Consider the following 53,981-nt stretch of genomic DNA (forward strand, 5'->3'; position numbering starts at 1 on the left):
GTTCGCCGAACTGCGACTTCCAGCGGACTTTCAACACCATGGCCGAAGGTCGTATTCAGCCTTTAACACCACAGGACAACCGCAGCCCACAGACCAACTAACTGCATCCCCACCCCGAACAACCTCAGTCCCAGCAGCCTCAATCGCCAGCAGCCTCAATCCCGAGGAACGATGACCACCGGACAATCAGCATGATGCAGCAGCGCATGCGCAACCGGTCCCACCCGCATCCCGTGTTGCCCATCACCCCGATGACGCGCACCGGCAACGACCAGGTCCACGTGCCTCGTAGCCTCCGTCAGCACCGCGGCGGGCGTGCCGTCCGCGACCCGGTGGCTCGTCCGGACATCGGGGTGCTTCGCGTGCCACGTGCGTACGAGCGCCTCCAGCGCGGCGTCCAGGTCCGCTGCGGCACGCGCGGCGGCCTGCCGCACCTCGTCCGTGTCGCCGGCGTACTCCGCGGCCCACGCCATGTCCCAGACCGTCACGGCCTCCAGCCGCGCCCCGCGTCGGGCGGCTTCGGTGAACGCGAAGTCCAGCAGGTCGTCGGCCTGCTCCTCGATGTCGATCGCGACCAGCACCACGTCGTGCGGATCGCGGGGGGCGCCCCGCACGATCATGGTCGGTACGCACGACTCGGTCAGCGCCCGCATCGACACCGAGCCCAGCAGCAGGCCGGAGAAGCCGCCGCGGCCACGGTTGCCGACCACGAGCAGGTCCGCGCCGCGGGCGGTGGTGGCCAGTGACTCGGCGGCGGCGCCGCTGAGGGCTTTGGCGACGACCTTCATGCCGGGGAACCGGGCGCGGGCGAGGGCGGCGCCGTGCTCGGCGATCTCCTCGGCGCTCTGCCGGATGGCCTCCTCGACGCTGGTCGGCGCGTAGACCATCGGCGTCATCGGCGGCATCCAGCTGTAGGCGTGGACGACGGTGAGGGACGCGCCGCGCCAGGCGGCCTCGCGGGCGGCCTGGACGAGGGCGCGCTCGCTGGGCGGGGTCTTGTCGTACCCGACGACGACGGTGGACTTCACGGCTCCTCCAAGAGCTCTGACGGCCCGGCTGTGACACCTCCACCTTCCCGCCGCGCGCGGACCGTCCCCAGAGCCCGACGGCCCGCGCGCGGCCGGGTCCGAGGACCCGCGGCGGGCCGGGTCCGATGGCGGCCGGACCCGGGCCGAAGGTCCCGATTCAGCGCAAGCGGCGCAGGTAGGGATCGCGGGCGTCGCGCGGTTCGAGGCGGATGCGGAAGTCGGCGGCGGTCGCGCCCTCCGGGGTCGCGATCAACGGGTTGATCTCCGCTTCCGCGACGCGGGGATGGTCGGTGGCCAGGCGCGCGAGGCGCATCACCACGTCCCGCACCGCGTCGGCGTCGGCACCGGGCCGTCCTCGGAACCCACCCATCAGTCGTGCCGCGCGCGGCTCGTCGAGCAGGCGGGCCGCGTCCCGGCCGGTCAGCGGTGTCAGGGCGAACCGGTGGCCGCCGATCAGCTCCGTCTCCGTGCCGCCGACGCCGAATCCGACCAGCGGACCGAACACCGGATCGCTGTCGACGCCGACCGACAGTTCCACACCCTTCGGTGCCATCTCCTGCACCACCACGCCCGCGAGCCGGTCGGGGAAGCGCCGGTTCAGCAGCCGCCATCCGGCGCGGGCGTCCTGCTCACCGGACAGGCCGAGCAGGACGCCGTCGACGTCGCTCTTGTGGATCAGTTCCGGCCAGTACGCCTTCATCGCCACCGGCCCGTCCCAGAGGCCGGCCGCGGTGACCGCCGTGTGCTCGTTGCGGGCCAGCACCAGGCGGGCGGTGCCGATGCCGTAGCAGGCCAGCAGGTCCGCGCACCGGTCCGGCGGCAGCCAGCCGCCCTCGGGCCGCGCCTCCATCTGCAGGGCGATGATCCGGGCCGCGTCTTCGGAACGGATCCCGGGCAGATCGACGGCCTCGTCCTCCGGCTCGCGCAGCCACTCGCTCCGGTCGGCGGCGTGGGCCAGCGCCCGGGCGGCGGCCGAGGCGCCGGCGTAGACGGGGATCCGTTCGCCCTCCCCGGTCGTGAGGAAGTCCAGTCCCAGCCCCTGGTTCACGCGGACCAGCGTGAGCGGCACCCGGCCGTGCCGGATCCCGTCGGCCAGCGTCGACCGCAGATCGGCCAGCGCCGTCGGCACCGGCAGCACCAGCACGGCGTCGGCCTCCCCGGCGTCGCAGACCGCTTCCACGGCCCGCCGCAGCGCCTCGGCTCCGGCCCCGGCGCCGGCGTCGACCGGGTTGGCGACCGCCGCGTCCGGGCCCAGCAGGGCGCTGAGCCGCGCCCGCAACCCGGCGCTGAACTCCGCCACCGTCAGGCCGGCCTCGATACAGGCGTCGGCGGCCAAGACCCCGATCCCGCCGGCGTTGGAGACCACCGCGACGCGGCGCCCGTCCGGCAGCGGCTGGGCGTCCAGCAGCGCCGCGGTCTCGACGAGCTCACCGGTGGACCGGGTGGCGATGACGCCGGCCTGCCGGAACAGCGCCCGCCGGGTGATCGTCGGCGTGACCCCGGCGGCGGTGTGCGAGGCCGCGGCCCGCGGCCCCGCGGCCGACCGTCCGGCCTCGACGATCAGCACCGGCTTGGTGCGGGCGAGACGGCGGGCGTGGCGGGCGAACTTGCGCGCGTTGCCGAACGATTCCAGGTGCAGCAGCACCATCCGCGTCCGCGGGTCCTGCGCCCACCAGCCCAGCAGGTCGTTGCCGGAGACGTCGGCCTTGTCCCCGAGCGAGGCGAACGCACTGACCCCCATCCCCAGCGCCGCCAGCCGTTCGAGCACGGCGATGCCGACGCCGCCGGACTGGACGGCGACCCCGGCCGAGCCGGCCCGCGGCGGGTGCGCGGTGAACGTGGCGTCCAGCGCGACGCCGCCGGCGAACGAGGCGACCCCCAGGCAGTCGGGCCCCACCAGCCGCATGCCGTAGCGGCGGCACACCGCCTTGAGCACCGTGGTGGTCGTGACCGGGACCGCGGTCGTGACCACGACCAGGGCCCTGACTCCGTGCCGGCCGCAGGCGATCGCGGCGTCGACCACGGCGTCGGCGGGCAGCGCCACCACGGCCAGGTCGACCGGCTCCGGGAGCGCGCCGACCGACCGCGCGCACGGCACGCCGCCGATCTCGTCGGCCCCGGGGTCGACCGCGTACAGCCGCCCCGCGAACCCGGACGCGCCGAGGTGGTCCAGAACCGCCCGGCCCACGCCCCCGGTCTCGCGCCCGGCGCCGACCACCGCGACGGCCCGCGGCCGGAACAGCGGTTCGAGCGAGGCCGCCGAAGCCCGGAACTCCCGGTCGGCGACGACCTCCAGATACGCGTCGTCCTCGGCGAGGTCGATGTCGTGGAAGACGGTGCCGCCGTGCTCGTGGGCGGCGCCGTGCTTCAGGCCGGCCGAGGCGACGACGCGCTTCATCGCCAGGTTGTCCACCAGCGTCTCGGCGACGAACCGCCGCATCCCGCGGGCCCGCGCCGCGTCGGCGAGGTGCTCCAGCAGCAGCGTGCCCACGCCGCGCCCGCGCTCGCCCTCCGCGACCGTGAACCCGACCTCGGCGGTGTCCGAGTCGTGCAGCCGCCAGGCCTCGGCCTCGCCGACGAGCTCCTCGCCGCCGGGGCGGCAGGCGAGCGCCAGCAGGGCGATGCGGTCCGGATCCGGGTGGCACAGCCGCTGCGCGGCGGCCTGTCCCGGACCGGCACCGGGGGCGAAGAACCGCATGCGCGAGCTCTCCGGGCTCAGCCCGGCGAACAGGGCGCGCACCGCCGGCAGGTCGTGCGGCGTGGCGGGGCGGATCAGGACCGTGGAGCCGTCGGCCAGCAGGGCGTGGACGGGCGTCCGGTGGTCGTGGGGGCGCGGCCAGGGCCGGATGGTGGGGGCGGTCATCAGGACCACGTCCAATCGCGGATCTCGGGGAGGTCTTCGCCGTGTTCGACGATCCACGCCCGGTGCCGGGCGCGGGTGTCGACCATCAGCTGTCGGGCGGCGGCGGCGCGCACGGCCAGTCCGGGGACCCGGTCGATGACGTCGCACACCAGCCGGTACCGGTCGGCGTCGTTGCGGACCAGCATGTCGAACGGGGTGGTGGTCGAGCCCTGCTCCTTGTAGCCGCGCACGTGCAGGTTCGCGTGGCCGGCGCGGCGGTGGGCGAGCCGGTGGATCAGCGAGGCGTAGCCGTGGAAGGCGAACACGACCGGTTTGCCGGTGGTGAACACGGCGTCGAACTCCGGGTCGGAAAGCCCGTGCGGATGCTCGGACGCGGGCTGCAGGCGCATCAGGTCGACCACGTTGACCACGCGGACGCGCAGCCCCGGCACGTGCTCGCGCAGCAGCTTCGCCGCGGCCAGCACCTCCAGGGTCGGCACGTCCCCGGCGCAGGCCAGCACCACGTCCGGCTCCGTGGTCGGATCCTCCTCCGTGCCGGCCCACTCCCAGATGCCCAGGCCGCGCTCGCAGTGCCGCGCCGCCTCGGCCGGGGACAGCCAGTCCGGGATCGGGTCCTCGCCGGCGACGATGACGTTGACCAGGTTCCGGGAACGCAACGCGTGGTCCGCCACCGCCAGCAGGGTGTTGGCGTCCGGCGGCAGGTAGAGCCGGACCACGTCAGCGGTCTTGTTCGCGACGTGGTCGAGGAAACCGGGGTCCTGATGCGAGAAGCCGTAGGGGTCCTGGCGCCACACGTGCGACGTCAGCAGGTAGTTCAGCGACGGCACCGGGGCCCGCCACGGCAGGGCGCGCGCCGTCTTCAGCCACTTCACGTGCCGGTCGACCATCGACTCGACGATGTGGATGGAGGCCTCGGAGCACGAGAACAGCCCGTGGCGCCCGGTGAGCAGGTAGCCCTCCAGCCAGCCCTGGCACAGGTGCTCGGACAGCACCTCCATCACGCGGCCGTCCGGCGCGAGGTGGTCGTCGTCCGGCACCGTGCGCAGGTTCCAGGCGCGGTCGGTGACCTCGAAGACGGCGTCCAGGTGGTTGGAGGCGGTCTCGTCGGGGCCGAACAGGCGGAAGCCGCGCCCGGCCGCGTCCCGCCGCATGACCTCGCGCAGCCAGGTCCCCAGCATCCGAGTCGGCTCGTGCAGGGTCGTTCCGGGCTTGTCGACCGGCACGGCGTGGTCGGTCGTCGGCGGCAGGTCCAGCGAGCGGGTCAGCAAGCCGCCGTTGGCGTGGCGGTTCGCGCCGGTCCGCCGCCCGCCCTCCGGGACGCAGGCCAGGACTTCCGGCTGGGGACGGCCCTGATGGTCGAACAGTTCCGCGGGGCGGTAGGAGTCGAGCCAGGCGGCCAGCACGCGGCGGTGTTCGGCGTTCTCTCGGACTTCACCGAGCGGGACCTGGTGCGAACGCCAGGTGTCCGCCACCGGTACTCCGTCGACCGTGCGCGGGCCGGTCCACCCCTTCGGCGTGCGCAGGACGATGACCGGCCAGGCGCCGTGCGCGCCGTGCCCGGGCCGGTGCGGAACGCGCGCGGCGTGCTGGATGCCGCGGATCGTCGCCAGCGCGCCGTCCAGGGCCTCGGCCATCTGGCGGTGCAGCTTGTCCGGGTCGTCGCCGACCACCCAGCGCGGGTCGTAGCCGTGGGCGGTCAGCAGGCCGTCGAGGTGCTCGCGCGGGATCCGGTCCAGGACCGCGGGGCCGGCGATCTCGTCGCCGTTCAGGTGCAGGATCGGCAGCACGGCCCCGTCGGTGGCCGGGTTCAGGAACCCGACGGACTTCCAGGACGCCTCCAGCGGCCCGGTCTCGGCCTCGCCGTCGCCGACCACGCACGCCACGACGAGGTCCGGGTTGTCGAACGCGGCGCCGAAGGCGTGGGCCAGGCTGTAGCCGGGTTCGCCGCCATCGTGGATCGACCCGGGGACGTTCGCCGCGACGTGGCCGGCGACGCCGCCGGGCGCCGAGAACGCCGCGAACAGCCGGGCCATGCCGTCGGCGTCGCGGGGGACGTCCGGGTAGTGGTCGGTGTAGGAGCCGTCCAGCCACGCGCAGGCCGGCGCGGCCGGGCCGTCGTGTCCGGGGCCGAGGATCTCGATCAGGTCCACGTCGTGCTCGCGGATCAGGCGGTTGAGATGCGCGTGGACGAACGTCAGGCCGGGGCTCGTGCCCCAGTGCCCCAGCAGCCGGGGCTTGATCTCCTCGGGCGCGAGCTCGTGACCGGCCCGGTGGCGGCCGCGCAGGTAGATCTGGCCGACCGACAGATAGTTGGCGGCCCGCCAGTAGGCGTCGACGGCGCGCAGCGGGACGACGGCGGTCTTGGCACGGACGTTCTTGGCGACGCCCGCGGCGCTCTCGACGCTCGTGGCGGTCTCGACGGTCTCGACGGTCTCGGCGGTCGGCATCTGGCCGGTCCTCTCACGGGGTGGGCCCGGGCACGAGGGACCGGGGTCTCCCGCCCATCGTCAGCCGCCCCGGACCGGCCCCGGGAGTGCCGGGCGGCCCGGTCCGATGCGGGACCTTCGGCCCGGTCAGGAGACGTCTTCCGGCACCTACGGCAGGGGCCTGCGACCACGACATTGGTGGCAGCACACGAATCCCGCCGCACCGCCCCGACGTCATCGAGGAGAATCCCGTGAACACCGCCCGCAAGCTCGCCTCCGGCATCGCCTACACCGCCGGCGCCGCTCTGATCGCCGCCGGCCCGGTCATGATCTACGAGGGCGTGCACGGTCAGCACCAGGTGAAGGACCAGCTCTCGGCACAGCTCATCTCCTTCCCGGCCAAGGGCTCCTCGGGCCTGCCCGCCGCCCAGGCGAAGTACGCCGGCCGGCAGGTCGTCACCGGTCCGCAGGCCAAGGCCTACGCCGACATGATCGAGACCCACATCAAGGAGGCCACCGGCGGCAAGACCTACTCCCAGGTGTCCTCCGCCGCCATGGCCGCCCCGGACGACACCAAGCTGGCCGGGCTGAAGAACACCGCGTTCATGGGCGAGTCCCTGCGCGGCTCGCTGATGGGCGCGTACCAGGCCTGGGAGGTCACCTACCTGGTCATCGGCCTGGGCGTGGCGTTCGCCGGGCTCGGCGCGGCGACCGTCGCCGTCACCGGCCTGACCGAGATCTCCCGCCGGAAGATCCACGTCCCGGACACCATCGCCGCCCTCGCGGAGAACCCCAGCTCCGGCACCCCGCTGATGTGATGAGGCGCGCGGCGGCCCGGCCGCCCTGACACGGATGTCAGGGCGGCCGGGTCTGTCACGTGTCAGGCACGTATCTGGGATCCCGGCCCGAGGCCATGGGATCGCAGCGTCAGGGATCGAAACGTCTTGGAATCATGATCGGCCGGACAGGTCTCGGCCGGTCCTAGTCCCTGACGTCGTGGCCCACCAGCTCGTGCGACCGGATCCGCCGGCCGGTGATCAGCTGGGTCTGGACCTTGATGAAGTACTCCCGGTCCGGGATCCAGGGGTCGATGTCCAGTCCCGCCAGGCGCTCCTGCTCGGGCTTCGACGTCACCAGGGACGAGCGGCCGGTCAGCGTCACGGTCCAGCCGCTGCGGGTGGCGGGGTCGAACTCGTCCACCTCGAAGGCGATCACGGTGTCGGCGACGGCGGCCGCGAACTTGGCGCCCTTGCGGGTCTTGAACACCACGTCCTTGCCGTCGAGCTTGAAGTTGACCAGGTGGACCGCGGGCATCGCGTAGCGGCTGTAGACGACCCGGCCCACGGGGGCCGTGGCGGCCAGCCGGAGGGCCTCCTCTTCGGCCAGATACTCGATCGCGGTGTCACTACCCATGTCGCCATCGTCAGCCGCCACCACCGGTGGTGAACAGGGCCTAAAGTCCCGGATCCCGATCAGCCGCGCCCGCGGCGCCGCCACTAGGCTGGGGCCATGGTCGACGACGCCGGACGGGCCCGGCACCCGCTGCTGCCGCAGCTGCGCTTCGACGAGCTGATCGACGAGCTCGTCAGCCGGCTGGACCAGGTCAAGGCGGCCCGCGGCCGCGTCCAGCAGCTGCTGCAGGGCGTGCTGGCCGTCTCCGGCGGGCTGGACCTGGACCAGGTGCTGCACACCATCATCGAGACCGCCACCGATCTGGTCGAGGCGCGGTACGGGGCGCTGGGCGTGATCGGCGGCGAGCGGGGGGACCGGCTGGAGCGGTTCGTCACCGTCGGGCTCGGCCAGGAGGAGATCGACGCCATCGGCCCGTACCCGACGGGCATGGGGCTGCTGGGGCAGCTGATCCGGCACCCGGTGCCGCTGCGGCTGGAGGAGATCGCCGACCATCCCGCGTCGTTCGGCTTCCCGGACAACCACCCGCCGATGCGGGCGTTCCTCGGGGTCCCGATCCGGGTCCGGGACGAGGTGTACGGGAACCTGTACCTCACCGAGAAGCGCGGCGGGGCCGCCTTCGACGCCGACGACGAGGCGCTGCTCACGGCGCTGGCGGCCGCGGCCGGGGTGGCGATCGACAACGCCCGGCTCTACGACGAGGCCCGGCGGCGGCAGCGCTGGATGGAGGCCACGACCGAGCTGACGCAGGGGCTGCTGTCCGGGGCCGAGACGCTGGACGTGCTGACCGTGCTGATCGAGCGGGTGCGCGCGCTGGCCGGCGCGGACCTGGTGGCCGTGGCCCTGCCGGACCCTTCGGGGACCAGCCTGACGGTGCAGGTCGCCTGCGGGGCCGGCGCCGAGCGCCTGCGGGGGCTGACCATCCCGGTGGCGGGCTCCGCGCTCGGCGAGGCCTACGCCTCCGGCACGGCGCGCTCGCTGGCCGGGCCGAGCTGGTCGACGTACCCGGCGTGGACGGACGCCGGCCTGGACGCGGCGCACATCGCCCCGCTGGGCGCGGCCGGCCGCTCCCGGGGCGTGCTGGTCGCCGCCAAGTGCACCGGCAAGCTGCCCTTCGACGCCCAGGTCGTCACCGTCCTGTCCGACGTCGCCGCGCAGGCCGCCGTCGCCCTGGAACTGGCGGACCGCCGCATCGACGCCGAGAAGCTGGCCCTGTTCGCCGACCGGGACCGGATCGGCCGCGACCTGCACGATCTGGCGATCCAGCGGCTGTTCGCGGCCGGCATGACCCTGCAGTCGGTCCTGAAGATCACCGAGAAGGCGGCCGTCCGCGACCGGGTCTCCACCGCCGTCGCCGACCTCGACGACACCATCAAGGTGATCCGCTCCACCATCTTCGCCCTGTCCGAGCACGACAGCCCGGCCCAGCTCCCCAGCCTCCGGGCCCAGGTGCTGCAGGTCTGCCAGGACGCCGCCGACGCGCTGGGCTTCGCCCCCGCGGTGCGCTTCACCGGCCCGGTCGACTTCGAGGTCCCCGAACAGGCCGTCGACCACACGCTGGCGGTGACCCGCGAGGCGCTGTCGAACGCGGCCCGGCACGCCGACGCCTCCAAGGTCGAGGTCGACCTGGCGACCGCCGACGGCCTGCTGACGCTCCGTATCGCGGACGACGGCGTCGGCATCCCCGAGCAGGGGCGGCGCAGCGGTCTGGCGAACATCGCCGACCGGGCCGCCGAGCTGAACGGCGAGTTCGCGATCGAGCCGCGGGCCGGCGGCGGCAGCGTGCTGGTGTGGAAGGTGCCGTTGGACGAGGGGGACGCAGCCGGCTGACAGCCGGCCGTCGGATACCGCGGACCGGTGCTCGGCGGCCACGGCCGAGCACCGCGGCCCACCGCCGCCCGGCTTTCAGCGGTGCTGCTGCCCGTGATCCGTCCTCGCTCCGGTGACCATGACCGCCGCCTGGACCCGCCGCGTCAGCCCGAGTTTGGCCAGCAGCGCGGAGACGTAGTTCTTCACCGTCTTCTCGGCCAGGAACAGGCGGTCGGCGATCTGGCGGTTGGTCAGGCCCTCACCGATCAGATCCAGGACGCGGCGTTCCTGGGCGGTGAGCTGGGCCAGCGGATCCTTCTTCTCGTCCGCGGCCCGCAGGCGGGCCATGACCTTCGCCGCGAGCTTCGGGTCGAGCAGCGATTCGCCGGAGGCGACGGTGCGGACGGCGGAGACCAGGTCCGGGCCGAGGGTCTGCTTGAGCAGGTAGCCGGAGGCGCCGGCCATGATGGCGTCGAACAGGGCCTCCTCGTCGGCGAAGGAGGTGAGCATCAGGCAGTTCAGATCCGGCAGTTTGCTGCGCAACTCCCGGCACACGGTGACGCCGTCGCCGTCGGGCAGGCGGACGTCCAGCACCGCCACCCGCGGGCGCAGCGCCGGGACCCGGGCCAGGGCCTCGGCGGCTGTCGCGCCCTCGCCGACCACCTCGAAGTCCGGTTCGTCTTCGAGCATGTCCTTCAGTCCCCGCCGCACCACCTGGTGGTCGTCCAGCAGGAACACGCCGATCTTCTCGCCATCCATGTGCTCAGCCTAGGGCCGGAAGGCCGTCGGAGGACGGGCCGAAGGGCCTGGATCACGCGTCACGCTTCCGGAACAGCACCGCCCCGGCGATGATCGCGACCGCGGCGTAGCCGGCGAACACGGCGAAGCCGGTCCACGCCGAGAACATCGGGATGTCCTCGCCGCCGAGCTTGCGGATGCCCCAGAGCTGCCCGCCGGCGAAGAACGGGACCCACTTGTCGACCTTCACCGCCCAGTCGTGGGGCAGGAACTGCACCATGATGAAGGTCACGAACAGCGCGGCGATGGCGGCGGTGATGGCCCCGGCGGTGTGCCGCAGCAGCGCGGCGAAGCCGAAGGCCAGCAGGGCGCTGACCGCCAGGTACAGGCCGCCGCCGACGACCGCCTGCAGCACGTGCGGCTTGTCCAGGGAGGTGGACAGGTCCACCACGGCCACCGTCTCGCGGGTCGGACCGCGGAAGTCGTGGACGTGGACGCTGGTGAAGAACGACTGGCCGATGAAGAACGACGTGAAGCTGCAGAACAGCCCGGTGATCAGGGCCACGAGCGTGAACACCAGCAGTTTGGCCCCGTACACCACGCCCCGGCGCGGCATCGAGGTCAGCGAGGTGCGGATCATGCCGGTGGAGTACTCGCTGGACAGCGTCATCGCGCCGATGACGACGATGACCAGCTGGCCGAAGACGATCCCGAACATCGCGTCGCGCACCGGGTCGAACGTCGCCAGGTCCTCCCGGCCGGTGTGGCCGGACTGGCCCCAGGCGAACAGGGTGCTGATGCCGATGGTGACGAGCGCCGTGGCCAGCAGCGTGTAGATCGTCGAGCGCACCGAGCGGATCTTCGTCCACTCCGAGCGCAGCGCCCCGCGGAACCCGGAGCGGCCCTTGGCCGGCGGCAGGCCGACGGCGGTCAGGGTGGTCATGGTCAGGCCTCCACCTGCTCGCTCGGACGCTGCGCGGCGGGCACCGCGGCGTGGTATTCGACGGCTTCCTTCGTGAGCTCCATGAACGCCTCCTCCAGCGAGGCCTGGATCGGGGTCAGCTCGTGCAGCCGCACCCGGTTCTCGAACGCCAGGTCGCCGATCCGCTCCAGCGGCAGCCGCGAGATCCGCAGCGTGGTCGCGTCGGCCGCGTCGGTGCTGACCCGGCCGCCGTCGGCGGTGACCAGCTCGGCCAGCCGCCCCGCGTCCGGGGTGCGGACCTTGACCTGCTGCTCGGAGTTCTGCTCGATGAACTCCGCGACCGTGCAGTCCGCGATCAGCCGCCCGCGTCCGATGACCAGCAGGTGGTCGGCGGTGTGCTCCATCTCCGACATCAGGTGGCTGGAGACGAACACGGTGCGGCCCTCGGCGGCCAGCGCCTTCATCAGATTCCTGATCCACAGGATGCCCTCGGGGTCGAGCCCGTTGACCGGTTCGTCGAACATCAGCACCCGGGGATCGCCGAGCAGCGCCGCGGCGATGCCCAGCCGCTGCCCCATGCCCAGCGAGAAGCCCTTGGAGCGCTTGCGCGTCACCTCGGTCAGGCCGACCAGCTCCAGGACCTCCCCGACCCGCCGGGCGGGCAGGTCGTTGGTCTGGGCCAGGCACAGCAGGTGGTGGTAGGCCGAGCGGCCGCCGTGGATCGCCTTCGCGTCCAGCAGCGCCCCGACCTCCCGCATCGGGTGGTCGGCGGCGGCGAACGGCCGGCCGTTCACCGTCACGCTCCCGTCCGTCGGCGCGTCCAGGCCCAGGATCAGCCGCATCGTGGTGGACTTGCCGGCGCCGTTCGGCCCGAGGAAGCCGGTGACCTGCCCCGGCTTCACGGTGAACGACAGGTGGTCCACGGCCAGTTTGTCGCCGTAGCGTTTCGTGAGGCCCCTCGCCTCGATCATCTCCGTCGCCCCCTTCCAGGCGGTGGCCGCGGCGTCACGCCGGGTCCGGGTAGAAGGTAGTCCGGCCCGGCGGTGCGGACGTCGTGCTGGGAGTGGAGACGGGAGTGCAACTTCAGGATGAGACGGGGCGCCGCGAGATGTAGGCGCCCGCGACGGCTCACTCCTGCTGCAAGGCCAGCCGCACCGCGAAGCCGAGCAGCAGCAGCCCGGTGACCTTCTCGATCCGGGCCCGCACCCGCGGCCGCCGCAGCACGGCGCCGATCCGGTCGACCACCAGCACGTAGGAGGTGAACCACGCCAGATACAGCGCGGCGAACACGAGGGAGTAGGTACACGCCCGCAGCAGCGTGGTGTGGTGGTCCGGCATGAACTGCGGCAGGAACGTCAGGAAGAACAGCGCCACCTTTGGGTTCAGCGCGTTCGACAGGAAGCCCTGGCGGATCCAGCGGATCCAGCGGATCCGGCCGCCGCCCCCGCCGCCCCCGCCGTCAGGGCCCTGCTCGTGGGCGCCCGAGCGCAGCGCCGACCGCAGCGTCGAGACGCCCAGGAGCGCCAGATACGCGACGCCCACGATCTTCAGCACCGTGAACGCCGCCGCGGACGTGGCCAGCAGCGCCGAGATCCCGAGTGCGGCGCCCGAAGCGTGGACCGACAGCCCCAGCGCCCCGCCGGCCATCGTCAGCAGTCCGGCGGTCCGGCCGCCGGCCAGCGCGTTGCGGGTGACCAGCGCCTGGTCCGGTCCCGGAATCATGATCAGGACCAGGGACGCCCCGATGAAAGTCAGCATGTTGTCCTCCTCGCCACCAGGATCCCGGCGGCGCCCCGGGGCGGTCATCCGTGCCGACCACGCGAACCACCACTCAGAAACCGCGCACCGGTCCCCGAGATCGGCGAAGATGACCAGGTGACGGACAGGTGGGGAGCGACCCGGCGGGAGGCCGAGGTCCTGGCACTGCTCGGCGGCCGCTTCACCAACGCGGAGATCGCCGCGCGCCTGCACTTGTCGGTCCGCACCGTCGAGAACCACGTCTCGGCGCTGCTGCGCAAGTGCGGCGTCGCCGACCGGCGCGCCCTCGCCGAACTCGCCGCGCAGGTCGAGGCCGGGACGCCGGACCCCGGGCGGATCACCGGGGTCCCGGCCGCGCTCACGTCCTTCGTCGGCCGCGACACCGATCGCCGCGCGCTCCTGGCCGCACTGGAGACCGCGCGCCTGGTGACGGTGCAGGGCCCCGGCGGCGTCGGCAAGACCAGGCTGGCCGCCGTGCTCGCCTCCGCGGCCGGGCCCCGGTTTCCGGCCGGCGGCGCGTTCGTCGACCTCGTGCCGGTCCGGGACGGCTACGTCGCCCAGGCCGTCGCCGCCGCGCTCGACGTCTCCGAGGGGCCGCACCGGACGCTGGACGACGCCTTCGCCGGCCGCCTCGGCGACGGCCGGTTTCTGCTGATCCTGGACAACTGCGAGCACGTGGCCGACGCGGCCGCGGCCTTCGCCGAGCGGCTGCTGGCGGCCTGCCCCGGCGCCCGGGTCCTGGCGACCAGCCGCGAGCGGCTCGGCGTGCCCGGCGAACGCGTCGTGCGGCTCGCGCCGCTGCCGCTGGGCGCCGACGCCGAGGCGCTGTTCCTCGCCCGCGCCACGGCCGCCGACCCGGACTTCGCCGCGGACGCCGCCGACGTCGCCGCGATCTGCGCGCGGCTGGACGGCCTCCCACTCGCCATCGAGCTCGCCGCGGCCCGCGGCACCGCCCTCGGGGCCGGCGGCCTGCTCGCGGCGCTCGACGACACGCTGCGGGTGCTGGCCGGCGGCCGGGGCGCGGACCGGCGGCACCGGTCCCTGCGCACCGTTCTGGGCTGGAGCCACGACCTGCTGGACGACGAGGAGCGGCGGATGTTCCGGCGGCTGGCGGTGTTCGCGGGCTCCTTCGACCTCGGCGCGGCGGTCGCGGCGACGGCGGCCGGGAGCCCCGGGACGGTCGCCGACGTGCTGGGCCGCCTGGCCGACAAGAGCCTGATCGTGCGGCAGCCGGGGCGGCCGGAACGGTGGCGGATGCTCGAGACGGTGCGGGCGTTCGCGAGGGATCGGCTGATGGCCGAGGGGGAGGCGGAGCGCGAGGGGTCGCGGCAGCGGCACCTCGCGTGGGCGGTGCGGCGGGCCGGGGAGCTGGTCGACCGGGTGGAACGCGAGGACCGGGAGCCGCCCGCCGACGAAGCGACCGCGGATTCCTGGCGCGAGGACTTCGACCGGGTGGCCGACGACCTGCGTGCCGCGCTCGACGGTTGCCCGGTGGGCCCCGGCCGGACCCTTCCCGACCCGGCGGCGCACAGCCTGGCGCGCGCCCTGGGCCGCCTGGCCTTCGTCCGCCGGTTCCTCGAAGAATCTCTGGCCCACTACAAGGACGCCGCGGCCCGCGCGCCTTCGCCGGCCGAGGCGTCCGCCGACCTCCGCGAGGCCGCGGGCTGCGCCGTCCTCGTGTACTTCTCCGGCGACGAAGCCTTCGAGCTCTACCTCGCCGCCGCCGAGCAGTCCGGTCTGGCCGGCGACGCCGACCTCCGCGCGGCGATCCTGGCGCGGGGCGTCGAGGTCGCGGCCCGCTACCCGGGATTCCGGGGCGCGGCCGTGCCGCGCGAGGAGCTCCGGGCACTGCTCGCCGAGGCGCGGGCCGCCGGTGACCCGGCCGATCCGGTCGTGGCGGCGAGCCTGGCCAACGCCGAGGTGTGGAGTGCCGCGACCGTCCGGCTCCAGCTCGACGCGGAACTCGCCGCGGCCGCCGAGCAGGCCTCGCGCGCGACCGGCGACCCGCTGCTGATCAGCGCCGCCCTCGACGCGGTCCGCACCGCCGCCACCGCCGCCGGGCGGTTGCGGGACGCCTTCCGCGCCTCGACCGGGCGTCTGGCGCTGCTGCCGGCGATGGACCGGTCCCGGCCGCGCGCCGCCGAGGAGATCGAGGACACGTTCGGCATGGTCAGCACCGACGCGGTCGCGGTCGGGGACCTGCGCGCGGCCCTGTGGTTCGCCGACGCGGTCCGCGACGACGACCTCGCCGGGGCGCATCCGTACCTGTACGCGAGCAAGGTGATCCCGGGTTTCGCCCTGGCCGGGCACCACGACCGCGTGCCGCCGCTGGCCGCGCGGATGTGGCAGGCGTGGGAGCGGGCCGGGCGGCCGGACGCGGGATGGATGTCGACGGCGCTCTCGGCGACCGCGCTGACGTACGGGCTGCTCGGCGACGATCCGGCGTATCGGCTGTGGCGGGAGCGTGCGGCCCAGGTCGCGGGGACCGACGGGACCTACCGTTACCGGCACGCGGCGTTCGCGGCGTTCGTGGACGCGCGGGTCGCCGTGCACAGCGGCGACGTCTCCCACGCGCAGGAGATCGTCGCTCATGCTTTCGGCGATCTCGCCGGGTGCTGGTTCCAGACCTACGCCCTGGCCGCCGCCGCGGAACTCGCTGTGGTCGCGGGGCACGAAGACGCTGCGGCACGCCTCGCGAGCGCGGCTCCAGCCGGCGTGGAGAACAGGTGGGCCGCGGCGTGTCTCGCCCGTGCGAAGGGCCGGCTGCTGAGCGATCCCGCGGCGCTCGCGGCTTCGGCCGAGGCCTGGGAACAGGCCGGTGCGCGCTTCGAGGCGTCCGTCACGGACGATCTTCTGCGGCGCCATCCCTGAACGGCTCGTCCAAATAAGCAATCTGGAAGAACTCGCCACCGTCCCGCCTCGTGTAGACCTCGACCAAGGGGGCTGATTCGCCCCCTTCGGTGTTCGTGTCACCGTGAGAGGTGGAGGGATGACAGCCGAGTCGCTGCCGCTCCGGCCGAGTGCTACCGGCCGGGCGCTACTGAACGACCTCAACGGCCGCTACCACCGCAACGCCCTGCGGGTGTTCCTGGTCGTCGTGCTGGGGCACTGGGCCGAGCACATCGTGCAGGCGTACCAGATCTGGGTGCTGCACCGGCCCGTGCCCCAGGCCCGCGGCATCCTCGGCCAGTTCTTCCCCTGGTTGATCAAGTCCGAATGGCTCCACTACGGCTTCGCCATCGTGATGCTCGTGTTCCTGTTCGCCCTGCGCCCCGGTTTCACCGGCCGCGCGCGGACCTGGTGGACCATCTCGCTGGTCCTGCAGTTCTGGCACCACATCGAACACCTGCTGCTGCTCATCCAGGCTCAGAGCGGGACCTTCTTCTTCCACCGCAAGGTGCCCACGAGCATCCTGCAGATCTGGTACCCGCGCGTGCAGATCCACTTGTTCTACAACACGATCGTGTTCGTCCCCATGGCGATCGCGATGTACCTGCACGCCCGGCCGCCCAAGCGGGACCGCGACCTGCCGGTGCAGTGCACCTGCGCCGGCGAGCCGCTCGAACTGGTCGGCGCCGGACGGGCGGCGGGCTGAGGCGTGGCCGCCCTGCGCAGGCTCGCCGCGCTGCCGCCCCTGGCACTCCTCGGCGTACTGCTGATCGCCGGCCCGGCCGCGGCACACGCCAAGCTGGTGGGCACAAGCCCTGGCCCGGGCGCGGGAACGGCACCCTCGACGGTGTCGCTGACCTTCGACGAGCCGGTGGCCGACGAGGGCGCCACGGTCCTGGTGACGTCCCCCGACGGAGCGAGCGTGACGTCCGGCGCGGCCGCGGTCACCGGAGCGGTGGTGACAGTGCCGCTCAAGCACCTGACCGCCACCGGCGCCTACCGCGTCTCCTGGCGAGTGGTCTCCGACGACGGGCACCCGGTCAGCGGCCAGTGGCAGTTCGCAGTCACCGCACTCGCCGCCGCGGACCCGGCGGCGGCACCGGCGGGCCCGGCCGGCGACCCGCCGACGAACTGGTGGGTCGCACACCTGCTCCACCTCGCCATCGGCGCGGGCATCGTCATCACCGGCGGCTGGCTGATGGTGGTGCTGACGCGGCCGCCCAAGGCGCGGCGCGGGCCGGCATGACGGGACCGGTGGCCGAGGGACGCACGGTGTCGTCGGCGTTCACGCGGCGAGCACCCCTGCGGCGACCGATTCTCCGCAAACGACTGTTCACCACCGTGCCGGCAGCCCTGATCGTGTCGGCGGCCGGCATCGCGGCCCTGCTGCGCGGCGGGGTGACCCGGCGCGCGCCGGCCGGCCTGCCGGACGCCGGACCGCTGACCGCCTGGGCCCTGCCGGCCTGCCGGTTCGCCGCGGACGTCGCCGCGGCCGCGACCGTGGGGTTCCTCGTCGCGGCCGTGATCCTGCTGCCGCGGTCCGCCGCCGGCCCGGCGCGCGGGATCGCCGCTCGCTGCGCCGCGTCGTGGTCGGTCGCGGCGGCGGCCGAGCTCGTGTTCACGCACTCCGACATCGTCGGCGCGCCCCTGCCGCGCGCGCTGAGCACCTGGACGGCCTTCCCCCAAGAGCAGGCCCTGGCCGCTCAAGCCGTGCTGGCGCTGGTGGCCTGCGCGCTGGCCGTCCGAAGCCCGAAGCCCGCGGTCGTGCCCGCCGGCGGCGCCCTGCTCCTGCCCCTGGCCACCGGTCACTCCGGCACCGCCTCCCACACGCTCGCCATGCCCGCCCTGGTCGTCCACGTCACCGCGGCCACCGTCTGGACCGGCGGTCTGCTGGCGGTGGCCTGGATCGCGCGCCGGGTCCCGGACCACCTGGCGCCGGCCGCCGAGCGGTTCAGCCGGCTGGCCCTCGCCTGCTTCGCGGCCACCGCCGTCAGCGGGGTGGCGAACGCCCTGCTGCGCCTGCACACGCCGGCCGACCTCGTCACCTCCGCCTACGGCCAGCTGACCGCGGCCAAGTCGATCGGCTTGGTGCTGCTCGGTCTGTGCGGCGCGCGCCATCGGCGAGCCGTGCTGCCGCGCCTGCGGACCGCCGACGGCGGGGCCGCCTTCGGCCGGCTCGCACGCTCCGAGCTGATCATCATGGCCACGACCTTCGCGGTCGCGGTTGCCCTGTCCCGGACCGCACCTCCTGATATCGCTAGGTACTGACAATCCGCCCAGCTCGCCCCAAGCCACCCCAACCAGTGCAAACGGAGTCCACCATGTCCATTCCCACCGAAGCCATCGGCAGCATCCCGCGTTCGGCCGAGCTTCTCCAGGCGCTGTCGGCCCACGAAGCCGGACAGCTGGACCCGCGGGCCTTAGCCGACGCCGTCGACCGGGCCGTCGCCGAGACGATCCGCGCCATGGAGGCGGCCGGGTCGCCGGTCGTCACCGACGGCGAGCAGAGCAAGCCGAGCTTCGCCACCTACCCCATCGCGGGCGTCGAGGCGCTGAACCCGGACGGCGTGGTGATCCCGTTCGCGGACGGCCACCAGCGTCAGCTGCCGGCGCTGACCGCGGGGCCTTTCCGCTACCGGCGGCACGCCGACGGCTACCTGAAGGCGGCGCAGACGCACGCGAGCGTCCCGGTCAAGCAGGCCGTCATCGCGCCGTCGGCGCTCAGCCTGCTGTATCCGGCCGGCGGCATCGACGGCTATCCGCGCGAGCAGTTCCTCGCCGACCTCGTCGACGAGGCCGAGGCGGACATCCGCGGTTGTCTGGACGCCGGCGCCCACAGCGTGCAGCTCGACTTCACCGAGGGACGGCTCTCGCTCAAGCTCGATCCCAGCGGCGGTGTCCTCGAAGACTTCATCGCCTTGAACAACAGGGTGCTCGACCGCTTCTCCGAGGCCGAGCGGGCCCGGATCGGCGTCCACACCTGCCCCGGCGGCGACCTGGACTCCACCCACAGCCTCGACGTCGACTACGCCGCACTGCTGCCGCAGCTGTTCCGGCTCCACGCCGGCAGCTTCTATGTCCAGCTCGCCAGCGAGGCCGACCCCGACAAGGTCCTGAGCGTGGCCGCGCAGCACCTGCCCTCCGGTGCCCGCCTCTTCGTGGGCGTCACGGACCCGATCGACCCGGTGATCGAGACGCCCGAACAGGTCCGGGACCGGGTGCTGACGGCCGCTCGCCACATCCCGCTCGATCGTCTGGGAACGTGCGACGACTGCGGTTTCTCGCCGTTCGCCGACGACACGTCCACCTCCCGGGACACCGCGTTCGCCAAGATCCGGGCCCGCGTCGAGGGCACCGCGCTGGCCGCGGCGCAGTTGGGGGTGTAGCACGATGCCGCACATAGACCTGGGCAACGACCAGCCCGGCATCCGCTCGCTGTTCTACTACCGTCCGGAGACCGCGCAGCCCATGAGCGAGCTGGCGGAGATCCTGCTGCGCGGTCCCAGCGCCCTCGAGCGCTGGGAGCGCGAGCTGATCGCCACCCACGTCTCCGGCCTCAACGAGTGCCGGTTCTGCACCACCACGCACGCCGCCTTCACCGCGGCCCAGCTGCCCGCGGACCTCGATCTCGACGTCATCCGCGCCGACCTCGCGGCCGCGCCGATCAGCGACAAGCTCAAAGCCCTGCTGGACATCGCCGCCGCGGTGCAGCGCGACGGCCGGCAGGTCACGCCCGAGCTGGTCGCCGCGGCCCGTACGGCCGGCGCGACCGATCTGGAGATCCACGACACGGTCCTGATCGCCGCCGCGTTCTGCATGTACAACCGTTACGTGGACGGCCTGGCCACCACCATGCCGGACGACCTCGGGCTGCTCGCCGAGCGGGCCAAGGTCCTGGTCGCCGAGGGCTACCTCCCCACCGTCGCCGCCGCCCGCGCGCACCAGGCCCAGGCCGCCCGTGCGTGAGGCCGGAGGCGGTTCCCACCGCTACCTCGTCATCGGCGCCGGGCCTGCGGGCCTGCAGTTGAGCTACTACCTGCAGCAGGCCGGCGCCGACTACCTCACGCTGGAACGGGACGCGGCTCCCGGCGGTTTCTTCCGCCGGTTCCCGCGCCACCGCCGGCTGATCTCGCTCAACAAGGTGCACGTCCGCAGCGACGACCCGGAGATCCGCCTGCGCTGGGACTGGAACTCGCTGCTCAACGACGATCCCGAGATGCTGTTCCCCAAGTTCAGCCAGGAGTATCTGCCCTCGGCCGACGACATGGTGCGCTACCTCGCGGCGTTCCAACAGCGTCACGGCCTCGCCGTCCGGTACGGCACCGAGGTCGCCGGGATCGGGCGCGACGGTCTGGGCTTCGTCGTCCGCACGGCGGCGGGGGAGGAGCTGCGCGCCGAGTGCGTCATCGTCGCCACCGGCTGGGGCGCGCCGTTCATCCCCGCGATCCCCGGCATCGAGCACGCGACCGGCTACGAGGCCATGGACGTCGACCCGGCCTCCTACGCCGACCAGCGGGTCCTGATCATCGGCAAGGGCAACTCGGCGTTCGAGACCGCGTACTCGATGCTCGGCCAGGCGGCCATGGTGCACCTGGCCAGCCGCCGGCCGCTCCGGCTGACCTGGACGAGCAAACATCCCGGGGACGTGCGCGGGCAGTACGGCGTGATCCTGGACAGCTATCAGTTCAAGACGCTGCATTCGGTGCTGGACTGCACGATCGACGAGATCCGCCCGGCCGGCGAGGGGTTCGAGGTCGACATCACCTACACCCACGCCGACGGCGAGACGGCGACGCTGGAGTACGAGTCCGTGCTGCGCTGCACGGGCTTCCGGATGGACACCTCCGTCTTCGCCGAGGGCTGCGTCCCGCAGACCGAGCGGGACGGCCGCCTGCCCTCGACCGGCCCGGACTGGCAGTCGACCGACGTCGACGGCCTCTACTTCGCCGGCACGCTGGCCCAGGCCCACGACTTCAAGCGGGCGTCCTCGGCGTTCATCGACGGCTTCCGCTACAACCTGCGGACGCTGTGCGCCCTGCTGCTGGAGCGCTACGACGGCGTCCCGCTGGAGTTCGGCGAGGCCAAGGCCGACGCCGAGGAGCTCACGACGCTGGTGCTGGACCGGGTCAACTGGAGCTCGGCGCTGTGGACGCAGTTCGAGTACCTGTGCGACACGATCGTCCTCGACGAGGCCAACAGCCGGGTCCGGCTCTACAAGGACCTGCCCGAGGACTACGCCGTGCAGAGGTTCGCCTCCGAGGCGCACTACTACACGGTGACCCTGCGGTGGGGCCGCGACGACTACGCCGACGTTTTCGCCATCGAACGCCATCCCGAGCCCGGCCGGGCCCGGGAGAGCGCCTTCATCCACCCGGTGATCCGGCGCCACCAGTACGGCCTGCAGGTGGCCGAACGGCATCTGCTGGAGGACCTGCTCGCCGAGTGGCGGCGGCCGGACCGGCACGTGGCACCGCTGCGGGAGTTCTTCGCGGAGCACCTCAGCAGCGGACCATGACCTCCTCCAGCGGCTTGCGGACGATGTCCGGCACCCGGGTCCCGGGTGCCGGATAGCCGACCGGGATGACCAGGTACGGCCGCTCCTCCGGCGGCCGCTCGCACACCTCGTTCAGGAAGCGCATCGGGCTCGGGGTGTGGGTCAGCGTGGCCAGCCCGGCGTGGTGCAGCGCCGCCAGCAGGAACCCGACGGCGATGCCCACGGACTCCTTGACGTAGTACGGCTTGGGACTGTTCGGACCCTGATGCACCTCGAACACGACGATCACGGCCGGGGCGTCGGTGAGGAACGGCTTGTGCCAGTCGGTGCCGAAGCGCGCGATCGCGCCCAGCCACTCGGCCGAGGCCCGCCGATTGTAGAACTCGTACTCCTCGGCCTCCGCGGCCTCGCGCAGCCGGCGCTTGCGAACGGGATCGGTGACGACCACGAACCGCCAGGGCTGGACGTGGGCACCGCTCGGCGCGCTGGCCGCGGCCCGCACGGCGAGGTCGATCACCGAGTCCGGCACCGGCTCGGTCGAGAACTCGCGCACCGACCGGCGCGAGGCCATCAGCTCGGCGAACTCGGCGGCGGCGGTGTGCATGGCCGGCGGGGGCAGCGCACGCGCGGAGAGCGGCACGGTCGGCGGCGGTGCCGGAGGCTCGTCGGCGGTGGGGGGCGCGGGGCTGCGACCGGGAGCAGGGACGGGGTCGACGGCGACGGCGATGGCGGCGGCGTGGTGGCCGCCAGCGTCGGGAACGCGGCCGGGGTCGACGATGCGGGCGGGGGAGCCGTCGCGGGCGCCGTTGGCGTCGGGACCGGACACACGATCGCGATCGGGCTTACGACCTGACCCGACAGCGGTGACGGGGCTGTCGTCGCGGGCCCCGCCGCCGCCCCGGCCGGCGGGTGGATTGTGGCTGCTGTGCTTCTCGCAGGCGGCCCGGGTCTCGCGGGCCGGCTGGCCTTGCTGGGTGCCGGAGACGGTCTCGGTCAACTCTTCCTCCCTAGGTCGACCGTCTCCAGCCTGCTATGTCCCGGATGCCCGCGTCTTCCTATGGAATGCTCTTTTCGATGAGGAGATCGACGACGTCCGCCAGCTCCCCCCGCCCGGACGCGGCGCGACGCTGCCGGGTCGCCCCGTCGCCGTCGCAGGTCAGCTCCTTGAGCCAGGTCGCGACCGCGTCCGCGTCGCCGCTGTCCTCCAGGGCGGGGCGGGCGGCGGTGAGCAGCGCGTCGGCCAGGGCGGCGGCGGGGATCAGCTGTCCGGTCGCCGGATCGACGCCGTGGCCGCTCAGGCCGTCGCGCGCCGCCCGCCAGTAGGCCAGCCGCAGCGTCTCCGCCGGTACGCGCGGTCCGGGGTCGCCGGCGGCCACCTTGGCGATCGCGTCCACCGCCAGGGCCCTGATCAGGGCCGCGGTCATCGCGGACTCGCGGGCCGTCATCGGGACGTCGCCGACCCGGACCTCCAGCGTCGGCACGTGCGCCGAGGGCCGGATGTCCCAGAAGATCGTGCCGACGTCGACGATCGAGCCGACGTCGTGCAGCATCGCCACGGTCCGCTGGTAGTCCGCGTCCGAGGTGAAGTACGGCGGGGGGCCGGCGACCGGCCACCGGCTCCAGACCATCGTGCGCCAGCTGGCGTACCCGGTGTCGCGCTCGGCCCAGAAGGGTGAGTTCGCGCCCAGCGCGATGAGCGCCGGCAGCCACGGCCGCAGGTGGTTGCCCGCCAGCACGGCCACCTCGCGGTCCGGGATCTCCACGTGCACGTGCAGGGCGCAGATCGCCAGCTCGTCGTGCAGGCCCCGGAACGTCGCGTTGCCGCGGTCCTGCCGGGGGCCGGTGGTCATGGCCGGGGGGACGCAGTCGCCGAGGACCGGCGTGCCGGTGGCCACGACGACCAGGCCTTCGGGCTCCGCGGCCTCCGCCAGCGCCCCGCGTGCCTCCTCCAGCTGGCGCTGGACTTCTTCCACCGTGCCGCACGGTTCGGTGCGCGTCTCGATCTGCAGTTCGGTGATCTCGCCGCCGACCCGCGCGCCCAGGGCCGGCCCGGCGCGCTCGATCACGGCGGCGGCCCGCGGCACCGCGGCCCTGGTCTCGCGGTCGACGACCAGGAACTCTTCCTCCACACCGAACCTCGGCCCGGATCCTGCACCCATCGAGAAGCCCTTCGCGCCCGGACGACGAGAGCCGCGCGGGCGCGCGGCTCCGTCACAGAGTACTGATTCGAGCGCCCGCCGGTGCCGAAGTCCGCCCGATCGGTTCCCGGTGTGTCAGCCGCTCGACGAGTCCGGCCAGCAGGCGCGCCCGGGGGGCCATCGACGACACGTCGACGTACTCGCTGCGCGCGTGCGAGCCGCCGCCCACGCCGCCGAGGCCGTCGAGGGTCGCGGCGCCCACCGCGGCGGTGAAGTTGGCGTCCGACGCGCCGGGCGCCCAGGCGCCCGCGAGCGGGGCCATGCCCAGGTCCGACGCGGCGTCCTGGGCCAGAGCGAACAGCTCGCGCGAGGACTCGATCGGCAGCGGATGCCGGTTGAAGCCGCCGTCGAGCGTCAGCCGGGCGCCGTCGAGCCGCGCCGGCAGGGCCCTGATCAGGCGGTCCACCCGCTCCAGCTCCGCGGTGCTCCAGGCCCGCACGTCGATGGCGAGCGTCGCGGACTCCGGCACGGTGTTCGACGTGGTGCCCGCGCTCAGAGCGGTCGGCGTCACCGTGGTCTGCAGCGCGTCGTCGGCGAACCTCCGCACCGCCAGCACCTGGTGTGCGAGCTCGACGCCGGCGTTGACCCCGCGATGCGGCTCGACGCCGGCGTGCGCCGCGCGGCCGTGGACGGTGAGCCGGTAGGCCGACCCGCCCTTGCGCGCGACCTTCAGCGCGCCGTCCGGATCGGAGGGTTCGCCGACGAGCACCGCCCCGCTGCGCCGCGCCTCCCGCTCGATCAGCGGGCGGGAGGTCGGCGACCCGCTCTCCTCGTCGCAGGTGAGCAGGAGCCCGACCCGGGACGGATCCGGCACCTCGGCGAGCGCGGCCAGCATCTGCACGATGCCGGACTTCATGTCGCAGACCCCGGGTCCGGTCGCGACCGTGCCGGAGACCCGGAACGGCCAGTCGCGCAGCGTGCCGGCCGGCCAGACGGTGTCGAAGTGGCCGAGCAGCAGCACCCGCTGGTCGGCGGCCCGCCACAGCAGGTGGGGGAGGCCGTCGACGACGACGCGCCGCGGCTCGCGCCCCAGGGCCCGCGTGCCCCACGCGGTGAGGAGGTCGGCGCCGGCCGTCAGATGCGCGGCCGAGCCCGGCGGCGTCTCGAGCTCGACCAGTTCCCGGAGGCGGGCGACCAGGTTCGTGTCCATGTCATCAGTATCAGAACAGACATTTGAAACAGACTTCTTCTATAGTGTGCTTTCCAGTGCGAACTCCGCCGTCGCCGCGGCGAGCTCGCCGAGGAACCGCTCCCGGTCGAACGCGTCGTCCTCAAGCGTGTTCGGCGGCGGCGTGTCCATGAAGGCGAAGTGGCCGGCGTTCGGCACGACGCGCAGGTCCACGGCGGACGGCGCGGCGCTCAGGCCCTCGATCTCCCGGGCCGGTGTGACGGCGTCGAGCTCGCCGGCGAAGACCAGCATCGGCGCCGTCACCGCGTCCAGCGCTCCGGGCGCGGCGAACCACCCGACCGCGGGCGCGAACAGGACCAGCCGTCCGACGCGCGGCTCGCGAGGGACCTCCATCGGCTCGCCGTCGCGTCCCCACGGCCTCGCCCCGGCCAGGCACAGCGCCGCCCATCCGCCGATGGAGTGCCCCACCGCGGTGACCGCCGCGTCCGGTGCGGCGAAGCGGTGCAGCGCCTCGACCAGGCCGGCGGGCCGCGCGAGCAGCTCGGCCGGGTTCGCCTCCCGCGCCATGAGACGTTCGAAGCGGGGCGCGATGACGTGGATGTCACGGGCCGCCAGGTGCTCCAGAAGCGGCCGGTGGCGTTCGGGGTCGCCGCCACCGCCGGCCGCGAACAGGGCGACGTGCCGGGCGCGTGCGGGGCCGAGGGTCAGTACCTGCATGCCGCCGACCCTACTGATCACGGCATAAGGGCCGGGTAGGCGGCCCCAATCTGCTCGGGCGTTTGTACGACACGTTGTGTGCGGGACCGCATGTCCCGCGCCATCACCGATCGACTTCCTTCGAGTTCGCCCGGAACGGCCTCGGGCGGCAGGAGGGCTTTCCCGGCATATCTGGGTTCTGAGATTTTCGGTGGGTCCCGGCGGCCTATGCTGGGCGCGCTCCGCTTCCCGGAACCGCCGACCCGACCAGCGAGGATCCGCCCGTGACCGCATCCGAGGACTGTCGCATCCTGGTGGACCCGGCGGCCGGCCCCGACGCCGGGACGACGCTGGAGGCCGCCGGCGCCCCGTCGGTCGGCGAGGTGGCCGAGGCGCTCGAAGCGGTGCTGGCGGTGCTGCCGGAGGCCGAGGTCGTCGGCCTGGTCGTCGGCGGAATCCGGATCGGGGCCACGTCGCGCGCCTACCTCGACGCCGCCTTCGGCCTGCGCGCCGGCCGCGGCGAGACCGGGGACGCGGCCGGCATGACGCTGCCCGGACCGGGGCACTTCCGCCTGCTGCGCTATCAGTGCTCTCGTAGCGGGTGTCCGCGCGCGGTCGTCAGGATGTACCACGACGAGGAGCACCCGCCGGTCTGTCCCGAGCACCGGACCGCCATGGAGCTTCTCGCATGACCCTCGACGCCGTCGGCACTCCGTCGGAGACCGTGGCCCGCCGTTTCTTCCTCGTCGACTACCTCCCGACCTACGGCTTCGTGCTGTTCGTCCTCGTTCTCGGCTGGGCCGGGGCCCCGGCCCGGCATCCGGTGTTCGCCCGGGCCTGGCACACGGCCGCCGGCCTCGGCGTGGCCGAGGTGCTGCTCATCTCCCTCGTGGTGCTGGTCGCCACGATCGTGCTCGCTCCGTTCCAGCTCGCGCTGGTCCGGTTGGTCGAGGGCGCCCGGCCGAGGCGGTGGGGCCGCCGGCGGGCCGTCGAACGGCAACGGCGGCGCCGGGAAGCGTGGCAGAGGAGGGCGGAACCGCCGAGCGCCCTGAGCCCTTCGAGCCCCCCGAGCGCCCTGAGCCCTTCGAGCCCCCCGAGCGCCGTAGCGGGGCCCGATGCCGCGGCGGTCCAGCAGGCCGGTGTGGCCGAAGCCGCCTGGCGCGCCCGCTTCCCGAGCGCCGACCACCTCACGTGTCCGACCGCGTTCGGCAACGTGCTCGCGGCGATGGAGGACACCGCGGGGCGGGCCTACGGCCACGATGCGGCCGTCACCTGGCCACGTCTCTACCTCCTGCTCGACGACAAGGTCCGGGCGGCCGTCGACCAGCGCCGCAACGCCATGGACGCGAGCGTGCGGATGTGCGCCACCGGTCTGCTGGCCGCCCTCGTCGCCGTCGCGATGCTGACCCCGCACGGCGGCTGGTGGGTGTTCCTCGCTCTCGCGCCGCTGGCGGTGGCGATAGCGGCGTACCAAGGCGCCGTCCATGGGGCCCTGGCCTATGCCGAGTCCGTCCACGTCGCCTACGACCTGTGCCGTTTCAACCTGCTGACAGCACTGCATCTGGAACTGCCGGCCGATGTCGCCGCGGACAAGGCGCTTAACAGAGCCCTGAGCGAGTTCTGGCGCCAGAACGTCCCTCTGCCCGAGGGCTCCAGGGGCTACCACCACGGTTCCACGAAGGGGCCTGGGGGCGGCGGGTGACCGGCCGGGAGGAGCTCGTCGCTTTCGTCGAGCGCGCGATGGCGCTGCTCGACCTTCTGGGCCGGACCGGTGATCCGCGCTACGCGGCGGCGGCAGTGGAGGTACTGCGCAGCGCGCGCGGGATCGACTCGCCGGACGCACGCCTCTACAGCATGTATCTCAACATGTTCAGCTTCGCCCTGATCCGCCTGTACGAGCTGTCGGGCGACGAGGCGGTCATCGAGGAGGCGGTGCACGTCTCGCGCAGCGCCGTCGTGATCGTCGATCCGGACGACCCCGAGCACTTCGGGCGGATGACCAACGTGTGCCTGACGACGCGGATGAGGTTCGAGCACTCCGGTGAGCGGCGATGGGTGGAGGAGGCCGTCGCAGCCGGTCGGACGGCGGTGGCGAACCTCCCGCGGGAGACCGGCTTCCGCGACGCGGCGCTGTCCGCCCTGGCGATGGCCTTGGTGACCCAGTACCAGAACACCGGCGAGCGCAGCAGTCTGGACGAAGCGGAGACGGTCGCCCGCGAAGCGGCGGAACGCGGTTCCCCGCACGACCACAACTACCCCGGCTTCCTTTCGAACCTGGCGACCGTACTCCGCCTCCAATACGAGCGGAGCAACCGTACCGACGTCCTCGAAGAGGCGGTGCTGCTCCAACGCCAGGCGGTCGCCGCCGCCCCGGTGCATCACCAGTTCGGGCCTGCTGTCCTCTCCGTTCTCGGGGATCTGCTGGAGGAGTTGGCTCATGCGACGGGGCGGGCGGAGCTCCGTGCCGAGTCGGTCCGGGTCCGGCGGACCGCGCTGGCCGCGGCCCCTCCGGGCGCGGTGGGCCGCGCCGGCCTCCTGCACGCGCTCGGATGTGCGCTGCGCCTCGAGTTCGGCGACACCGGCCGGCCGGAGACGATCCACGAGGCGGTGCGCCTGCAGCGCGAGGCGGTCCAGGCCACGCCCGCGTCGGACCACCGCCGCGGCGTGATCCTGCTGAACCTGGCCTTGACGCTGCTCGCGCTGCACCGCCATGAGCCGGACGCCGCGCTCGTCCAGCAGGCGGCCGGGCATCTCACCGAAGCCGGGACGCTGCGGTCGGCACGACCGCACGAGCGGATCGTCGCCTACCGCCACCTCGCCATGCTGCCGGACCCTTCGCGCCCGCCGCAGCAGGCCGTGGACGCGTTGCGCGCCGCGATCGACCTGCTTCCGCTGGCCGCCCCGCGGCCGATGCGGCGCGCCGACCGCCAGACCGCGCTCGGCCGGCTGGCCGGGCTGCCGGGCCAGTGCGCCGCGGCCGCCCTCGACGCGGGGCAGCCCGAGCTCGCCGTCGAACTGCTGGAGCAGACGCGGGGGATCCTGGCCTCCTCGATCTTCGAGAACCGCATCGGGGACGTCACGCGCCTGGCCGCGCATCCCGGGCTTGCCGAGGAGTTCGTACGGTTGCGGGAGGAGATAGCGGCGCTCGACAGCCGGGACGACCGCGGTCCCGCCGGCCCGCCGTCGGCGGACGACCTCCAGCACGCCTACGAGAGCTGGGACGGCCTGCTGGCGCGGATCCGGTCTCAAGAGGGCTTGGCCGACTTCCTGGCGCGTCCGGACGCCCGGGGTATCGCGGACTGCGGACCACTGGTCTACCTCACCTCCGACCTGGCGAGCCGAACCGACGCGCTGATCCTGCGGGCTGACGCCGATCCGGTGGTCGAGGTCGTCCCGCTGCCCGGCGTGACCGGGGAGGTCCTCATGCGGCGCAGCGCGGACTTCATCATGGCCTGCACCACGGCCACGCGGCCGGGGGCCTCGCTCCGAGAGGCGGTCGAAGCGCAGACCGGGATAGCCGAGGTGCTGGCCTGGCTGTGGGACGAGGTCGCGGAGCCGGTCCTGGACGCGCTCGGTTTCACCGCCGAGCCGGAGGAGCCGGAGGACTGGCCCCGGGTCTGGTGGTGTCCGGTGGGCTTGTTCTCGTTGTTGCCGATCCACGCCGCGGGGCGTCGCCGGCCGTCCGGGCCGGACGGCGGGCCGATGTCCGACCCGAGCGGCACGTCCCGCCCGAGCGGCACGTCCGACCCGACCGGCACGTCCGGCGCGGTGCTGGACCGCGTGATCTCCTCCACCACGACCACCGGTTTCGCGCTCGCGCAGGCCCACGCGCGCCCGCCCGCCGACAACTCCCGGCTGCTCATCGTGTCGGCGCCGGACGCGCTGCCGGACGCACCGCTGCCGGGGGTCGTGCGCGAGGCCGGCGAACTGCTGGCGAGCGTTCCCCAAGCCGTGCTGCTCCACGATCCGGACGCGGACACGATCCTGACCGCGCTGCCGCAGACCGCGCTGGTGCACTTCGCCTGCCACGCGGTCGCCGTGTGGGACGACCCGCTGTCGAGCCGGTTCCTGCTGCGCCGGGGCGAGACCGATCCGATGACCGTCCAGAGGATCATGGCCCGCTCCCTGCGAGGTGTCGAACTGGCCTATCTGTCGGCCTGTTCGACGAGCGGAAGCCTGTGGCAGGTGGCCCTCGCCGACGAGGCGATCCACATCACCTCGGCCTTCCAGCTCGCGGGGTACCGCACCGTCATCGGCACCTTGTGGCCGGTCGACGACGCCGTCGCCCAGCAGGTCGCCGACGGCTTCTATCGGGCCCTGACCCGCGACCGCACCGGCGCTCCCGATCCGTCCCTCGCCGCCGCCGCGCTCCATCACCAGCTGCGCCGGCTGCGGGCCGAGTATCCCCTCAGCCCCACGCTCTGGGCACCGTTCCTCCACACCGGGATCTGAGTCTCAGGACACGAGCGTCTCAGCGAACTGACTGTGATACAGCTCGTGATAGAAGCCCTGCCGGTCCAGGAGCTCGGCGTGGCTGCCCTGCTCCACCACCCGGCCGGCGTCCATCACGACGATGGTGTCGGCGGTGTGGATGGTCGACAGGCGGTGGGCGATGACGAAGCTCGTACGGCCCGCGCGCAGGCGCGCCATGGCCGCCTGGATCATCGCCTCGGTGCGGGTGTCGACGTTGCTCGTCGCCTCGTCGAGGATCAGGATGCCGGGGTCGGCGAGGAAGGCCCGGGCGATGGTGAGCAGCTGCTTCTGGCCGGAGGAGACGTTGGAGGCGTCGCCTTCGAGGACCGTGTCGTAGCCGTCGGGGAGGGTGCGCACGAAGTCGTCGACGTGGGCCGCGCGCGCCGCGGCGCGGATCTCCTCGTCGGTGGCGCCCTCGCGTCCGTAGCCGATGTTGTCGCGGATCGTGCCGTGGAACAGCCACGTGTCCTGCAGGACCATGCCGAAGCAGCGGCGGACCTGGTCGCGGCTCAGGTCGCGGTAGTCGACGCCGTCCAGCAGGATCCGGCCGCCGTCGGCCTCGTAGAACCGGACCAGCAGGTTGACCAGGGTGGTCTTGCCCGCTCCGGTGGGGCCGACGATCGCCACGGTCTGGCCCGGCGCCGCCTCCAGGGTGAAGTCCTCGATCAGCGGGGTGTCCGGCGTGTAGCGGAAGCTGACCCCCTCCAACCGGACCCGGTGGCCGCCGGGGCGGTTGCCGGCGATCTGCTCTTCGGCAGCCGGTTCCGCCGGTTCCGCCGGCAGCGCCGGCTCCTCCGGTGCGTCGAGGAACTCGAAGATCCGGCCGGCCGAGACGAGGCCGGACTGGAGCACGTTCATCTGGCCGGCGCTCTGGATGACCGGCGCCGTGAACCGCTGCGAGTACTGGATGAAGGCCTGCACCGCGCCGAGCGAGATCGCGCCGGTGGCCACCTGGTAGCCGCCGAGCGCGGCGACCACGACCGAGTTCAGATTCCCGACGAGCACCACGGCCGGGAAGATCGAGCCGGACAGCAGCTGGGCGGAGTAGCCGGCCCGCCGCAGCCTCGTGTTCTCCTGCCGGAACTCCTCGGCCACCAGGTCGCGCCGTCCGTAGGCCAGGATCAGCGCGTGGCCGGTGTACGTCTCCTCGACCATCGAGGTGAGCTGCCCGGTCTGCTCCCACTGCGCGGCGAACCGGGCCTTGGCGCGGCCCGCGAGCACCGACACCACCGCCATCACCACCGGGATCGTGACCAGGGATGCCAGCGCCAGGACCGGGGAGATCCAGAACATGACGCCCAGGGTCGTCAGGACGGTGAGCACCGAGCTCGGGAGCTGGTTCAGCGTCTCCTGCAAGGTGGTGTCGACGTTGTCGACGTCGTTGACCACCCGGCTGAGGATGTCGCCGTGCGGATGGGTGTCGAAGTAGCGCAGCGGCAGCCGGGTCAGCTTCTCCTCGGTCGCCTCCCGCAGCCGGTACATCGTGCGCTGGGCGACGCCGGTCAGGATCCGGGCCTGGGCCCAGCCGAACAGGGCGCTGAGGAGGTACGTCGTCATCGCCAGCCCGAGCAGCTGGCCGAGCCGCCCCAGGTCGACGCCGGCGCCGGGCCGCACCGCCATCCCGGCGAGCATGTCGGCCAGGTGCCCGTGGCCCTGCGCGCGCAGTTCGGCGACGGCCTGCGCCTTGGTCTGCCCGGCGGGCAGCCGCCTGCCGACGACGCCGTCGAACACCAGGTCCGTCGCCCGGCCCAGGAGCCAGGGGCCGATGACGAGCAGGCCCACCGACGACACGGTGAACGCGCCGACCACGGCCAGCCGGAACCGCTCCGGACGCAGCAGGGTGACCAGGCGGGGCAGCACCCCGCCACCCGCTTCGGCTTCGGCTTCGCCGGCCTTCGACGTGCTCACGCGGCCGCTCCCCATTCCAGCTGTGAGGCGATGATCTGCTGGTACGTCGGGCAGTCGGCCAGCAGCTCCGGATGCGTCCCGACCCCGGCCACGCTGCCCCCGTCCAGCACGATGATCTGGTCCGCGGCCAGCACCGTCCCGGCCCGCTGCGTGGCGATCACCACGGTCGCGTCCCCGGTCTCGGTGCTCAACGCGGCCCGCAGCCGGGCGTCGGTGGCGGCGTCCAGCGCCGAGAAGCAGTCGTCGAACAGGTACAGGCTCGGCTGCCGCACCAGGGCCCTGGCGATCGACAAGCGCTGGCGCTGGCCGCCGGACAGGTTCACCCCGCCGCGCTCCACCCGCGCGTCGAGCCGTCCCGGCAGCGCGTCGACGAAGTCGCGGGCCTGGGCGACCTCCAGCGCCCGCCACAGCTGCTCGTCGGTGGCGTCCGGACGGCCGAACCGCAGGTTGTCGCCGACCGTCCCGGCGAACAGGTACGCGGCCTGCGGGACCAGCCCGATCCCGGCGCGCAGCCGCTCCGCGGCCTGTTCGCCCACGGCGACCCCGTTGACGAGCACGTCCCCGGCGGTCGCGTCGAGGAACCGGGGGACCAGGTTGAGCAGCGTGGTCTTGCCGCTGCCGGTGCCGCCGAGGATCGCGGTGGTGCGGCCGGGCGGGAAGGCGAGCGTCAGGCCGTCGAGCACCGGCCGCTCGCTGCCGGCGTAGCCGAAGGTGACGTTCCGGAAGGCGACCGCCCCGGTGACCGCCTCCGGTTCGACCGGTTCCGCCGGGTCGGCGACGGCCGGCACCGTGTCCAGCACCTCCTGGATCCGGTGCGAGCTGGCCAGCGCCCGCGGCAGCAGGGTCAGCACGGTCACGCCGATCACCACGTACAGCAGGATCTGCAGGATGTAGAGCAGGAACGCGGTCAGGCTGCCGATCGGCATCGAGCCGTCCGCGACGAGCCGTCCGCCGAACCAGAGCACGCCGACGCCCGACAGGTTGGCGATGACCAGCACGAGCGGCGTCACCACGGCGAAGACCCGGCCCGCCCGCAGCGAGGCGCCGGTGATCCCCGCGTTCGCCCGCTCGAACCGGGCCCGCTCGGACCCGGTGCGCAGGAACGCCCGGGCCACGCGCACCCCGGCGATCTGCTCGCGCAGCACCTGGTTCATGCCGTCGGTGCGCTCCTGCACGGACCGGAACATCGGCAGCAGCCGGACCATGACCCAGCCCGCGAGCACCAGCACCGCCGTCAGCGTGCCCACCAGCAGCAGCGAGAGCCGGGGCCCCTGCCGGACCGCGAGCACCACCGCGCCGAGGGCGGTGACCGTCGAGATCACCAGCAGGCTCAGCGCCGCCTGGGCGAACAGCTGCACCTGCTGCACGTCGTTGACGCTGCGCGTGGTGAGCGACGCCACGCCGAACCGGTTCAGTTCGACCACCGAGAAGGACTGGACCCGGCCGTGCACGGCGGCCCGGAGGTCGGCCCCGACCGCCATCGCCACCCACGAGCTCAGCCGCACCGAGACCAGTGCGGCGACGCAGAGCACGACGTTGATGCCCAGCATCGCCGCGCCGGCCCGCGCGATGTAGCCCAGGTCGCCCTTGACCACGCCGTGGTCGACGATGTCGGCGTTCAGGATCGGCAGGTAGAGGTTCCCGGCGGCCTGGAGGACCTGCAGGGCCGCGGCGAAGCCCAGCGGGCGGGCGTGCGGCCGCAGGAACGTGCGGATCAGGTGCGCTTGCGCCATTACGTTTCCTCAACGTCTGGCGGAGATGTCTTTCCGCATGATCGCCGATGCTGCGCTGTCAGTGACCTGAAGGTACGCAGACTGATCGGCGTGCGGCAACGGACCGGCGGGTTCCGGCTTCTGAACACCTCTCAAGGCCAGGTCAGGAGATGTTTCAGTGTTCGACTGCCGATCGCGGCGGTCGAACATCCCAGGGATTGTCCCGCCGTGAGGAATGCGCAGCGCCGGATTTCCACGACTTCTCGAGTCGCTTCCATCCGGCGCTCCGTCATGCCGCGACGGGCTCGCGGCTCAGGGTCGACCGACATGATCCGCCAGCAGCCGTCCAGGGCCGGCACCGGTGGCTGGAGCCGCGGGCGGAATCAGATGTCTCAGACGCCCGCCGCGTACGGCCGGGCGGCCACGTCGGCCGGGTCGAAATCGGTGTGCTCCCATGTCCAGCGGGTCAGCCGCGGGATCACCCAGAACCCGTAAATACCCAGGGTGATGACACAGAAGAACCACCACTTGAGCCAGTTCCCCCACAGGCCCAGGGCGCTGCCGGTGAAGATCAGCCGGCGGCCGTCGATGAAGGAGTGCTTGGCCTTCCAGCGCCGCATCAGCACGACGCCGAAGGGATAGCAGATCCCCAAGGTGAAGACGGTGACGAGCCAGGCCAGCAGCGCGGTGCCCCAGAAGGTGGCGGCACCGCCGTCGAAGGTGAAGCGGTGTCCGTTGTGCGCCATGACGGTCTCCTGACGATCTTAACGGTCTTAACGGTCTTAACGGTCTCAGCGGGAGGAGGTGGGCGGCGGCGGGTGGTAGCCCGGGACCGGTGTCAGCTGGCCGTTGCCCAGGACGAGGGTGCCGGCGGTGTTCGCGGAGACCTGGGCATGCGGGCTCGTGTACTTGATGTCGAGGCGCAGCACACCGGAGACGTCGATGTTGACCTGCGCCGGGTGGCCCAGGGTCGGGGTGAAGGTGGCGAGTTTGAGGCCGTCGCCGTCGATCTCGATCGACGGGTGCAGGGTGGACTCCGGCGAGTTGTCGTCCAGTCCGAGCTGACCGGTGAACCTGGTGTAGTCGCGGCCCAGGTTGTAGCCGATGTCCCCCTCGCTCTGGACCTCCGGCAGGTCCTGGTCGATGAAGAACTGCTGGAGGGTGCCGTTGATCATCGGGTTCGCGATCCGGGAGGTCCACGGTCCGCTGGCCGGCGTGAGGCTGACGAGCGAGACGGTGCCGACGCCGTTCACGCTCGCGCCGGGTGTCTGGGCGGTCGAGGCGGTGGTGGCGCCCGTGGCGCTCGCCGTACTTGGCGAGCTCGAGGCGGCCGTGGTGCCGGACGGTGCCGGCGTCCCCGTCGCCGACGCGGTATCCGACGGAGTCGCCGGCGCGGTGGCGCCGCCCACGGTGACGACGACGGTCTTGGCGGGCTCGGTGACGGTCTTCGTCGTCGACCCGCCGAAGAAGACCGCGCCGGCGCCCAGTCCGAGGCCCAGTGCGACCACGGCGGGCAGCACGGTCGACAGCAAGCCGCCCGTCTTCTTCGCCGCGGTGCGCTCCGGATCCGGTTCCGGGCGCGGTGTGTCGTGCTGATCGGTGATATCCGGATCCTGATTTTCCGGGCCGGGCGGGTGATTCTGTTCGCTCATCGGCTCCCTCTCCCCGGGACGTGACGGCATCCGCATTGCCTGCGGGCACCGGAAACTGACGGACAGAGCTCTTGAAAGCGGTGCCGATGATGTGATGCAGGATCCTGTGATGAAGCTCTCGTCAGAGTGCTGTTCCGGTGTGGGGGGGAAGGGCTGGATTCGATGGCGGCGATAGGTGTCACGGTGTTCGGCGGCGTCGTGATCGAGCGGGACGGCGCGCCGCTGCCTCCCGGGCCCGCCCAGCAGCGGGCCGTGCTGGCGCTCCTGGCGCTGGCCGGCGGGCAGCCGGTGGGGCGGGCCGCGCTGCTGGACGCGCTGTGGCCGGTCGAGGCGCCGCCGAGCGCCTGGAACATCGTCCAGACACAGGTGAAGCGGCTGCGGGCGGCGCTGGAGCCGGACCGGCCGGCCCATCGGCCCAGTGCGCTGCTGCCCTCGGTCGGCGACGGGTACGCGCTGCGGCTGGGGCCGGACGCGGTCGACGTCGTGCGTTTCCGCACCCTGGTCGAGGCCTCCGGCGAACCGTACCGGCGGGACGACCACGCGACGGTGTGGCGGCTGCTCGGCGAGGCGCTGGACCTGTGGACGGCCGAGCCGGCGGCCGACGTCCCGCAGCTGAGCGGTCATCCGTGGCTGGCCGCGCTGCACTCCGTGCACTACGCCGCGGTCGCCCGCTACCTGGACGCCGCCACGGCGCTGGGCCGCGGCGCGGAGGTCGTCGGGCTCGCCGAACGGACCGCGCGCCTGCACCCGCTCGACGAGCTGGCGCAGGCCCGGCTGATCCGGGTCTACCAGGACGCCGGGCGCCGGGCCGACGCGTTCGCCCACTTCCACGCCACCCGGCAGCTGCTGGTGGACCAGCTCGGGGTGGACCCGGGCCCCGAGCTGACCGCCACCCACCAGGCGCTGCTGCTCGGTGAGAGCGCGGGCCGGGGCGCGGCGGTGCCGTCCTCGTCGGCGCCGCCCCTCCGGAGCGGGGTTCCCGCGCAGCTGCCCGCGGACGTGCCGGACTTCGTGGGCCGTGCGCCCGAACTGGCGATCCTCGATCAGCTTGCTGCGAAACCCCGCTCGGCTGCCGCGGCCGCGGGCGCGGCGGCGTCCGGCGGTCCGCGGCCCACGGTCGTCGTGATCTGCGGACCGGCCGGCGTCGGCAAGACCGCCCTCGCCCTGCGCTGGTCGCATCGCGTCGCCGACCTGTTCCCCGACGGCTGCCTCTACATCGACCTCCAGGGCTACGGGCCGCAGCGTCCGGTGGCGCCGGCCGACGCGGCGGCCGGCTTCCTGGCCGCGTTGGGCATCCCGCGGAGCGAGCTGCCCCGCGAGCCGGACGACCTGACCGCGCGGCTGCGCACCACGCTGGCCGGACGCAGGATGCTGATCCTGCTCGACAACGCCCGGACCCCGGCCCAGGTCCGGCCGCTGCTGCCGGGCACCGCGGGCTGCCGGACGGTGGTCACCAGCCGCAGCGACCTGGCCGGGCTGGTCGCCCGGGACGGCGCGCGCCGGGTCGTGGTGGAGGCGTTGTCGGACGGGGAGGCGACCGGCCTCCTGCACCGGCTGCTCGGCGCGCGCGCCGGGGACGATCCGGAGTCGGCCGCCCGGCTCGCCCGCTTCTGCGACCGTCTGCCGCTGGCCCTGCGCATCGCCGCCGAACGCGTGGCGTCCAGGCCGGCGGCGACGTTGCGGGACCTGGTCGCCGACTTCGAGGACCACCAGCGCCGGCTGGACACGCTCAGCGTGGGCGAGGACGAGGCGGCGGCGATGCGGGCCGTCTTCTCCTGGTCCTACGCGGCCCTGGCGCCCGAGGCCGCGCAGGCGTTCCGTCTGCTGGGGCTGCACCCGGGGCGGGATTTCGACGCGTTCGCCGTGGCGGCGCTCACCGGCCGGAGCGTGCACGCCGCCGGGCACGTCGTCGACCAGTTGATCCGGACGTTCCTGATCCGTCAGACCGGCGACGGCCGGCTCACCACCCACGACCTGCTTCGCGCCTACGCCCGTGAGCTGGCCGAGAACCAGGAGTCCGACACCGACCGCTCCGCCGCGATCGCCCGGCTGCTCGACGATCTGTGCCGGACCGCCGCCACGGCGATGGACGAGGTCTATCCGTTCGAGAAGTACCGGCGTCCGCGGCCGGACGGCCTGGCGCACCCGCACCGCACGTTCGCCGACACCGGCCCCGGCAGCGCGGCCGTCGGGGCCGTCGGGGCCGAGCAGTGGCTCACCGCGCAGACGGACACGCTTCTGGCGGCGGCGCACCTGGCCGCCGATACCGGCCTGGCCCGGCACGTGGGGTTCCTCGCCGCGACGCTGCAACGTCACCTGACCACGGCCGGCCGGTTCCGGGAGATGGCCGAGCTGCAACGCCTGGCGGTCCGGCTGGCTCGCGAGAGCGGGGACGAGGACGCGGAGCGCATCGCGTTGGCGGATCTCGGGATGGCCTGTCACCGGCTCACCCGCTACGCCGAAGCGATCGAGCATCTGCAGAAGGCCCTGGTGATGGCGGTCGGCAGCGGTGACCGTCTGGTCGAGGCCGGGGCGCGGCAGGGACTCGGTATGGTGCACTACCGTCTGGGCGACCTGGACACGGCGCTGGCCGAGCTGGAGTCCGCTCTGGACGTCGCCCGGACGACCGGGGACCGCGTCACCGAGGGGTCGGCACTGGGCAACATCGGCCTGATCCGGGAATGGCGCGGCGAGTTCGAGGCGGCGCTGGCCGAGTACCACCGGGCCCTGGCCCTCCACCGGGAGACGGGCTTCCGGGCCGCCGAGGCCGACGCGCTCAACAACATCGCGATCGTGCACCGCCAGGCCGGCCGGTATCCGGAGGCCGTCGCGCACCTGGAACAGGCTCTGGCCGTGTATCGCGAGGTGAACGACCGCGGCGGCGAAGGCGCCGCGCTGAACAACCTGGGCCTGGCGAACATCTTCACCGGCGACTGGCGCCGGGCGCGTGAGCACCTGCTGGCGGCCCTGGAGCTGCACCGCGTGCTCGGAGGCCCCGGCGAGGGCGAGAGTCTCAACATCCTGGGACTGCTCGACCTCAAGGCGGGCAACTGGCAGGAGGCGATCGAGTGGGCCGGCCAGGCGCTGGTCCTCGGCGAGGACTCGGGCGACCTCGGCACCCAGGGAAACGCCCACCACACCCTGGGCGAGTCCGCCTTCGCGCTCGGGGAGTTCGACGTGGCGCTCACCCATCACGAGCAGGATCTGGCGCTGGGCCTGCGGACCGGCAGCAAGACCGACCAGCGGCGGGCTCGCGCCGGGATCCAGCGGTGCCTGGAGGCGAAGAACGCTCCGCCGGGCCTGGACCAGGCTCGGCGGAGCGGACGCCAGCGCTGAGGGCGCCCTCTCCAAGGCGCGGTCAGGGCGCGGTCAGGGCATGGTCAGCAGGTGGGGCAGCGCTCCGGCGGGATGTAGTAGTCGGTGAAGTTCTGGCCGTTGTTCGTCAGACCGCCCTGGGGCTGGGCGAGGACCTGGTACGCCTTGAACACGTACTGCTCCAGCGATATCGGCTGCGGACCGCCGGCGGCGATGGACGAGCAGGTGCCGGTGCTCTGGAAGGTGGTCTGCCAGCAGGCGTTGACGAAGTTCACGGAGTGGAAGTCCGCCAGCGGCAGGACGCCGTTGAAGTAGGGGGCCTCGACGATCCACTCCTCCGACGTCCCCGGCGCCGAGGAAGCGAGCGTGAAGTTGATGCACCCGCCGCCGGTGCTGAAGTTGCAGACCCCGAGGATCGCCCCGCCGCTGGGCGTCCACTCCACACCGCTGCCCACGGCGTCGCCGGGATGGACCGGCAGGTTGTTGATCCGGATCTCGCCGCCGGTGTCGTGGGTGCCGCCGACGATCTCGTACCAGGCGTAGTAGGACGCCTGGCCGCTGGCGTTGACGTCCTCGGCCGTGCCGGACTGGATGAGCGCGCCGTTGCCGGCGTTGAAGCCGCCGCCGATCCCCGACCAGATCGACGAGTAGTAGCCGGTGGTCGAGTAGGCCGGCATCGGCTGCGTCACCGTCGGCACGGTCCACCCGGACTGGACGTACTGCGAGGTGCCGTTGATCTGGTAGCCGGACCAGTTAGACGAGAGGTAACCGGCGTTGCGCACTCCGGCACCGGCACCGGCACCGGCTGCGGCGGTGGTGATGGTCGCGGGCTTCAACGCATGAGTGTGGGACGTCTTGCTGCAGGACATGGTCGACAGCCAGGTGGCGTGGCTCTCCGCCGCGCGTGCGTAGAAACCGTCGGCGGCGGACGTCATGCCCATCGCCTGCGCGGTCGCCACGGCGCCGTCGCGTGGTGTCAGAACCGTGGCTCCGGCACATCCCGACGAGGCGTGCGCCACGGGTCCGGCCGGCGCGGACGCCGCGCCGGCCGGTTGCGCCACCGCGAGAGCCAGCGCGCACAGCGCCGCCCCCAAGGTGGCCTTCGCGCGAATACCCATCTGTTCCAGCCTCCCTGCCGGTCCGCGGACGCGGCCGGCCGATCGCATCAGTGCCCGTCTGAACCGACGGGCGGCGGGACACTGGGACGCTAGCGAGACGGTTTGGACCGGCATTGGACTGAGATTGGACAGGGACCGGACAGGGATCGGACAGGGACCGGACAGGGCGGCGGGGCCGGCGCGCTGACACTGGGAGGCACGTCGGACGGCGCCCCACTGTTGCCGGGCTGTTAAAATCGCAAGCTCCGATCGACAATCCCTGACCGGTGCGGAGGAGATGCGGTGGCGGACCGCGTGACCGGGCTCCTGGCGCTTCGACCCCTGCGAGAGGACGACCTCCCCCGGCTGTTCGAGATCCAGCTCGACGACGAAGCCCGGCACCTCGCCGCCTTCGTCGGGGCCGCCGCCCGGGACCGCGACGCCTACCTCGCCAAGCACCGCAAGCTCCTGGCGGACCCGGAGATCACCGGCCGCGCCGTCGAGCTCGACGGCGACCTCGTCGGCAGCGTCGCCGTGTTCCCGATCGAGGCAGACCTCGATCTCACCTACTGGATCCGCAAGGACGTGTGGGGCCGCGGCGTGGCCACCGCCGCCGTCGCGGCGCTCCTGGACGAGGTCGCGGTGCGCCCGATCCACGCCCGCGTCGTGGAGGACAACCTGGGCTCGGTCCGCGTCCTGGAGCGCAACGGCTTCGTCCGCATCGGCAGCGAGGACGCCTTCGCCGAGGGGCGTCAGGCGACGGTCACCGAGCTGATCTACGTACTGGGCGGCTGAGCCTCCGGCGTCATCAGGACCCTCAGATCCACACCACCGCGTTGTCGGAACACTGGCTGCCCACGATGCTGACCAAGCCGGTGCGGCCGTCGCCGAAGAACCGCACGAACACGCCCGCCGGCCGTCCGCCGAACAGCAGCGGGCCGAACACCGGCGCGATGGCGGTGAGGTAGGGCTCTGCGACGTCGTCGGCGACGACCGGCAGCGAGCACGTCCGCGGCGTGACGAAGTCCTGCACGATGCTCGTCCCCTCCTCGGACGCCTGGCCCACCGCCGTCTCCCACTCCGCCTGGCCGGTCTGTCCGCCGATCACCACCTGCATGCCGCCCATCCCGCCGCCCTCCTTCAGGACCAGCGACTCGCGGTGGTCCACGGCGTAGCGGACGAGGTCGACCTTCCGCTCGCCGCGCGTCGTCCAGCGGTGCGACAGCACCCGCGTCCACGGCAGGTACCGGTCGACGAAGGCCTTCTCCGCGCCGCTCATCCACGGCCGGCCCTCGGAGAGCATCCCCAAGGTCAGTTTGCTGGTCATGAACACCCCGGTCTGGGTGCCGAGCAGCAGACAGCCGTGGTCGAGCGCGGCCTGGACCGGCGCCAGGTCGATGCCCAGTTCCTCGAAGTCCGTGACGGTGAAGTTCCGCAGCCCCAGCGGGTAGCGCAGGTGCGGCGGCGCGTCCCAGGCCTCGTGCAGGTCGTCGGGCTCGAAGAAGCGCGCGGTGAGGCCCCGGCTGTTGAGATAGTCCGTCTCGAGATGGAAGTAGCGCGGCCCGACCGCGTCCGCCATGCTGCCCACGTTGGCCACCCGCGGCGCCACGCCGAGCTCGGCGGCCAGCCGGTGGAACATCTCCGCGCGCGCCGCCAGCGGATTCTCATGGCGGTACGGCAGGCGGCCGTCGGCCTCGCCGTAGAGCCGCCGCCACACCTCGTACCGGCAGAAGGACTCGACGGCACCGCCGAGCGCCGCGTTGACGTTGAACTCGACGAACTGGGGACCGTGCGGTCCGATCACGATGTCGGGCCGCGCGACGCAGTCGGCGTAGCGCTCCTCGACGAACATGTCGTCGACGAACAGCTGGTGCTCGAACTCCGGCACCCGGTAGGCCTCCAGCCGCCCGCGCGTCGTCGGCGCGCTCTCCAACGCGGCGCGGCGGATCAGGTCCAGCAGCGCCAGGCTCGCCCGGAACAGCTCCGCGTACGACGCCCGGGGCAGTGCCAGCGGCGCCGCGGGCAGGATCGGCTGGTGCGGCCAGCCGACGTCGCGGATCTCGTGCCGCAGCATCTGCCGGATCTGCTCCGGCGGCGCGACGGGGCGCAGGTGACGGGTGCCGAACCAGGGATCTTGGGTATGGCTGTCTGCGAACACGTCCACGTTCACAGGCCCTTTCGTCGGGAGAGCGAACCATGGCGCTGCGCCGGGTCCAGGACAACGAGTACGTCGAAGAGCACGGAGGGGACTACGAGGACTTCGAACCCGGCATGGTGATCCGGCACTGGCCGGGCCGGACCATCACCGAGACCGACAACACCTGGCTGACCCTGCTCACCATGAACCAGCACCCGCTGCACTTCGACCGGGCCTACGGCGCCGGCGCCGAGTACGGACAGGTGCTGGTCAACAGCGGCATCACCCTGTGCCTGGTCGGCGGTATGACCGTGCAGGCGCTGTCGGCGCGGGCCGTGGCGAACCTCGGCTGGGACCGCGTCCGGCTCCGCGAGCCGGTGTTCGTCGGCGACACGCTCTACGCGACCAGCCGGATCCTCGCCAAGCGGCTGTCGAAGTCGCGGCCGGGCAACGGGATCGTGACCGTGGAGACGGTCGGGACGAAGGCCACGGGGGAGGAGGTCATCGTGTTCGAGCGGTCGTTCCTGGTGCGCTGCCGGGAGCAGGCGCAGGCCGCCGAGTCCGGCGACTGACCGCCGGGTCACCGGCGGTCCCTTCGAGCTTCCGCCGCCTCGGTGAGCGCCACGGCGGCGGCCGTGTCCTCGACGGCCAGGCCGACGCCGCGGAACACCGTCGTCCGGCCGTCGGGCACGAACCCGTCCGTTATCAGGGCACCGAGTTCGTTCAGGTCCGCGGTGCCGATCAGCCCGGCGGCGAGTGCGGCGCGGACCTCGCCGGCGTCTTCGAGGGCTGCCTCCCGTTCCTCCACCACTGTGAGCGCCGACGCCAAGAGCACCGGATCGACCTCGATCGCGTCCTCGTGGGTGCCGCCGATGACGTTGACGTGCGCGCCGGGCGCGATCCAGTCCGCCTCGACCACCGGCTCCGTCCCCGCGGTGGACGTCGCGGTGCAGACGAGCCCGGCGCCGGCGACCGCGTCGCGTGCCGAGTCGTGGACCGTGACGTCCACCGGCCGGCTCGCGGCTCCGCGGACCCAGCGGGCGAAACGCCCGGCACCTGCCGGCGTCCGTGAGAACACCCGCATCGCCCGGACCGGCCGCACCGCCTCCATGGCCCGGAACAGCGCACGGGCCTGCACCCCGGCCCCGATGACCGCCAGCTCCCCGGCATCGGCCGGCGCGCACAGCCGGGTCGCCAGCCCGGCCACCGCAGCGGTGCGGACGGCGGTCAGCTCGGCGCCGTCCAGCAGGGCCCTGATCCGTCCGGTGGCGAGGTCGGTCAGGACCACGACACCGTGGATGAGCGGCAGTCCCCTCTCGGGGTTGTCCGGCGTCAGGGTACTGACCTTGACGCTCCCGACACCCCGCCGCTCCCATACCGCGGTGCCGACCACCATCTGGCGCCGCGGACCGTGCTCGACGACGGTGCGGGAGGGCGATCGCGTCCGGCCGGAGGCGAGGTCGGCGAAGACCTCGGCGAGTGCGTCGACCACGTCCAGGAGGCGCTCCGGCCCCTCCATGTCCCCGGCGCCGACGAGGACCTCGATGCCGCCGCCGCTCACGCCGCCGTCTCCCCGGTTCGGGCCGCCAGCTCCGCGACCACGTCCACGATCAGGTCCTCCTGTCCGGCGATCGCCTGCCGTCGCCCCAGTTCGAAGAACACGTCGCGCGGATCGACCCCGGCGCGTCCGGCCTCCTCCAGCACCTGGTGCTTGAACCCCGAGAACACCCCGGCCAGACCGCTGACGATGCTCAGCGAGCCGGTGACCGGCGGCGCCGGCATCAGCTCGCGTTCGGCGAACTCGGCGGCGTCCAGCAGGCCGTACAGGTCGATCCCGGTGGCGAAGCCCATACGTTCCAGCACCGGGACCAGCACCTCCAACTGGGTGTTCCCGGCCCCGGCGCCGAAACCGCGGGCGCAGCCGTCGATGATGGTCGCACCCGCCTCGGCGGCCGCCACCGAGTTCGCGACGGCCATGCCGAGGTTGTCGTGGCCGTGGAAGATGACCGGGACGCCGGTGCCGACCGCCGCCACGATCGCGCCGATCCGTTCGCCCACGTCGTGCGGCAGGAAGTGGCCCGAGGAGTCCATGATGCCGACCGCGCGGGCGCCGTACCCGACGGCGCGGGCCGCGTGGTCGGCCAGCTCGGCGGGCGTCGCCATGTGGCTCATCATGAGCACGCAGTGCGCCTCCGCGCCCGCGTCGCGCAGGAAGCCGAGATGCCGCTCGGCCAGCGACGTCTCGGTGCAGTGCACACCGATCCGGACGATGTCCGCGCCGTGCGCGAGCGCCTTGCGCAGATCGTCGGACGTGCCCCAGCCGGGCAGCAGGAAGACGCCCATCTTGCTGTGGCGCAGCGCCTCGCGGACCGTGGAGAGCATCAGGTCGTCGCCGACCGCGGCCCGGCCCACCTGGAGCGAGGAGGCGCCGAGGCCGTTGCCGTGCCCGACCTCCACGACCGGGATCCCGGCCGCGTCGGCCGCCTCGGCGTAACCGCGCAGCGCCGCGGCGCTCAGCTGGTGCCGCACCGCGTGCTGGCCGTCGCGCAGCGTCGGGTCGTGGATCAGGACTGTGGTCCCGGAGTCTTCGGCGTTCATCGGCGCGCCTCCGTCACGACCGGACCGGAAGCACCGGCCAGGCGCGCCGCGTGCTGCTCGGCGACCAGGATCGCGGCCGAGTCGATGATGTCCAGGTTCCCGGCGTAGCGCGGCAGGACCGCGCTGACGGCGGCGACCTCCACCGAGACCACGACCCGGTCGCCCGCCACCGAGCACGCCGTGACCTCGTAGCCGGGCGCGAACGCCTGGACCTGGCCAGCGGTCTGATCCACCACCGCGCGGATCGCCGCGGCGTCGGCACCCGGGATCACCGCGTGCACCGCCGTCCGGAACGTCGCCGGCGGCACGGCCGGGCTGATGTTGAGGATGGCCTTCGTGTCCCGCACCCCGGAGAACGCGGTGAGGGCATGCTGCGTCGTGGCCACGTACTCGTCCAGATTGAGCCGGGTCGCCCGGCCGGCGATGGTGCTGGCCACGGTCGACACCGCCTCCAGATACTCGACCGGGAACCGCGCCGCCAGGGCGTGCGCGATCGGGATCGACGCCTGCCCGCCGCAACTGATCAGGCTGACGTTGCGCTCCTCCGGCGCGCGCATCCCGGTCACCGTGGGGACGACCATCCGCCCGACGCGGCTGGGCGTCAGGTCGACCAGCAGTGTGCCCGTGTGCTGGAGCAGGCGCCAGTGCTCGGCGTGCGCCATCGCGTTGGTGGCGTCGAAGACCACGTCGAACGGCTCCGGACCGGCCAGGATCGCCGCGACGCCGTCGGCGGTGGTCGGGTACCCCAGCTCGGCGGCGAGGCGCAGCCCGGCGGACTCCGGGTTGCGGCCCGCGACCAGCGCACAGGTCAGCAGCGGCGAGCGGTGGATCTTGCCGACGAGATCCTGGCCGATCACTCCGGTGCCGATGACGGCGACACGGGCCGGCCGGGTACCGGTTACTTCCGCCCTCGGCGACGGCACGGTCATGCCGAGTCCTCCTCACGGAAGGCGGCGTGACCGAACCGCTCCGTCCACGCGTCCCCGAGCGCGACCGTCTCCCGGGCCCGCCGCGCGAACGGCGGCCCGACCATGTTCCCGTCGAGCAGCGCGATCCCGCCGTCGGCCGCACGGACCGCCTCGACGACCCGTCGCGCCTGCCGCAGCTCCTCCGGATCGGGGCGCAGCGCCTGGTTGATCGCCGCCAGTTCGCCCGGATGCACGGCCGCCTTGCCGTGGAAGCCGAGTTCGCGGATCCGTGCGATCTCGGCGGCCAGCACCTCCGGCCGGCTCAGCAGGAAGTTCGCGGTGTCGACGCACCCGGCGCCGTACCGGCGGCACGCCAGCACCATCGCCTGCCGCGCGGCGAGCATCCCCTCCCACGTGATGTCGATGCCGAGCGTCGCGGCCAGGTCCGCGGAGCCGAGCACGATCCCGTCGGCCGCCTGCGCGATCGCGTCCACCTCGCGGACGCCCGCCGGGGTCTCCAGCGTCACGTAGATGTCGGGCTCCGCGCCCGCGGACGCCAGCGCCGCGCGCAGGATGCCGACCTCGACCGCCGAGTCCACCATGGTCATCACGATGAACCCCGGCCGCACCGGGCTCTCGGCGAGCATCAGGAGATCGCGCGCTGCTTCGACGGTGTTCAGGGCGTTGACGCGGACCGCGACGTTCTCCGGCCGGGGCGCCTTCTCCAACGCCTGACGGCACACCGTCCGCGCCTCGTCCTTCTTCGGCTCCGGCACGCCGTCCTCGAGGTCGATCAGGTGCACGTCGGCGTCGTAGGACCAGGCCTTCACCGCGCGATCGGCCGACAGCGCGGGTGTGTAGAGGATGCTGCGGGGGATCGCGCTCATCGCTCCGCCTCCTGCGACGCCGCCTGGGCGCCGACCTCGATCAGCACCGCGCACAGCCTGCGGATCTGCTCCTCGGTCTGCCCCGCGCGCATCATCACCCGCAGCCCGGCGGTACCGCGCGAGACGATCGGGAAGAACACCGGCGAGACGTAGAACCCCGCCTCGAACACGCGTCGTCCGGCGTCGATCACGGTCTCGTCGCTCATCGGCACGACCCGGATCGGGTAGGCACCGCCGCTCTGCTCCGTCTTGACATGCCTGTCGAAGAGCTCGATGTTCGCGCGCAGCCGGGCCTGCAGCGTCCGCAGTTCCTCCGTGCGGTGGATCTCCGCCGAGGCCAGCGACGCCCCGACCGCGGCCGTGTTCACCGGCTGCGAGTAGCACAGGGCTCCCGCGAACCGCTCGATCACCCGCAGCGTGTGCTTCGGATAGCCGTCGAGCAGGATCATCGCGCCGCTGGTGCCGAACGCCTTGTTCAGGGTCGCGACGGTGATGGTCCGCTCGTCGAGCGCCGGGCTGTGGGTCCGGACGTAGCCGACGCCGCGTTCGCCGTAGGCCGAGACCGAGTGCGAGTCGTCGTAGTAGACGAGCATGTCGTACGCGTCCTGCAGCTTCGCGAGCTCCACGACCGGCGCGTAGCCGCCGAGGCTGTCCGCGCCGTCGACCACGTAGCAGACCCGCTCGTACCGCTTGCACATGTCTTCGAGGAAGTCGAGGTCGTGGTGGCCGCCGGTCACCACCTCGCTCTCGTCGGCGCACGCCGCCTTGGCGCCGGCCATCGACACGTGGCAGTTCTTGTCGAACACCATCAGGGGTCTGGTTCCGTCGCCGAGGTGCCCGGAGGCGATCAGCGGCAGCAGGCCGGCGCTGGCGACGCCCGCGGAGATCGCGCTGACCGCCTGGGCGCCGAAGAGCTCGCCGAGCGAGGCCTCCAGCTCCAGCAGCGCCGGGATCTGCACCCGGCTGCGCGGGATGCAGTGGTCGAGCACGCCGAACCGCCGCACCGCCGCCACCGCGCCCTCGATGACCGCCGGATGCGCGTCGAGGTCGAGATAGGAGCAGCAGGTGAAGTTGACGAACTCGTGGCCGGTGTCGACGGTCCGCAGCACGCCGTCCTCGAGCTCCGCCACGATCCCGGCGAGCCCGTTGCGCTCGGACAGGTCCCAGAACGCGTTCCCGACGCCGACCGCCTTGTCGTTGTCGCGGTAGCGGTGCGGAGGCTCGATCCGCTTGCGGCCGGTCATGACCCCGCCTCGGCGGGCTGGTAGTTGTAGACGCCCTTCACCTTGCGGTACGCGGCGGTGTAGAGGGCGACGCCGAGCACGTACGGCCGGCGGAAGATCTTCGGGTCGCGCAGCCAGAAGTTCATGTTGATGTTCATCTCGGCCAGCGACTCGGCCTGGTGCCACCAGCCCAGCGGCAGGTAGAGCATCTCACCGGGCTCCAGGATCAGCTCCCTGCGACGGGTCAGCTTGGCCGCGAGCCGCGGGTGCCGCCCCGGATCGACGGCGTCGAAGTCGAACACCTGCGACTTGTCGCCGAACCCGCGCCGGATCGACCGCGGCGCGTACTCCCAGAACCCGGGCGGCGCGATGACGAACCGCTTGCGGCCCTCCAGCGCGATGTTGAAGTTCTCCAGCTCGTCGAAGTGGCTCTGGGTGAAGACGCCGCGGTGGCTGATCCAGATGTTGGCGGCGTTCAGCGAGCGCCGGTAGTCGAACAGCTTCTCGGCGTCGAAGCCGAGGACCGCGGTGACGTCCGCGGGGTTGTTGCGGATGTTGGAGACGATGCGGTTCCACGTGGTGGGGTCGTTCTGGTAGCGGTCGTCGGTGAAGAACTCGCGCAGCCGGATGTCGCGGGTGGTCCAGCGCTTCGTGTTCTGCTTGTCGCTCGGCTCCGTGAACAGGGTGACGGTCAGGTCGCCGAGGCGCTCGGCGATGCCGTCGTGCCCGAGGCCGCGGACGTCCTCCGGCAGGGTGATCACCACCGGGACGTCGGCCCTGATGAGGGCCCTGCGTCCGAAGGCGAGGAACTCGTCGAACGAGAGGCGGGGCACCGGTAGGCCCCCGATGATGGGTGGATCGTTGTCACGATCGGTCACGACGTAGTCCTTATTGGTCTAGTGCCGCACTCTGTACCTGTTCTGGTGGTTCTTCCGTGCCCTGTGCCGGTTTCCGGTCTTGTGCCCGGGCCGGCTCGCGGGCCGCCAGGGCCGGCTGCCCGGCGGCGACGACGAGCAGCGCGACGATTCCGCCGCCGACGGCCGCCCACGCCGCGCGGCCGAACCCGCCGTGGTCCGCCAGCCGGCCCCCGACCGCCGTACCGGACGCGATGCCGATCGCGCCGGCGCTGGTGAGCCAGGAGAAGGCCTCCGACAGCGAAGCCTTCGGCGCGACCGCCTCCAGCAGCGTGCTGCCGGCGATCAGCGCGGGTGAGATCGCGATGCCGGCGACGACGGCCAGGACGCCCATGACGGGAAAGTCCGGTGCGAAGACCAGCGGCACCACCCCGGCGGTCAGCAGGAAGGTGCCGGCGATCAGCAGCCTGGCTTGGCTGAGCTTCCAGTCCACCGCGCCGAAGACCAGACCGGCCGCGAGGCTGCCGACGGCGGTCAGCGAGACGAAGACGCCGCCGAGCGCGGGTGCGGAGCGCTCGCGGGCGAACGCGATCATCGTCACCTCGACCGCGCCGAGCAGGAAGCCCATCCCGGCATAGGCGAGTGTCAGGACCCGGACCCCGCTCACCGCGATCGCCCGCTCCGGACCGCGTGGCCCGGTCTCCGGGTCGCTGCGGAACGGCTCGGACCGGCGGTGCAGGGCCACCGCCACCGAGCCGCCGGTGGTGAGCACCGCGCAGGCCACCAGGCCCGCCGACGGGTGCACCTCGGTGATCAGGACTGTGACGAGCAGCGGGCCGAGCAGGTAGATCGTCTCGTCGAGCATCGACTCCAGCGCGTAGGCCGTCCGCAGCGCGCCGGCCTCGGCGAACGCAGCCCAGCGCGCCCGCATGAACGACGAGAAGGACACCGAGGAGCAGCCGGTGGCCACGGCGGCCCCGGCCGTGACCCACAGCGGTGCCCGGAGCTCGATCGCGGTGATCAGCGCCGCCATGGTGACCGCGTGCGCGCCGCAGGCCGCCAGCAGCACGCGCCGCTGGCTGTGCCGGTCGGCCAGCCGCCCGTACACCGGGCTGACCACGCCCTGCGCGACGAGCATCGCCGCCGCGACCGCGCCGGCGTCGCCCAGCGATCCGGTGACCGCCGAGATCAGCATCAGACACGCGATGGACCGCATCGCGATGGGGAACCGTCCGACCACTCCCGACAGCGCCAGCGCGCCGGCGCCCGGCGAACGCAGCAGTCGGAGATAGGCGTTCAGCCCCGAACCAGTTCCTACCATGCCACCCCTGAGGACGCACCGCTCATGTCCGTGCGCGATCTCAGCGCAGCGCGATGGACACTAGGAAAGCGGTTACGGGGTGTCAACGATCCACGGCGCAGAGTCGGGGTTATCCCCTGTGGGGTGCCGCGGGCCCGGTGCGCACCCAGAACTCGGGGCGTCGATGAGAAGAACCACGTTCTGGTGACCGACCGACGGTCTGGACATCTTCGACGTCTGAGATAAAACGTTATTGCGGCCTTCGGCCAATGTATGGAAAGCCCGCCGGGGTCGCAGTTCGCCGAATCGAATCCGGGAACTCTGCTCCGGGGATCCCGGACGCCGCAATTGTTTTCAGGTACCGCGTGTCACACGGCACTCGCCGCTCGTTCTTCCTGTTCATCCCGATCGGCCCCACGCCGACCCTTGGGGGCGTACTGTCGGGATCGCGGCTCGGTTCGACCAGCTCGGTCGAGGACCGGCTGCGGACAGGGAGGCTCTGGCGAATGGCACGCAGCAGCGGTATCCGGGGGAGCAGGATCGGTGCGGGCCCCATGGGCGAGCACGAACGCGGAGCCAGGGCGGAAAGTATTGCGGTGACCTTCTGGTGCGGTAGTGGCCATCCTTCAGTGGTGCACTTCGCCGCCTCGGCGGAGGTTCCTGAGGTATGGGACTGTCGCGATTGTGGGCAGCCGGCTGGGCGGGACTCGGAGAACCCTCCGGAGGCGGCGGCCCCGGCGCCGTTCAAGACTCACCTGGCCTATGTCCGCGAACGCCGCAGTGACGCGGACGCGGAGGTCATCCTGGCCGAGGCGCTGTCCAAACTGCGTGCCGCTCCCTGACCGGCGCGAGGCGCGGCCCCGTCGGCAACCTGAACACCTCCTCATCCATCCCATAGGTATGGACCCTCAAAGGAGAACGCTCCTCCGGCTCGCGGGGGCGGCAGCGGTCGGAGTGACTGCGGCCGGGTGCGGCCGCCCGGCGCGCCCGGCAGGAGGTTCGGGGACGTCGGCGACCGCGGTTCCGGCGACCGGGTCGGCCACCGCGGAGACGTCGTCGGCGACGCCGTCGTCGAGCTCTGCCGGCCCGACCGGCGGTCCGTCAGCGCCCACGTCGGCGATTCCAGCGTCGTCCTCCCCGTCCACGACCTCGCGGGGAGCGCCGGACTGGCAGGCGTTGCGCAGCAAGGTGTCCGGCGGGCTGGTCCTGCCCGAGGACGCCGGATATCCGCAGGCGAAGCAGGTCGCCAACGTCCTGTTCGACGACCGCCGGCCGGCGGCGGTCGCCCGGTGTGCGACGGTGGCGGACGTGCAGGCCTGCTTGGCGGCCGCGGCGGGACGGGTGCCGGTGGCGGCCCGCAGCGGCGGGCACAGTTACGTCGGGAACTCCGCGCCGGACGGGGGTCTGGTCATGGACTTGTCGGCCATGTCGCGGGTCCGGATGCAGGGGGACCAGGCGGTCGTCGGTGCCGGGGTGCGGCTCGCGGACCTCTACTCCGCGGTGGCCGCCTCCGGGCGGGCGTTGCCGGGAGGCTCGTGCCCGACCGTCGGCGTGGCCGGCCTGACCCTCGGCGGCGGCATCGGTGTGCTGTCGCGGGCTTACGGCTTGACCTGTGATCGGTTGGTGGAGGCGCAGGTCGTCACGGCCGACGGCACGGTCCGCACCGCATCGGCGTCGTCGGAGCCTGATTTGTTCTGGGCGCTGCGCGGCGGCGGGGGCGGCAACTTCGGTGTGGTCACCTCGTTCACGTTCGCGACGTTCCCGGCGCCGTCGCTGTCGGCGTTCTTCATCCAGTTCCCGGCCGGGGCGTGGGGTGAGCTGATTCCCGCCTGGCAGCAGTGGGTGGCGGACGCGCCGCGGCAGCTGTGGTCGATGCTGCGGATCGACACCGGGGATCCGGCGGTGGTCTTCGCCGTCGGCAGCTATGTCGGGGATGCCGCCGGCGTGAACCGGCAGCTCGACTCACTGGTGTCAGAGGTCGGACACCCGCCGGTCTCCCGCGTCGTGCGGAGCTTCGGCTATCTCGACGCGATGAGGTATTACGGCGGCGGGTCGGGGCGGGAGGGCTTCGTCGCCTCGTCGCGGGTGCTCGTCGAGCCTCTCGGCGATCCGCGGCGGCTCCTCGATCTGGTGCACGCCCATCCCGGCCTGTCGCTGCTGATCGACGCGGCGGGCGGCGCGATCGGCGACGTGGGCCCGCAGGACACCGCGTTCTGGCATCGGCGGGCCCTGGCGACGGTCCAGATCTACGGCAAGGCCTCGGTGAGCACCCGCGACGCCGTCACGCGGCAGGTCGCGGCGCTGGGTGCCGGTCTGGCCGCGCTCGGGGCGGCGGGCGGCTACATCAACTACCTCGACCCCGCGCTGCCCGACTGGCTCACGGCCTACTACGGCGGCAACGCCTCGCGGCTGGCGGACGTGGCGCGGCGCTACGACCGCGAGCGTGTCTTCACCGGACCGGGGCTGCTGAACAGCTCGCTGTAGGCGCGGGCTCCAGAACCGGGGAGACGGCGGCGGCCACCGCGTCGGCGGTGACCACCCGCAGGAACGGGTGCGCCAGGGCGAGACAGAGCACTGCGAAGACCGCGAACGCCGTCCGGAAGCCGACCGCCTGCGCCAGCGCGCCGGCGGCCAGGGCCGCGATCGGGGTCATGCCCCACGACACCAGGCGGCTGGCGGCGATGTAGCGGCCGAGCATGGCGGCCGGGACGAAGGACTGGGTGAGCAGGCGGGCGTTGACGGTCCACATCGTGCCGCCGGCGCCGGCCAGGAAGGCGGCGGCTCCGATGCCCCAGACGCTGCCCGGGGCGGCCGGGAGCACGGCCGGGGTGGCGACCAGGGCGAAGGAGCCGACGATGTCGAGGAACATCGACCAGCGGCGGCCCACGAGCCGGTTGACCGGCCCGACCAACGCGGTCCCGGCGATGCCCCCGGCCCCGAGGCAGGTGAGCAGGACACCGTAGCGGCCGGGGTCGAGGGCCAGGGGGCCGTCGACCGCGTAGACCGGGATGAGGGCCAGCCAGGCGGCCCAGCAGCCGGCGAGGACGGTGATCAGCAGGGCCATCGTGCGCAGCAGCGGGACGTTCCACAGGAAGGCCAGGCCCTCGCGGATCTCGGCGTGCACCGGCGGGCGGTCCGTGCGCCGTGCCGGCCGGAAGTCGCCGATCAGCAGCGCGAGCAGTCCGGCGCCGAGCGCGTAGACGAGGGCGCTCGTGCCGAGGGCGGTGGCGAACCCGACGGCGACCAGCAGTCCGCCGACCGGTGCGCCGACGAAGCCGTTGCACAGGTACTCCATCGCCGTGATGCGCGTGTTCGCCTTCTCCCATCGCGGTCGCGGCACCGCCGACGGCACGATCGACCCGCCCGACACCACCGCCACCACCTCGGCCACGCCCAGGACCGCGGCCGCGACGAAGATGACCGGCAGCGTCAGGGCTCCGGCCAGGTACGCGAGCAGCAGGACGCCGACCGCGGCGAGCCGGGCGGCCTCGGCGCCGAGCATCAGGGCGCGCCGGTCGAGCCGGTCGACGAACACGCCCACGTACAGCGCGGTCACCAGCCACGGCAGGCTCAGCGTGGCGGCCACGGCGCTGACCACGAAGGGCGAGGGGGACCGGTGCAGCGCCGTGAGCGGGAGCACCACCTTCGTCACGGCGTCGGCGATGTTCGTCGACCCGGTGAAGGCGACGAGCAGCCATTCGTTGCGATGGATCACCGCGTCCCCCTTCTCACCGTTGAAACGACTTTCATTGGTTGAGGGCAGCCTGGCACCCGCTCTGCTAACCTGTCAACGCGGGTTGAACGGTAAGAGGAGGCTTCGATGGTCGAGCGGCATGCCGGGTCAGAGCCGGAGCTCACGTCCGGGCCGGTCCCCGGCGCGGCCGCCGAGGACGAGTTCGTCGGCAACGCCCTGTGCCTGGACTTCGCGAACACGCTGAACGCCCGTCCCCGCCCCACCCGCGACCACCTCGACGCCGCCGAGACCCTGGCCGCGTGGGCCCACGCCGCCGGACTCGGCGATGCGGCCACAGTCGCCGCCGTCGCCGCCGATCCGGCCTACCTGGCCGCCGCCCGCGAGCTCCGCGAAGCGATCTACCGCACCTTCTCGGCCGTGGCCGCGGGCACCCGTCCCGCCGCCGCCGACCTCGCCGCCATCCTGGCCGTCCACGCCGAAGCCGTGGGCGCCGCCCGCCTCGAACCCGACGGCGACCGCTTCACCCTGACCTGGCCCGACCCCGACCCGCGCTGGCCGATCGCGGTCTCGGCCGCGCATCTGCTGCAGGACGGCCCGCTCGACCGCGTCGGCGAGTGCCCCTCCTGCCACTGGCTCTTCCTCGACACCAGCCGCAACGGCCGCCGTCGCTGGTGCAGCATGGCGACCTGCGGAAGCCGGATCAAGGCTCAGCGCCACTACGCGAGCAAGAGCGGACGGGCCGATCTCTAGTTGTGCAGCGTCGGGTCGGTCTTTCGGGGGTCGGTTCGCTGCGGTTGGGCTTGGGCTTGGGCTTGGGCTTGGGCGCGGTGGTTGTGGGTGTGGTGCTGTGGAGCGTCGGCGGG

The 53,981-nt window shown here is 72.9% G+C and carries 45 protein-coding genes; 18 read left to right on the plus strand and 27 right to left on the minus strand.

Features of this window, described 5'->3' with window-relative positions; translation table 11 throughout:
• Nucleotides 1-155: 155 nt before the first annotated feature.
• From ABD466_RS38425 to ABD466_RS38435, 3 genes are all read right to left on the minus strand, one after another.
• Complete coding sequence (locus ABD466_RS38425; protein WP_344662210.1) at nt 156-1,028, minus strand: universal stress protein; 873 nt, start codon at nt 1,026-1,028, stop codon at nt 156-158.
• Between the two features lie 157 nt (nt 1,029-1,185).
• A complete protein-coding gene (locus ABD466_RS38430) occupies nt 1,186-3,891 on the minus strand; it encodes a bifunctional acetate--CoA ligase family protein/GNAT family N-acetyltransferase (RefSeq protein WP_344662211.1) in 2,706 nt (901 codons plus the stop codon).
• Complete coding sequence (locus tag ABD466_RS38435) at nt 3,891-6,338, minus strand: phosphoketolase family protein (RefSeq protein ID WP_344662212.1); 2,448 nt, start codon at nt 6,336-6,338, stop codon at nt 3,891-3,893. The genes ABD466_RS38430 and ABD466_RS38435 overlap by 1 nt, the downstream gene beginning before the upstream one ends.
• A gap of 230 nt (nt 6,339-6,568) precedes the next feature.
• Here ABD466_RS38435 and ABD466_RS38440 point away from each other — a divergent pair, with 230 nt between their 5' ends.
• Nucleotides 6,569-7,135 (plus strand): hypothetical protein, encoded by a 567-nt coding sequence (locus ABD466_RS38440; RefSeq protein WP_344662213.1) that lies wholly within the window; start codon nt 6,569-6,571, stop codon nt 7,133-7,135.
• Between the two features lie 163 nt (nt 7,136-7,298).
• Here the strand turns inward: ABD466_RS38440 and ABD466_RS38445 are convergent, their stop codons facing one another.
• Entirely contained in the window at nt 7,299-7,730 is a 432-nt protein-coding gene (locus ABD466_RS38445; RefSeq protein WP_344662214.1) for a pyridoxamine 5'-phosphate oxidase family protein, read from the minus strand.
• A 96-nt stretch (nt 7,731-7,826) separates the two neighbouring features.
• Here ABD466_RS38445 and ABD466_RS38450 point away from each other — a divergent pair, with 96 nt between their 5' ends.
• On the plus strand, nt 7,827-9,557 hold the full coding sequence (locus ABD466_RS38450; protein ID WP_344662215.1) for a GAF domain-containing sensor histidine kinase: 1,731 nt from the start codon (nt 7,827-7,829) through the stop codon (nt 9,555-9,557).
• A gap of 75 nt (nt 9,558-9,632) precedes the next feature.
• Here the strand turns inward: ABD466_RS38450 and ABD466_RS38455 are convergent, their stop codons facing one another.
• The 4 genes from ABD466_RS38455 to ABD466_RS38470 form a co-directional block, all read right to left on the minus strand.
• Nucleotides 9,633-10,295, minus strand: coding sequence for a response regulator (locus tag ABD466_RS38455; RefSeq protein WP_344662216.1), 663 nt, complete (start codon nt 10,293-10,295; stop codon nt 9,633-9,635).
• A gap of 52 nt (nt 10,296-10,347) precedes the next feature.
• Nucleotides 10,348-11,217, minus strand: coding sequence for an ABC transporter permease (locus ABD466_RS38460; protein WP_344662217.1), 870 nt, complete (start codon nt 11,215-11,217; stop codon nt 10,348-10,350).
• Between the two features lie 2 nt (nt 11,218-11,219).
• The gene (locus ABD466_RS38465) at nt 11,220-12,167 is read right to left on the minus strand and encodes an ABC transporter ATP-binding protein (RefSeq protein WP_344662218.1); all 948 of its coding nucleotides are present in this window, start codon (nt 12,165-12,167) and stop codon (nt 11,220-11,222) included.
• Between the two features lie 157 nt (nt 12,168-12,324).
• Nucleotides 12,325-12,954: a LysE family translocator gene (locus ABD466_RS38470; protein ID WP_344662219.1), complete on the minus strand. Its 630-nt coding sequence runs from the start codon at nt 12,952-12,954 to the stop codon at nt 12,325-12,327.
• Between the two features lie 117 nt (nt 12,955-13,071).
• Between ABD466_RS38470 and ABD466_RS38475 the strand changes: the two genes are divergently transcribed.
• The 7 genes from ABD466_RS38475 to ABD466_RS38505 all read left to right on the plus strand — a co-directional run bounded on the left by ABD466_RS38475 (nt 13,072) and on the right by ABD466_RS38505 (nt 21,358).
• Nucleotides 13,072-15,825 carry an ATP-binding protein gene (locus ABD466_RS38475; protein ID WP_344662220.1) on the plus strand — a complete coding sequence of 918 codons (2,754 nt, stop codon included), beginning with the start codon at nt 13,072-13,074 and terminating at the stop codon, nt 15,823-15,825.
• Between the two features lie 118 nt (nt 15,826-15,943).
• Entirely contained in the window at nt 15,944-16,549 is a 606-nt protein-coding gene (locus ABD466_RS38480; protein ID WP_344662221.1) for a hypothetical protein, read from the plus strand.
• Nucleotides 16,550-16,552: 3 nt separating this feature from the next.
• The gene (locus ABD466_RS38485) at nt 16,553-17,089 is read left to right on the plus strand and encodes a copper resistance CopC family protein (RefSeq protein WP_344662222.1); all 537 of its coding nucleotides are present in this window, start codon (nt 16,553-16,555) and stop codon (nt 17,087-17,089) included.
• Nucleotides 17,086-18,111: a copper resistance D family protein gene (locus ABD466_RS38490; protein WP_344662223.1), complete on the plus strand. Its 1,026-nt coding sequence runs from the start codon at nt 17,086-17,088 to the stop codon at nt 18,109-18,111. Before ABD466_RS38485 ends, ABD466_RS38490 begins: the two co-directional genes overlap by 4 nt.
• A gap of 53 nt (nt 18,112-18,164) precedes the next feature.
• Nucleotides 18,165-19,229 carry a cobalamin-independent methionine synthase II family protein gene (locus tag ABD466_RS38495; RefSeq protein ID WP_344662224.1) on the plus strand — a complete coding sequence of 355 codons (1,065 nt, stop codon included), beginning with the start codon at nt 18,165-18,167 and terminating at the stop codon, nt 19,227-19,229.
• A gap of 4 nt (nt 19,230-19,233) precedes the next feature.
• Nucleotides 19,234-19,809, plus strand: a complete 576-nt coding sequence (locus ABD466_RS38500) for a carboxymuconolactone decarboxylase family protein (protein WP_344662225.1) — start codon at nt 19,234-19,236, stop codon at nt 19,807-19,809.
• A complete protein-coding gene (locus tag ABD466_RS38505; protein WP_344662226.1) occupies nt 19,802-21,358 on the plus strand; it encodes an NAD(P)-binding domain-containing protein in 1,557 nt (518 codons plus the stop codon). Before ABD466_RS38500 ends, ABD466_RS38505 begins: the two co-directional genes overlap by 8 nt.
• Here ABD466_RS38505 and ABD466_RS38510 read toward each other — a convergent pair.
• The 4 genes from ABD466_RS38510 to ABD466_RS38525 all read right to left on the minus strand — a co-directional run bounded on the left by ABD466_RS38510 (nt 21,342) and on the right by ABD466_RS38525 (nt 25,381).
• Nucleotides 21,342-21,941, minus strand: a complete 600-nt coding sequence (locus tag ABD466_RS38510; RefSeq protein ID WP_344662253.1) for a nitroreductase family protein — start codon at nt 21,939-21,941, stop codon at nt 21,342-21,344. The two genes, ABD466_RS38505 and ABD466_RS38510, sit on opposite strands and share 17 nt — an antisense overlap.
• A gap of 451 nt (nt 21,942-22,392) precedes the next feature.
• Nucleotides 22,393-23,496 (minus strand): carboxylate-amine ligase, encoded by a 1,104-nt coding sequence (locus ABD466_RS38515; RefSeq protein ID WP_344662227.1) that lies wholly within the window; start codon nt 23,494-23,496, stop codon nt 22,393-22,395.
• Between the two features lie 52 nt (nt 23,497-23,548).
• Entirely contained in the window at nt 23,549-24,685 is a 1,137-nt protein-coding gene (locus ABD466_RS38520; RefSeq protein ID WP_344662228.1) for a M20 family metallopeptidase, read from the minus strand.
• A gap of 39 nt (nt 24,686-24,724) precedes the next feature.
• Complete coding sequence (locus ABD466_RS38525) at nt 24,725-25,381, minus strand: alpha/beta hydrolase family protein (protein ID WP_344662229.1); 657 nt, start codon at nt 25,379-25,381, stop codon at nt 24,725-24,727.
• Between the two features lie 263 nt (nt 25,382-25,644).
• On the opposite strand from ABD466_RS38525, the gene ABD466_RS38530 reads away from it, so the two are divergent.
• The 3 genes from ABD466_RS38530 to ABD466_RS38540 are packed head-to-tail and all read left to right on the plus strand — an operon-like array spanning nt 25,645 to nt 29,812.
• The gene (locus tag ABD466_RS38530; RefSeq protein WP_344662230.1) at nt 25,645-26,052 is read left to right on the plus strand and encodes a hypothetical protein; all 408 of its coding nucleotides are present in this window, start codon (nt 25,645-25,647) and stop codon (nt 26,050-26,052) included.
• Nucleotides 26,049-27,062, plus strand: coding sequence for a hypothetical protein (locus ABD466_RS38535; protein ID WP_344662231.1), 1,014 nt, complete (start codon nt 26,049-26,051; stop codon nt 27,060-27,062). Before ABD466_RS38530 ends, ABD466_RS38535 begins: the two co-directional genes overlap by 4 nt.
• Nucleotides 27,059-29,812 (plus strand): CHAT domain-containing protein, encoded by a 2,754-nt coding sequence (locus ABD466_RS38540; protein WP_344662232.1) that lies wholly within the window; start codon nt 27,059-27,061, stop codon nt 29,810-29,812. Before ABD466_RS38535 ends, ABD466_RS38540 begins: the two co-directional genes overlap by 4 nt.
• A 3-nt stretch (nt 29,813-29,815) precedes the next feature.
• Here ABD466_RS38540 and ABD466_RS38545 read toward each other — a convergent pair whose 3' ends face one another.
• The 4 genes from ABD466_RS38545 to ABD466_RS38560 form a co-directional block, all read right to left on the minus strand.
• A complete protein-coding gene (locus ABD466_RS38545; RefSeq protein ID WP_425558849.1) occupies nt 29,816-31,756 on the minus strand; it encodes an ABC transporter ATP-binding protein in 1,941 nt (646 codons plus the stop codon).
• Nucleotides 31,738-33,474 carry an ABC transporter ATP-binding protein gene (locus ABD466_RS38550; protein WP_344662234.1) on the minus strand — a complete coding sequence of 579 codons (1,737 nt, stop codon included), beginning with the start codon at nt 33,472-33,474 and terminating at the stop codon, nt 31,738-31,740. Before ABD466_RS38550 ends, ABD466_RS38545 begins: the two co-directional genes overlap by 19 nt.
• A gap of 371 nt (nt 33,475-33,845) precedes the next feature.
• Nucleotides 33,846-34,199: a YjgN family protein gene (locus ABD466_RS38555; protein WP_344662235.1), complete on the minus strand. Its 354-nt coding sequence runs from the start codon at nt 34,197-34,199 to the stop codon at nt 33,846-33,848.
• 45 nt (nt 34,200-34,244) lie between these two features.
• Nucleotides 34,245-35,105 (minus strand): NPCBM/NEW2 domain-containing protein, encoded by an 861-nt coding sequence (locus tag ABD466_RS38560; RefSeq protein WP_344662236.1) that lies wholly within the window; start codon nt 35,103-35,105, stop codon nt 34,245-34,247.
• A gap of 162 nt (nt 35,106-35,267) precedes the next feature.
• On the opposite strand from ABD466_RS38560, the gene ABD466_RS38565 reads away from it, so the two are divergent.
• Nucleotides 35,268-38,441 (plus strand): AfsR/SARP family transcriptional regulator, encoded by a 3,174-nt coding sequence (locus ABD466_RS38565; protein WP_344662237.1) that lies wholly within the window; start codon nt 35,268-35,270, stop codon nt 38,439-38,441.
• A gap of 44 nt (nt 38,442-38,485) precedes the next feature.
• On the opposite strand, the gene ABD466_RS38570 is transcribed toward ABD466_RS38565, so the two are convergent.
• Nucleotides 38,486-39,538: a G1 family glutamic endopeptidase gene (locus tag ABD466_RS38570; protein ID WP_344662238.1), complete on the minus strand. Its 1,053-nt coding sequence runs from the start codon at nt 39,536-39,538 to the stop codon at nt 38,486-38,488.
• A gap of 282 nt (nt 39,539-39,820) precedes the next feature.
• On the opposite strand from ABD466_RS38570, the gene ABD466_RS38575 reads away from it, so the two are divergent.
• Nucleotides 39,821-40,312 carry a GNAT family N-acetyltransferase gene (locus ABD466_RS38575; RefSeq protein WP_344662239.1) on the plus strand — a complete coding sequence of 164 codons (492 nt, stop codon included), beginning with the start codon at nt 39,821-39,823 and terminating at the stop codon, nt 40,310-40,312.
• Between the two features lie 22 nt (nt 40,313-40,334).
• Here the strand turns inward: ABD466_RS38575 and ABD466_RS38580 are convergent, their stop codons facing one another.
• A complete protein-coding gene (locus tag ABD466_RS38580; RefSeq protein ID WP_344662240.1) occupies nt 40,335-41,681 on the minus strand; it encodes a hypothetical protein in 1,347 nt (448 codons plus the stop codon).
• Nucleotides 41,682-41,713: 32 nt separating this feature from the next.
• Between ABD466_RS38580 and ABD466_RS38585 the strand changes: the two genes are divergently transcribed.
• Nucleotides 41,714-42,226 (plus strand): MaoC family dehydratase, encoded by a 513-nt coding sequence (locus ABD466_RS38585; RefSeq protein ID WP_344662241.1) that lies wholly within the window; start codon nt 41,714-41,716, stop codon nt 42,224-42,226.
• 8 nt (nt 42,227-42,234) lie between these two features.
• Here the strand turns inward: ABD466_RS38585 and ABD466_RS38590 are convergent, their stop codons facing one another.
• The 7 genes from ABD466_RS38590 to ABD466_RS38620 are packed head-to-tail and all read right to left on the minus strand — an operon-like array spanning nt 42,235 to nt 49,445.
• A complete protein-coding gene (locus ABD466_RS38590; protein WP_344662254.1) occupies nt 42,235-43,173 on the minus strand; it encodes an ornithine cyclodeaminase family protein in 939 nt (312 codons plus the stop codon).
• Between the two features lie 38 nt (nt 43,174-43,211).
• Nucleotides 43,212-44,252, minus strand: a complete 1,041-nt coding sequence (gene dmpG / locus ABD466_RS38595; RefSeq protein ID WP_344662242.1) for a 4-hydroxy-2-oxovalerate aldolase — start codon at nt 44,250-44,252, stop codon at nt 43,212-43,214.
• Nucleotides 44,249-45,181, minus strand: coding sequence for an acetaldehyde dehydrogenase (acetylating) (locus tag ABD466_RS38600; RefSeq protein ID WP_344662243.1), 933 nt, complete (start codon nt 45,179-45,181; stop codon nt 44,249-44,251). The genes dmpG and ABD466_RS38600 overlap by 4 nt, the downstream gene beginning before the upstream one ends.
• Entirely contained in the window at nt 45,178-46,047 is an 870-nt protein-coding gene (locus ABD466_RS38605; RefSeq protein WP_344662244.1) for an HpcH/HpaI aldolase/citrate lyase family protein, read from the minus strand. Before ABD466_RS38605 ends, ABD466_RS38600 begins: the two co-directional genes overlap by 4 nt.
• Entirely contained in the window at nt 46,044-47,291 is a 1,248-nt protein-coding gene (locus tag ABD466_RS38610; protein ID WP_344662245.1) for an 8-amino-7-oxononanoate synthase family protein, read from the minus strand. Before ABD466_RS38610 ends, ABD466_RS38605 begins: the two co-directional genes overlap by 4 nt.
• Nucleotides 47,288-48,148: a cupin-like domain-containing protein gene (locus ABD466_RS38615; protein WP_344662246.1), complete on the minus strand. Its 861-nt coding sequence runs from the start codon at nt 48,146-48,148 to the stop codon at nt 47,288-47,290. The genes ABD466_RS38610 and ABD466_RS38615 overlap by 4 nt, the downstream gene beginning before the upstream one ends.
• Before the next feature lie 10 nt (nt 48,149-48,158).
• Complete coding sequence (locus tag ABD466_RS38620; RefSeq protein WP_344662247.1) at nt 48,159-49,445, minus strand: MFS transporter; 1,287 nt, start codon at nt 49,443-49,445, stop codon at nt 48,159-48,161.
• 485 nt (nt 49,446-49,930) lie between these two features.
• On the opposite strand from ABD466_RS38620, the gene ABD466_RS38625 reads away from it, so the two are divergent.
• Entirely contained in the window at nt 49,931-50,266 is a 336-nt protein-coding gene (locus ABD466_RS38625) for an RNA polymerase-binding protein RbpA (protein ID WP_344662248.1), read from the plus strand.
• 66 nt (nt 50,267-50,332) lie between these two features.
• On the opposite strand, the gene ABD466_RS38630 is transcribed toward ABD466_RS38625, so the two are convergent.
• A complete protein-coding gene (locus tag ABD466_RS38630) occupies nt 50,333-50,536 on the minus strand; it encodes a hypothetical protein (protein WP_344662249.1) in 204 nt (67 codons plus the stop codon).
• A 64-nt stretch (nt 50,537-50,600) separates the two neighbouring features.
• On the opposite strand from ABD466_RS38630, the gene ABD466_RS38635 reads away from it, so the two are divergent.
• Complete coding sequence (locus tag ABD466_RS38635; RefSeq protein ID WP_344662250.1) at nt 50,601-51,908, plus strand: FAD-binding oxidoreductase; 1,308 nt, start codon at nt 50,601-50,603, stop codon at nt 51,906-51,908.
• Here ABD466_RS38635 and ABD466_RS38640 read toward each other — a convergent pair.
• Nucleotides 51,874-53,139 (minus strand): MFS transporter, encoded by a 1,266-nt coding sequence (locus ABD466_RS38640; protein ID WP_344662251.1) that lies wholly within the window; start codon nt 53,137-53,139, stop codon nt 51,874-51,876. The two genes, ABD466_RS38635 and ABD466_RS38640, sit on opposite strands and share 35 nt — an antisense overlap.
• A 105-nt stretch (nt 53,140-53,244) precedes the next feature.
• Here ABD466_RS38640 and ABD466_RS38645 point away from each other — a divergent pair, with 105 nt between their 5' ends.
• The gene (locus ABD466_RS38645) at nt 53,245-53,868 is read left to right on the plus strand and encodes a CGNR zinc finger domain-containing protein (RefSeq protein ID WP_344662252.1); all 624 of its coding nucleotides are present in this window, start codon (nt 53,245-53,247) and stop codon (nt 53,866-53,868) included.
• The last annotated feature ends 113 nt before the right edge of the window (nt 53,869-53,981 follow it).

It is taken from the genome of Catenulispora subtropica (assembly GCF_039531675.1).
Lineage (GTDB): Bacteria > Actinomycetota > Actinomycetes > Streptomycetales > Catenulisporaceae > Catenulispora > Catenulispora subtropica.

Bases quoted from the DNA above. Each gene is read 5' to 3' on its own strand.
- ABD466_RS38430 (WP_344662211.1), bottom strand. From the start codon at position 3,891: ATGACCGCCCCCACCATCCGGCCCTGGCCGCGCCCCCACGACCACCGG.
- ABD466_RS38435 (WP_344662212.1), bottom strand. From the start codon at position 6,338: ATGCCGACCGCCGAGACCGTCGAGACCGTCGAGACCGCCACGAGCGTC.
- ABD466_RS38445 (WP_344662214.1), bottom strand. From the start codon at position 7,730: ATGGGTAGTGACACCGCGATCGAGTATCTGGCCGAAGAGGAGGCCCTC.
- ABD466_RS38450 (WP_344662215.1), top strand. From the start codon at position 7,827: ATGGTCGACGACGCCGGACGGGCCCGGCACCCGCTGCTGCCGCAGCTG.
- ABD466_RS38455 (WP_344662216.1), bottom strand. From the start codon at position 10,295: ATGGATGGCGAGAAGATCGGCGTGTTCCTGCTGGACGACCACCAGGTG.
- ABD466_RS38460 (WP_344662217.1), bottom strand. From the start codon at position 11,217: ATGACCACCCTGACCGCCGTCGGCCTGCCGCCGGCCAAGGGCCGCTCC.
- ABD466_RS38465 (WP_344662218.1), bottom strand. From the start codon at position 12,167: ATGATCGAGGCGAGGGGCCTCACGAAACGCTACGGCGACAAACTGGCC.
- ABD466_RS38470 (WP_344662219.1), bottom strand. From the start codon at position 12,954: ATGCTGACTTTCATCGGGGCGTCCCTGGTCCTGATCATGATTCCGGGA.
- ABD466_RS38480 (WP_344662221.1), top strand. From the start codon at position 15,944: ATGACAGCCGAGTCGCTGCCGCTCCGGCCGAGTGCTACCGGCCGGGCG.
- ABD466_RS38490 (WP_344662223.1), top strand. From the start codon at position 17,086: ATGACGGGACCGGTGGCCGAGGGACGCACGGTGTCGTCGGCGTTCACG.
- ABD466_RS38495 (WP_344662224.1), top strand. From the start codon at position 18,165: ATGTCCATTCCCACCGAAGCCATCGGCAGCATCCCGCGTTCGGCCGAG.
- ABD466_RS38500 (WP_344662225.1), top strand. From the start codon at position 19,234: ATGCCGCACATAGACCTGGGCAACGACCAGCCCGGCATCCGCTCGCTG.
- ABD466_RS38510 (WP_344662253.1), bottom strand. From the start codon at position 21,941: ATGCACACCGCCGCCGCCGAGTTCGCCGAGCTGATGGCCTCGCGCCGG.
- ABD466_RS38515 (WP_344662227.1), bottom strand. From the start codon at position 23,496: ATGGGTGCAGGATCCGGGCCGAGGTTCGGTGTGGAGGAAGAGTTCCTG.
- ABD466_RS38520 (WP_344662228.1), bottom strand. From the start codon at position 24,685: ATGGACACGAACCTGGTCGCCCGCCTCCGGGAACTGGTCGAGCTCGAG.
- ABD466_RS38525 (WP_344662229.1), bottom strand. From the start codon at position 25,381: ATGCAGGTACTGACCCTCGGCCCCGCACGCGCCCGGCACGTCGCCCTG.
- ABD466_RS38535 (WP_344662231.1), top strand. From the start codon at position 26,049: ATGACCCTCGACGCCGTCGGCACTCCGTCGGAGACCGTGGCCCGCCGT.
- ABD466_RS38545 (WP_425558849.1), bottom strand. From the start codon at position 31,756: ATGGGGAGCGGCCGCGTGAGCACGTCGAAGGCCGGCGAAGCCGAAGCC.
- ABD466_RS38550 (WP_344662234.1), bottom strand. From the start codon at position 33,474: ATGGCGCAAGCGCACCTGATCCGCACGTTCCTGCGGCCGCACGCCCGC.
- ABD466_RS38555 (WP_344662235.1), bottom strand. From the start codon at position 34,199: ATGGCGCACAACGGACACCGCTTCACCTTCGACGGCGGTGCCGCCACC.
- ABD466_RS38560 (WP_344662236.1), bottom strand. From the start codon at position 35,105: ATGAGCGAACAGAATCACCCGCCCGGCCCGGAAAATCAGGATCCGGAT.
- ABD466_RS38565 (WP_344662237.1), top strand. From the start codon at position 35,268: ATGGCGGCGATAGGTGTCACGGTGTTCGGCGGCGTCGTGATCGAGCGG.
- ABD466_RS38570 (WP_344662238.1), bottom strand. From the start codon at position 39,538: ATGGGTATTCGCGCGAAGGCCACCTTGGGGGCGGCGCTGTGCGCGCTG.
- ABD466_RS38585 (WP_344662241.1), top strand. From the start codon at position 41,714: ATGGCGCTGCGCCGGGTCCAGGACAACGAGTACGTCGAAGAGCACGGA.
- ABD466_RS38590 (WP_344662254.1), bottom strand. From the start codon at position 43,173: ATGGAGGGGCCGGAGCGCCTCCTGGACGTGGTCGACGCACTCGCCGAG.
- dmpG (WP_344662242.1), bottom strand. From the start codon at position 44,252: ATGAACGCCGAAGACTCCGGGACCACAGTCCTGATCCACGACCCGACG.
- ABD466_RS38600 (WP_344662243.1), bottom strand. From the start codon at position 45,181: ATGACCGTGCCGTCGCCGAGGGCGGAAGTAACCGGTACCCGGCCGGCC.
- ABD466_RS38605 (WP_344662244.1), bottom strand. From the start codon at position 46,047: ATGAGCGCGATCCCCCGCAGCATCCTCTACACACCCGCGCTGTCGGCC.
- ABD466_RS38610 (WP_344662245.1), bottom strand. From the start codon at position 47,291: ATGACCGGCCGCAAGCGGATCGAGCCTCCGCACCGCTACCGCGACAAC.
- ABD466_RS38620 (WP_344662247.1), bottom strand. From the start codon at position 49,445: ATGGTAGGAACTGGTTCGGGGCTGAACGCCTATCTCCGACTGCTGCGT.
- ABD466_RS38625 (WP_344662248.1), top strand. From the start codon at position 49,931: ATGGCACGCAGCAGCGGTATCCGGGGGAGCAGGATCGGTGCGGGCCCC.
- ABD466_RS38645 (WP_344662252.1), top strand. From the start codon at position 53,245: ATGGTCGAGCGGCATGCCGGGTCAGAGCCGGAGCTCACGTCCGGGCCG.